We start from the raw sequence: 55,364 nt of genomic DNA, 5'->3' as shown, positions 1-55,364 counted from the left end.
CATGCCTTCAGCCGTATAAAAAGTTGCGGCCAAGGTAAAAACCTGCCTTCCGCCATGGGCCGGTGCCGGGTGGCCAACCCTCCGCCCGGCCGTTGGTTATACCTGACAAATACCTGATTTATGTCTTCCTCCACTCTCCAACTGAGTATTCTGGATCAGTCGCCGGTACCGCAGGGGCGTACTCCGCGCGAGGCTTTGCTGCATACCATTGAGCTGGCCCAGCTGGCCGACCGCCTCGGCTACACCCGCTTCTGGGTATCGGAGCATCATAATACCAACACGCTGGCCGGCTCGGCCCCGGAAGTACTGCTGGCCCGCCTGGGCGCCGAAACCAAACGCATTCGGCTGGGCTCGGGTGGCGTAATGCTACCGCACTACTCAGCCCTGAAAGTGGCCGAAACCTTTCGCCTGCTGGAAACGCTGTACCCCGGCCGTATTGATCTGGGCATTGGCCGCGCCCCCGGCACCGACCGGATTACGTCCCACGCCCTCAACCCGCACAACGCCTTCCGCGACGAAGACTTTGCCGAGCAGCTGATGGACTTGCGGGCTTACCTGCGCGATGAAGTGGTGGAAGACACCATTCACGCCAAGGTAAAAGCCGCGCCGTTTACGGATACCGTGCCGGAGCTGTGGCTGCTGAGCTCCAGTGGGCAGAGCGGCCTGTTTGCCGCCCACGTAGGGGCCGCCTTTTCGTTTGCGCACTTCATCAACCCCAACGGCGGCCCAAACATGGTGCGGGTGTACCGAGAGCGGTTCCGGCCCTCGCCGGAGCTGGCGGCACCGCAGGCCAACGTAGCCGTATTTGTGGCCTGCGCCGAAACCGAAAGCCGGGCCCAGGCCTTAGCCGACAACCTGGCGCTGCAAATGCTGAAGCTTGAAACCGGCCAGTTTACGCCCATCGGTCCGGTAGAAGCCATAAATACAAAGGGCTTACCAGCTGATTTGCAGGCCCGCCTGGCGTATCATCATACCCGAATAGTAAGCGGCACCCCGGATAAGGTAAAAGCAGAGCTTACGGCGTTAGCGGCGGCCTACGAGGTACCGGAAGTGGTAGCAGTATCCATTATGCACAGCTACGAGGACCGGATTCGCTCTTATGAGCTGCTGGCCGAGGCTTTTGCGCTGAACCCGGTGCAGCACATGCTGGCCGGCCAATAGCAACTGACCTTATTTACTGCCTATGCAGGCCCGTACGGCGCGCAAGTCCGCACGGATAGCGGGCCAGGTGGCTTTCTGTGAGCCTGACCGAAGCGCTGGTGGCGAAAAGCAGAAACCATGAGTAGCTTGCCGGCCCGGTGGGAATTTTCTCTGCTCCCCTGGCTGTTGCTGCCTGCTTATGTCTGCTTTTACTTCCGGCCGCCTGGGTGGCCTGCTCGCCCGCCTGGGCATCGATTGGTTTCTACTAGGCCTGATGGGGGCCGTGGCGCTGGCGTATGCGTTTCCGGAGCTGGGCAGCAAAGCCAGCCCTCTGCCCTGGCACCGCATTACCGCCGTGGGCATCAGCCTGATTTTCTTTTTTTACGGCCTGCGCCTCAGCCCCGAGAAGCTGCGGGCCGGCATGCGCAACTGGCGGCTGCATATCCTTGTTCAGGCCACCACGTTTCTGGTGTTTCCGCTGCTGGCCCTGGCGGTGCGCCCTTTGTTTGGAGCTTCTGAAGCCAGCCAGCTGCTGTGGCAAAGCATTTTCTTCCTGTGCACGTTGCCTTCCACAGTGTCTACTTCCGTGGTAATGGTGTCTATGGCCGGAGGCAATATTCCGGCGGCCATTTTCAACGCTACCCTGTCCGGGCTGCTGGGCATTGTGGCCACGCCTCTCTGGACCGGGCTGGTGCTACACACTGCTACCGGCAATGCTGCCCTCAGCGGCCTGGCCCTGGACTTGTTGGTGCAGGTGGTGCTGCCAGTGCTGGCGGGGGTTGTGCTGCACCGCTGGCTGGGGGCCTTTGCCGAGCGGAACCGCCTGCGCCTGCGCACCTCCGACCAGATTATTATCCTGCTCCTGGTTTTCACCTCGTTCAGTGAGTCGTTTGCGCAGGGTATTTTCCGCAGCTATGGGCTGACGGATGTGCTGCTACTGGCCGCCGGCATGCTGGCCCTTTTCCTGCTGGTGTTTGGCGGCATTGGGCTCCTGAGCCGGGCCCTGCACCTGCCCCACCCCGACCAGCTGACTGCCTTGTTTTGCGGCTCCAAGAAGTCCCTGGTGCATGGCAGCGTGATGGCCGCCATTCTGTTTCCCAACATGGCCGCCACGGGCGCCCTGCTCCTGCCGCTTATGCTGTATCATGCCCTGCAGATTCTGGCGGCCAGCGTGCTGGCACAACGGGCGGCGCGGCAGGAAGTGGTTATCTGAATAAGCCAATCCTGCAATTTTTATTACGCCTCTATGCCTCACTTACGGCCTTTTAACTACTTTTGAGGCTTGTTATATTCCAAAAACCACCTATTCCCGGCATGAGAAAATTCTTTCTCCTTTTCGCCTTATTTATGGGCGTCCTCGGCACCGTTTCGGCGCAGTCTACTACCAAAGAGCTGTTCACGGCCGTGCTGAAAAACAAACCCGCCGATGTGGAAACGCTGCTGGCTAATGGGGCTAATCCCAATACTACTATAGAGATGATTCCGGGCTTCCCCACCACCTGCCTGATTGTGGCGGCCGGCAACAACCGCCTGGAAATTGTGAAGCTGCTGGTGCAGCATAAGGCCCAGGTAAACCAGACCGACAACTTCAAAGCCACCGCCCTGATGGCCGCGGCCGGAAAAGGCAATCTGGAGACGGTTACCTTCCTGCTGGCCAACGGCGCCGATGCCAAAGCCAAGGACGAAGACGGCAAAGATGCCCTGGCCGCCGCCAAAGAAAGCGGCAACGCGGCGGTGGTTTCCCTGCTGGAGCCGAAGTCGAAGTAGCGCTTCTGCTTATCGCCACAAAAAAGGCCGGACCCTCAAGCGGGTCCGGCCTTTTTATTGGGTCTGGCTGCGCGGCATTTGGCAGCACCTTTTTCAGCTTTGGGCGGCGCAGCGCCGGCTGTCTTACCGTAGCTTTTCCTGGAAGAAGGCCAGGGTAAGGGCCCAGGCTTCCTGCGCGGCCTGCGGGTGGTAGCTGGGCCGCTCGTCGCAGTTAAAGCCGTGGTCGGCGTAGGAAATAACGGTGTTGATGTAGGGCTTGCCGGCGGCTTCTACGGCCTCTATTACCTGGGCAACCTGCTCTTTGGTGATGTGCGCATCCAGCCCGCCCCAGAAAAACAGGTGCGGGGCGGAGAGGTCGGCGGCGTAGCGTATGAGCTGGTGGGTGCCGCCCCCGTAGTAGGACACGCCGGCGGCCAAGGGCAACACGGCATTGGCCAGAAACGAAACCCGGCCCCCCAGGCAAAAGCCCACGCTGCCAATTTTATCGGCTATTACCCCGTCCTGGGCCTGCAGCCAATCGTAGCTGGCCTGCAAATCGGCGGTGAGGCCTTCATTGGTGATGGCGCCGTAATGCGGAATAGCCGAGGTAAAGTTGTCGTAAGCAAACTCCTGCCCTGGCTTGGCCGTGCGATGAAAAATCTCGGGGGCGATGACCACGTAGCCAGCCTGGGCCAGGCGGTCGGCTACGCTGCGGATATGGTGATTCACGCCAAAAGCTTCCTGGCAAAGAATGATGCCCGGGCGGGGCTCCTGCGTATCGGGGAAGGCAGTATACGCCTGCAGTTTGGTGTTATCGGGGGCAGTGAGGGTTACGGCGTTTGGGTAGCTCATAAGGGGTCAGATAAGTAAGTGTAGCAAGCAAACGACCAGCGGGCCGCAAGGTTTAGCCATTGCCAGAATCCTGTTGCCCGGGGTTTTGGCCGTTTTCTCCGGAATCAGGGGGTACAGCACCACCTGGGCAACGGTTAGCGGTTCATGAGCAGGAACAGGAGATTGTGGTAGAGAATACCTTCGGCGCCGTTGTACATGCCCGCCAGCCCGGCCTCTTCCATAATTTCTTCCACCTCCTCATAATCCCGCAGGAAATCTATTTCTACTTCTTTAGAATGCTCATCCAGCTGGGTGTGCGTGAGGTAGCGGCGGGGCTCTTCCAGGGTTACAAACAGCTTCTGGTCATAGGTCTGGGCAATGAGCAGGGCGTCGCAGCGGCGGCCTTCGTGGTTGTCTTCCTCATCCTCAAACTCACTTTGGGCATTCTGGACGTAGACGGTGGTTTTTTCATCGGGGGCGGCGTGCAGAAAGAAGGTGGCGCTATCGAGGCTCATAGGAACGGGAGAAAAGGACGAAAAAGAATTTACGGAAAGCGCCGGGGCGCTTCCTTACTGCAGAAGCCGCACAATGAGGCCGGTCCAGCCGGTTTGGTGGCTGGCGCCCATGCCACGGCCGTTGTCGCCGTGGAAGTACTCGTGAAAGTAGAGATAGTCGCGGAAGTGCGGGTCGGTTTGCAATAGCTCCGCATCGCCAAACGCCGGGCGCCGGCCATTCTCGTCTTTCATCAACAACCGCGTAAGGCGTTTTGACAGGGCATCGGCCACTTGTTTCAGGGTGTGCAGGTTGCCGGAGCCCGTGGGGAATTCAATCTGAAAACTGTCGCCGTAGTAGAAATGGTACCGCTGCAGAGACTCGATAATCAGGTAGTTGATGGGAAACCAGATGGGGCCACGCCAGTTGGAATTGCCGCCGAACATGCTGGATTCCGCCTCGCCCGGCACATAGCCCACGGAGAAGTCGGCGTCGGGGGTGCTGAATACATACGGGTGCTCCAGGTGGTAGCGCGACATAGCCCGAATGCCGTAGTCGGAGAGAAACTCATCCTCATCGAGCATGCGCGTGAGCAGGCTGCGCAGCCGGTCCTGGCGCAACAGGGAAAGCTTGTGGCGGGCCGCTTTGCCGGGCGTTTCCCACTTGGAAACGAGCTGGGCCAGATGGGGCCGGTTTTCAATCAGCCAGCGGGCGCGCATGGTGAATTCCGGCAGGGCATCCAGCAGCTCCTGGTCTATCACCTCAATGGCAAACAAAGGAATCAGCCCCACAATGGAGCGCACTTTCAGCTTGGTGCGGGCATCGTCGGGGGTGTGCAGCACATCGTAGTAGAAACCATCCTCCTCATCCCAGAGGTTAAAGGCCCCGTCGCCGCCGCGGGTCATGGCATCGGCAATGTAGAGGAAGTGCTCGAAGAATTTGCCGGCCATTTCCTGGTACACGGGGTTGGTTTTGGCCAGCTCCAGGGCCATGCGTACCATGTTCATGGCAAACATGGCCATCCAGCTGGTACCGTCGCTCTGCTCAATCTTGCCGCCGGTGGGCAGCGGGGCCGAGCGGTCGAAGACGCCAATGTTATCCAGCCCCAAGAAGCCGCCTTCAAAGATGTTCCGCTCGCTTTTGTCCTTGCGGTTTACCCACCAGGTAAAGTTGAGGGCCAGCTTATGGAAGATGGCTTCCAGAAAAGGCGTATCGGGGCGGCCGTTGTGCAGCTTTTTGTCCATTTGGTACACGCGCCAGGTAGCCCAGGCGTGTACGGGAGGGTTCACGTCGTTCAGGTTCCACTCGTAGGCGGGCAGCTGGCCGCTGGGGTGCATGTAGCCATCCTTGGTGAGCAGGCGCAGCTGGGTTTTGGCAAACTCGGCATCTACCATGGCCAGCGGAATGCAGTGGAAAGCCAGGTCCCAGGCCGCATACCAGGGATACTCCCACTTATCGGGCATGGAAATGATGTCGGCGTTGTACAGGTGCCGCCAGTTGCTGTTGCGCCCGCGGCGGCGGCTGGCCGCCGTTTCTTTCCCGCCGGGGTCACCGTCTAGCCACTGCGTTACATCATAATAATAGTACTGCTTGCTCCAGAGCATGCCCGCAAATGCCTGGCGCTGAATGTTGCGCGCATCGGGGTCGGTGATTTGCTCCTGCACGCAGTCGTAGAACTCATCGGCCTCCTGTTGGCGGGTGCTGAAATGGCGGTCGAAGTTGGCGAAGGGTGCGTCCCACTCGGCTTTGCTCAGGCGCAGGCGCATGACCTGCTGCTGCCCTGGCCCCAGCGTGAAGGAATACTGCGCCGCTACCTTAGTGCCGTGCTGCTCCGGGTTGATGGCCGTTTTGTCGCCCTGCACCACGTAATCGTTGATGCCGTCCTTGAAGTAGCGGCCTTCCCGGGGCTGGCCGTCGCGGCGTTGGGTGTTGGTATCGTTGTCGCAGAAGAGCAGCGGCGGCTTCTGGTCGCAGTAAAAATGGTACTGGCCCAGTGTTTTATGGTCGATGAGGACGCTGCCGGCCCGCGTGTAGCGCATCTCGGGGCGGTAGTCATCGTGGCCCCAGCTCCAGGTGTTGCGGAACCAGAGCTGGGGCAGCACCTGCAGGCGGGCGCGGCGCGGGCCGCGGTTGTGCACCGTCAGCTGCACCATAATGTCATCGGGCCCGGCTTTGGCATACTCCACAAACACGTCAAAGTAGCGGCCATCGTCGAACACGCCGGTATCCAGCAGCTCATATTCCGGCTCCTGCCGGGTGCGGTGGGCGTTTTCCTCTATCAGCTCCTGGTATGGGAAGGCGCGCTGCGGATACTTATACAGCATCTTCATGTAGGAGTGCGTGGGCGTGCTGTCCAGGTAATAGTAGCACTCCTTCACGTCCTCGCCGTGGTTGCCCTGGCCATTGGTAAGGCCAAACAGCCGCTCCTTCAGCTGGCCATCCACGCCATTCCACAGCCCTACGGAAAAGCAGAGCAGCTGCTCATCGTCGGAAATGCCGCCAATGCCTTCCTCGCCCCAGCGGTAGGCGGTGCTGCGGGCCATATCATGGGGCAGGTAGTCCCAGGCATTGCCATCGGGGCTGTAGTCCTCGCGCACGGTGCCCCATTGACGCTCCGTAAGGTAAGGGCCAAACTTCTTCCAGTGGGCTGTCTGCGCGTTGGCTTCCGTTAAGCGTAGTTGTTCCTGCGTCATAGTATCGGGTTACGCTAAGCAGCCAAGTACGTGTGCTAACGGTAGGGCGTTCTGTCTGGCCGAAGAAGATTCCATCAAATCAACTTTTCCATTTTTTATCCTCCTTAACCAGTGCTATTTACTCTATTATTAATTAAATTTTCATAACCTGGAACTATCCAAGACGTATTTGGCTTTTGCAGCCGAACAGATAGAAAAATAGCTATATGATTAACGTGCAGTTGAAGGACGCGGGCTTTTATGAAATTGCATGGCCCAACCAGGCCGAACAGGAAGGAGTTACTTATGTACGGCCAGGCTCACGCGAGTATGTGCGCGTTTTTGTGCCCGCCAACTCTGCGGAAGTAGAAGTTTATGCCGGCAACCTGCAGGAAGGCAAGCTGGTGTTCCGGGGCCCCGCCGAAACCGCCGCAACGCTGCGCTGGCTGGCAAATAGCCGCAACTAGCGTCTTCAATAGGCTCAGCCGCTACCCTACTACAAAGGTGCGCATGCTCATGCCACCGTAGCTTACCTCCTCGAAGGCGTGCCGGATGTCTTCGTCCGGTTCGGCCAGGGCCAGGCTGTAGAGCATAGGGATGTAGTGGTCCGGCGTGGGTACGGCCAGCATACCGCTGGCGCCGGCCTGCTGGTAATGGGCCAGGGCGTGCAGGTCGCGCTGGTCGATTTTAGCTTTCGCCCATGCATCAAACTCCCCGGCCCAGGCATAGGGTGTGGCATCATCGGCCATGAATTTGGGCATGCTCTGGCGCAGGTTGTGCACAATGTTGCCGCTGCCGATAATGAGCACGCCGCGCCGGCGCAGAAACTGCAGCTGCCGGGCAAGCTCCGCGTGAAACGTGAGGGGTTGATAATAGTCGATGCTGAGCTGGAACACCGGAATATCAGCCTCCGGAAACAGGTGGTGCAGAATGGTCCAGGATCCGTGGTCGAGGCCCCATTCGTCGGATGGTTGCGCATCGGGCAGGGCCGCCAGCACTTCCCGGGCTACATCAGGCGCGCCGGGCGCGGGGTACTGCATGTCAAACAGCTCCTGCGGAAAGCCGCCAAAATCATGAATGGTTTCGGGCCGCTCATTCATGGTAACAAAGGAGCCGCGCGTGAGCCAGTGCGCCGATACCACCAGAATGGCGCGGGGCGGCTGCCGGTTGCGCATGTCCTGGCCCAGCTGCTGAAGCATCTTCGTGAAGGCATTATCCGCCAGCGCATTCATCGGCGAGCCGTGCCCCACGAAGAGCACTGGCATTTTGGTTGTTTGCTGGAAGGAAGAGGCAGTTTTATGGAGGTCTTGCAAGGAGTTCATAGCCGAGAAGAAAAGCCGCACCGCCAGCAAAATTCCTAGTGGGCAGCAGGTTCCTGATTGGAATACTAACAATAATACGTCGCCCTGGCTTTACCGGTCCCTTACCTGTTGAAAGAAAGCTACGCAGGATGATCAACCGGGCAGATGCCGCCAGCCGGGATTTGGGTACTTTGCCTCTCCGGTAGGCGCAGGCCCAGAGAGGCGCCTGCGTGGACACCGGAGTTGCTCAGCCATTTCCTTATGCAGAGAATTCTACCGGTTATTGTTCTGGCGCAGTTTTTCTGTACCTCGCTCTGGTTTGCCGGCAATGCCATTGCGCCGGATATAGCCGCTCAGTTTCACCTGCCGCCCGGCTTTGTAGCCTACCTGACCAGCGCTGTGCAGCTGGGCTTTATTACCGGGACGCTCACCTTTGCGGTGCTTACCATTGCCGACCGCTTCTCCCCTTCCCGGGTGTTCTTTGTCAGCGCCCTGGTGGCGGCCGTGTGCAACCTAGGCATCAACCTCGGGGGCATCGGAACAGGGGGCCTGCTGGCCTTCCGGTTCCTGACCGGGTTTTTCCTGGCCGGCATTTACCCGGTGGGCATGAAAATAGCCTCCGATTATTACCAGGCCGGGCTGGGGAAGTCGTTGGGGTATCTGGTGGGGGCGCTGGTGCTGGGCACGGCCTTCCCGCACCTGCTCAAAGGTCTTGCGGGCCAGCTGCCGTGGCATTATGTTACGCTGGCCACCTCGGCGCTGGCGGTGTTGGGTGGGGTAGCGCTGGTTTTGCTCGTGCCCGATGGCCCCTTTCGCAAAGTCGGCCAGCATCTGCAGCTCACGGCCTTTCTGGACGGGTTTCGGCGGCCCCGGTTCCGGGCGGCGGCCTTTGGCTACTTCGGCCACATGTGGGAGCTATATACCTTCTGGGCCTTTGTGCCCATCCTCCTGGCTACCTACAACCGCGCGCATCCCACGGCGGGGTTTCCCGTGCCCATGCTCTCCTTTTTCATTATTGCCGCAGGAAGCCTGGCCTGTATAGGCAGCGGGCTGCTCTCCCAGGTGGTAGGTGCCCGCCCGGTGGCCACGACCGCGCTGGCGTTATCGGGGGTATGCTGCCTGGTGTCGCCGCTGATGCTGCGGGGCAGCTCACCTACGCTGCTGGTTGTGTTTCTGGTGTTCTGGGGTATGGTGGTGGTAGCCGATTCGCCGCTGTTTTCCACGCTGGTAGCGCAGAATGCCCCGGAAGCCTCGCGCGGCACTTCTCTTACTATTGTGAACTGCCTCGGCTTTGCTCTGACTATTGCCAGCATTCAGTTCACGAGTTGGTTATCCCAACATATCGACCCTACTTATCTGTTTCTAACGCTGGCTGTTGGGCCTGCGCTGGGGTTGGTGGGTTTGCTGCGTAACTGGGAAGAACCAGCAACACCCGTTATGCTTGTGGAGCGGTAAATAAGCACTAACGATGCCTGAAAGCTGGCTTTTTAGTTTCGCACATTCTGCCCGCAACGTGCCACATTACTTAGCTATAAGGCATAGGCAGTTTCGACGATACAAGCAACGACATTATTTTTGTCAAGACAAATTAATGGGCGTGCAGGTATTGTTTCTTACTTTTACTTATATCTAAGCCAAAACCCTTAAAACAAAATTAAATGAAACGCCTTGTTTTTTGTATTTTTTTATTCTTTATAATTTATGAAACTTTTTCACAAACCAATAATACAATTTTTTCATTTACAAGGAATGAAAAGGAAATAATAAAAAGCAACAAGATTATTAAAGAAGAAGTTTACTCTTATACACTCTATAGAAAAGGAATAAAAGACTCTACTTTAGTAAATGTTTATTACTATAACCCTTCAGGTGATGTCATTGAAGAGAAATCAATTGATAAAAAAACCCATCAGGAATACACAACCAAATATCAAATAACTTATAATAATTTAGAGAAACCCAAAAAAGAAATTATAAAAAAAGAAACACTAAAATTAATATTCATTCAAGAACATGGATATGATGATCAAGGAAATGAAACTTATATGTATGATTACAATGAAGATACAACCAGGTTAATAATAGATCATAAAACATACAATGCTAAAAATCAATTAATTCAACTCCAGAAGAAGATAAATAATAATGAATTTTATACCTCAAGCAAGTATTATTACAACAATGATGGAAAATTATCAAAATCGGAATCGTTTGACATAAGTAGAGAAAATATTTATACTTATACTTACGACTACGATAAATTATTAAATAAAAAAATAACTTATCTTGAAAATTCTGACGGAAGGAAGAAAATAAGCGAAATATTTTACAACAATGACAATCAAATCATAAAAAATATAAACAATTCGAATAGCTTTACAAATTACTCTGCTTCTAACAAATTTGGTTTTACATCAGTAAATACTTATAATTCAAATAAAACAATTTCAGAATCTAATTTTTATATAAATAATAAAAAATCACAGATGAACAGACACTTTTATTTCAAAAAATAATTTATTCGGTTCATTTCTTTTGTTTTAATTAATTCATTTTCATTCTTGCTTTAGTGTTTCACAACTATCAGCTGGAAACTGGAAGAAAACCTGCTGTATCCAGTTCGTAGGTCAACATACCAGCCTCCATTACCATCTACTGCCGCGCCAATAAAAAAAGCCCGCTGCTTCCAGCGGGCTTTTTTTATTAACTGATTCTTAAAACGGCGGGTCTTCATTCCCGAAATTACTTTTCGGGAATGAAGACCCGCCATCATTAATTTTACTACCCAGCCGAATGGTATTAGGCGTGAAACTGGGCTCGTCGTCGAAGTTGCTGCTGGGGAAAGCGCAACGGGTAACTTCCATGCCCGTTAATTTCGCTCACAAGTCCATAACACAGTTTAAGCACAGTCGGCTGATATGTGCCCTTTGCTGCCGAAACCGTTTCGGCCACTCTGCCGCATTGGTTTACCGCAGCATAGGAATATGGTTAGTTCATAAACCGCGCAGGCCCTGTGTTTTGCTGTGCCCCGGGCAAGAAAGGGTGCTGCATTATTCTCGCTCCTGCTATACCTTGCGGCCGATTTTATAAGCATCAACTGCTTTTAAGCTTTCATTTATGCATATTCAGAGCAGGTCTTCTTTTAAGGACGAATCAGCCGACCGTTCCTATTTTGAAAACTGGGTGGACAGGCTGGAAGCGCACAACGGCAGAAAATATGAGCGCTATGCCCTTGAAACCGCACTGGGCACCACCCACGTGTGGGGACTGCACACAAACGAAGATCTTGCCGATGCGCTGGTGATTTTCCCGGGTGCCAGAACTACTTCCCTCATCTGGGATTTTGACCGAGGCCTCGACAACCTCCGTCACAGAATGAAAATTTTCCTGGTGGAGACCAACGGCCTTCCTAACCTGAGCAGCGGAGCTACTCCCAACATTAAGTCCCTGGATTATGGCACATGGGCAGCGGAGGTCATGCGCAAACTCGGCCTTGCCAAAGCCTACGTTGCCGGTGCCTCCTTCGGCGGGTTAATTTGCATGAAGCTGGGCATTACAAACCCGGAAATGATTCAATCCGCCTTTTTGCTGAACCCTGGCTGTTTGCAGCCTTTTTCCATATCGCCTAAAAACCTGTACTACAATATACTGCCCCTAGTGAGCCCATCCTCGCGGAACGTTTCTACGTTTCTTGACAGGGCCATTTTTGCTAAGCCAACGCATCAACTATCGGCATTTTCGGAGCAAATGCTCATCGACTACGAGGTTTTTGCTATTAGCCGCTATCAGGACAAGACGCAGAAACCGTATTACATGAAGCAGCAGCTGGACGAGGTAAAGGCCGAGACATACCTGTTGCTGGGTGACAAAGACCTGTTATTTCCCACGAAAAATTCCTTTGAGAACGGCAAAAAGCACCTGAAGTATTTACGGGAAACTGTCGTTTTCCCCAACGTTGGTCACGGCATTGAAACCTATGCCCAAGCCATGCATTTCATTGGCGATAAAATAAAAGCCAATAGCCCGCGCAACTAATTTCACCCGCACAGTACAGTGGCCGATTAGTGGTAAAACAAAAAATTCGAAAAGGTCGAATTCAAAGTATATAAGGACGCCGTATTTAATAAGTTAATGAGCATAAATGTCGATGATGTTTTCAAACTCTTCGAATTACTGTGAGAAGTAGAAGATCTGTTCGAGCACGACGATGTAATTTTCTGAAATTACCTTTTTACGAATCTTTAATAGAGAGACAATAACGCAAAGCGCCCCGAAACCGTGAGGTTTCGGGGCGCTTTGCGTTACGGCGGGCCGCAGAGGTTACAGCAGCTTGTCAATCGTAATCGGCAGTTCGCGGACGCGCTTGCCGGTGGCGTGGTAGATGGCGTTGGCCACGGCGGCAGCCACGCCCAGCATGCCTACCTCGCCAATGCCCTTCACGCCCAGCGGGTTCACAATGTCGTCTTCCTCGTCCACGAATAGCACTTCAATGTCGTGAATGTCAGCGTTGACGGGCACGTGGTACTCGGCGAAGTTGTGGTTCATGTAGCGGCCGAACTTATGGTCCATCACGGTTTCCTCCATCAGGGCAGCCCCAATTCCCCACACCACCGAGCCCAGCACCTGGGAGCGGGCGGTTTTCAGGTTAAGGATGCGGCCGGCGGCAATGGCATTTACCACCCGCGTTACGTGCACGGTGCCAAGGTCCTCGTCTACCTTCACCTCCACAAACACGGCGTTGTGGGCGTGCAGGGAGTATTGGCTCTGCTTGGCCATGTTGGGCATAGTGGAGCCATCGGCCTCAATTTTGGCTTCGCCGCTGGTTTGCAGCACATCGCGCAGCACCACGGCCTGGCCGTGGTTGGTGCGCAGCCTAATCTGGCCGTTCACAAACTCCACGTCCTCAAATTTGGCATCCTTGAGTGGAGAATCCGGCTGCTTCTGGGCCATCTTCAGAATTTTACCGGCCAGGTCCTGGCACACGCTCTGAATGGCAGTGCCCACGGAGGCGGCCGTCCAGGAGCCGCCCTGGAGCGGGGCCTCGGGCTGGTCGGTGTCGCCGAGCTGGTAGGTAACGGCTTCCAGAGGCAGGCCCAGGGTTTCGGCCGCAATCTGCGTCATAATGGTGTAGGTGCCCGCGCCGTTTTCGCCCGAGCCGCTGCGGACCGTAAGGTGGCCATCGGCTGTGATGCTGGCGGCGGCGGCGGCTTTTTGCTGGGTGGCATCCCACACACCACCGCCCATGCCCCAGCCCACCAGCATGTTGCCCTCGCGCATAGAGCGGGGTTCCGGGGTGCGCTTCTCCCAGCCAAACTTGGCCGCGCCCTGGTGGTAGCAGTCGCGCAGCTTCTTGCTGGAAAAGGGCTTGTCGGCGTTCTGGTCGCGGTCGGCGTAGTTGCGTAGGCGCAGCTCCAGGGGGTCGAGTCCGGCGGCGTAGGCCATTTCGTCCATGGCTATTTCCAGGGCAATGCTGCCGGAAGCCGCGCCGGGGGCGCGCATATCCAGGGGCGTGTACACATCAAGCTTGGCCAGCTCATAGCCCAGCTTCACGTTCTCGCACTGGTAGAGCATGCCGCTCCAGTTCACTACGTTCTCGGTGTAATCCTCAAACTGAGAGGTTTCGTGAAGAGCGTGGTGGTGCAAAGCGGCCAAAGAGCCATCGGGGTTGGTAGCGAGCTTCACGGTTTGCAGGGCGTGCGGCCGATGCCCGAAGCTGAACATTTGCTGACGCGTGAGCGTGAGGCGCACCGAGCGGCGCAGTTCCAGGGCAGCCAGTACCGCCAGGTACACCGAGTACTGGGGTCGCAGCCCCGCGCCAAAACCGCCCCCCAGAAACTCATTCACTACCCGCACGTCGTCCTTCTTCAGACCAAACACGCCCGTGAGGTATTTCTTCACGTTAAAAACGCCCTGGGTTTTATCGTAGGCCGTTATCTGGCCTTCGCCGCGCCACTCCGCGGTGGTGGAAAATAGCTCCATGGGGTTGTGGTGCTGGGTGCCGTGCACATACTCAGCCTCCGTGCGGTGTTCAGCCTCAGCCCAGGCTTCATCGGGTTTGCCGCGTGGGTCGGGCGGCGGCTGGAAGCCGGTTTTGCCCTTGCCGGGCTCGTAGCCCTTGGCGCGCTGGGTTTCGAGGTTTGTTTCGTGCTGCTCTACTTCATACTCAATGCGCAGCACCGAAGCCGCATAGCGGGCCAGCTCAAAGTTCTCGGCCACTATCAAGGCCACCGGCTGCTGACTGAATAGAATTTCCGGCTCCTGCAACGCCCGGAACGGCGAACCGCCAGGTGCTACCTGGTCCTGGTGCTTTTTATCGAGCCAAGCCACCGAAGGCACGTTTTCGTGTGAAAACACCTGAATGACGCCGGGCAATGCCAGCACTTCATCGGCGTGAATTTTGGTGATTTTTCCCTTGGCAATGGGGCTGCTTACCACGTAGCCGTAGGCCAGGTTGGGCAAATGAAATTCAGCGGAATACGTGGCCGCGCCCGTCACCTTGGCCGGCCCATCGACGCGGCTGGTGGCTTTGCCGATATAGTTAGTCGTGCTCATACGGTTAGGGATTGGAGTTCTGGAATACGTCGGCTGCCTTTTGCGAGCCTTCGGCAGCCTGCTTGAGCGCCCGCACAATGGCGCGGCGGGCCAACTCAATCTTGAAGTCATTGGCACCCTGGCCCTGGGCGTTTTCCACCACTTTGGCGGCCACGCGGGCAAAGGTTTCCGCGGTAGCCGGCTGCCCAATGAGCAGCTTTTCGGCAGCCTGGTCGCGCCAGGGTTTGTGGGCCACACCACCCAGCGCCAGGCGGGCATCGGTAATGGTGTTGCCGTCCAGCTCAAGGCCCGCCGCTACAGAAATCAGGGCAAAGGCGTAGCTCTGCCGGTCGCGCAGCTTGAGGTAGCTGAAGTTTTTGCTGAAGCCTTTTTTGGGTAGGTCAAGGCTGAGAATCAGTTCCCCGGGCTTTAGGGTATTGTCCTTGTCAGGCTGGTCGCCGGGCAGGCGGTGAAAGTCGTTAAAAGCAATGCTCCGCTCCCCCTCCGGCCCACTCACGCGCACCGTGGGGGCCAGGGCCGCCAGCGCCACGCACATATCCGAGGGGTGCGTGGCAATGCAGTGCTCACTGGCCCCCAGAATGGCGTGAATGCGGTTGAAGCCCCCAATGGCCGAGCACCCCGTGCCGGGCTCACGCTTATTGCAGGGCGTTGCCAGATCGTAGAAATACAGGCAACGGGTGCGCTGCATGAGGTTGCCGCCGTTGGTGGCCGCGTTACGCAGCTGGGGCGAGGCCCCGGCCAGAATGGCCTGATTCAGCAGCGGGTAGCGGTTTTTCACTTCCTCGTTCCAGGCCGTATCGGCGTTGGTGGCCATGGCACCCAGGCGCAGCCCGCCGTCGGGCAGAACTTCAATGGCGGCCAGGGGCAACTTAGCCACACTCACGAGGTGAGCGGGGCGCATCACGTTTTCCTTCATCAAATCGATGAGGTTGGTGCCCCCGCCAATGTAGGCCGCCCCCGCATGGCTAGTATTATTCCGCACAGCGTCGTCAATGTCCGTTGCGCGGTGAAATGTAAATGAGTTCATGTGGTGATAGGTGAAATAGTGCGTTACAAGGGCTGATAAAGCGGCAGTTGAGGCTTGGACCGGCGGTGTTATTTGCACTGCCGGTCATCAAATCGCCATTTCACTATTTCACCTTCTCCCCTTTATCAACAACTTCCTTTACGGCGGCCAGAATGCCTACGTAAGCACCGCAGCGACAGAGGTTGCCGCTCATCATCTCGCGGATTTCGTCCTCGGTGTGGGCCTTGCCCTCGTTGAGGAGGCCCTGGGCCGAGCAGATCTGACCAGGCGTGCAGTAGCCACACTGGAAAGCATCGTGGTCGACGAAGGCCTGTTGCAATGGGTGCAGGGCCTCCACGGTGCCTAAGCCTTCTATAGTAGTGATGTCGTCGCCTTCATGCATCACAGCCAGTGTCAGGCAGCTATTGATGCGCTTGCCGTTCACGAGTACCGTGCAGGCCCCGCACTGGCCGTGGTCGCAACCTTTTTTAGTGCCCGTAAGCTGCATATACTCACGCAGGGCATCGAGCAGGGTAGTCCAGGGCGCCAGCTCCACCTCGTGGGCAGTGCCGTTAATGATGAGGCGAACGGGGCCGACGGGCGGTGGTGCGGCCACCGCGCCAGTAGCGGCATGGGTAGGTTGCTCGTGCATAGCAAAAGAAAAGGGTGAAGGAATAGAAATGAGTGGCCAAACCATTCCGGCAGGCACATGGCTTTTCCTTACGCTGGAAGCACGAAGCTTGTTATGAACTAATAATTAGTTAATCACTGCAAAATTATATTGATTCATGTATAATTAAATAATATTTTAAATCACTGCATAGAGTAATATCAGCCTAATTACATTCCTAAGCTCACTTCTAGCCATTTAGACCTAGCCCGCAGGCCGACTCAGATCAACCTACCCTATCGAAACGGCTGATTCCGTAGCAACTAGGCATTCCATGCACAAAAAAATAGCCCGCTGATTCCAGCAGGCTATTTTTTTTGATTTTGTTGGTCCTAAAACGGCGGGTCTTCATTCCCGAAATTGCTCTTCGGGAACGGCACCGGGCCCGGACCGCCATCATTAATTTTGCTACCCAGCCGAATGGTATTGGGCGTGAAGCTGGGCTCGTCGTCGAAGTTGCTGCTGGGGAAAGCGCCGGTGTTGTAGCTGGCACCATCCAGCCCGAAGCCGCCGGCTCCGTCGAGGTCGGCAAACTTGGTGAACTTGCCGATGAACTTAAGCTGCACGGTTTCCAGGGAGCCGTTCCGATGCTTGGCAATAATTACCTCGCCGGTGCCCTGGGTGGGGTTGCCCATTTCGTCCTCCGTAATCTTATAGTACTCGGGGCGGTACAGGAAGATAACCATGTCAGCGTCCTGCTCGATGGAGCCGGATTCACGAAGGTCACTCAGCTGCGGCTTCTTGTCGCCGCCGCGGGTTTCCACGGAACGGGACAGCTGCGACAGGGCCAGCACCGGCACGTTCAGCTCTTTGGCAATGCCTTTCAGGGCCCGGGAAATAGAGGCAATTTCCTGTTCGCGGTTGCCCATTGCCTTGCCATCCGTGTTGCCGCTCATCAACTGCAGATAGTCAATGATGATCATTTGAATGTCGTGGTGGGCTTTGAGGCGGCGGCACTTGGTGCGCAGCTCCCGGATGCTCAGGCCCGGCGTATCATCAATAAAGATGGGCGCCGAGGACAGTGCCGAAATCTTGTGGTTGAGCTGGGCCCACTCGTAGTCGGCCAGGTTGCCTTTCTTGATTTTCTCTGAATCCAGCTCTGCTTCCGCCGAAATCAGACGATTTACCAACTGCAGCGAGGACATTTCCAGCGAGAAAATGGCCACCGGCTTCTTAAACTCCACGGCCGCGTTGCGCATGGCCGACACCACGAAAGCCGTTTTACCCATACCCGGGCGGGCGGCAATAATCACCAGGTCAGAGGGCTGCCAGCCGGAGGTTACCCGGTCCAAGGCCGTAAAGCCGCTGGGCACGCCGGTGAGGCCGTCTTTCTGGTTTTTCTTTTCTTCCAGCTCTTTGATGGCCTTACCCATCAGGCTGCGCATGTCGTCGAAGTTCTTCCGAATGTTCGACTCCGATACTTCAAACAGGGCCTGCTCGGTGCTATCCAGCAGGTTAAACACGTCGGTGGTATCCTCGAAGGCGTCGCGCTGAATGGTGCTGGCAATACCAATCAGCTCGCGCTTAATGGCATTTTCCGTGATGATGCGGGCGTGGTACTCAATGTTGGCCGCCGAGTTGACTTTAAAGGTCAGGTTGGCCACGTAGTGCGCGCCCCCGGCTGCTTCCAGCTCGCCCATCTCGCGCAGCTCGTGCGTGACGGTGAGAATATCAATCGGCTCCGATTTATCGAACAGATTGAGGATGGCCTTGAAAATGCGCTGGTGCCCTTCCTTATAGAAACTCTGGGTTTTCAGAATATCAATAACGGTGGTCAGGGCATCTTTTTCCAGCATAAGAGCCCCCAGCACAGCGGCTTCCAGCTCCAGGGCCTGGGGCGGCAACTTACCTGAAGGTCCACCCGCGGGCAACTGGGCCGGACGCGAGTTCCAGGCTGCTTTGGCGCGGGAGGCAGATATTTTCAGGCGGTCATCCATTTGGTCATTCATCGTCGTACTCAGCAAATCTAACCCAAAGGGGGGTACAAAGCTACTAGCTGAGCCGTAGAAATTACGGGCCGAAAGAATAGTTTCTTTTTGGTACTTTGTCCGAAGCATGCCCCGCGTAGAGGCCATTTTCGGGCGGTACAATGGTAGTTGTGCTTACCTTTGCCCTGGCTTTCTGCCGATTGTTTCGCAATTCCTTTCTGCATGGCTACTACGCCCGCTTCGCTTCAGCGTCTTCACCTTATTGCCGTAGGCGGCAGCATTATGCACAACCTGGCCCTGGCACTGCACCGCCGTGGCGCACAGGTGACCGGCTCCGACGACGAAATCTTTGAGCCCGCCAAAAGCCGCCTGGCCGCCGCCGGCCTGCTGCCCGCCCAGGAAGGCTGGTATCCGGAAAAGATAACAGCTGACCTGGATGCCGTGATTGTGGGCATGCACGCCCGTGCCGACAACCCCGAGCTGCTGCGCGCCCAGGAGCTGGGCCTGCGGGTGTATTCCTTCCCGGAGTTTATCTACGAAGCCTCCCGCGACAAGCAGCGCATCGTCATTGGCGGCTCGCACGGCAAAACCAGCATCACCTCGCTCATTCTGCACGTGCTGCGCTACCATAACCGCAAGTTTGACTATGCCGTGGGCGCCCAGCTGGAAGGCTTTGATCTGATGGTGCAGCTGACGGAAGACGCACCTATCATTATTATTGAAGGTGACGAGTACCTGTCCTCCCCCATCGACCGGCGCCCGAAATTCCACCTGTACCAACACCACATTGGCGTAATTTCCGGCATCAGCTGGGACCACATCAACGTGTTTCCAACCGAGGAATTCTACCGCGAGCAGTTCCGGATTTTTGCCGACATGACGCCCAAGGCCGGCACGCTCATCTATGACCGCGACGATGAGCAGGTGCAGCTGGTGACGGTGCCATCCAGCCCCGATGTGACCTACATCGGCTACGGCCCGCACGAGCATGTTATCCGGAAGGGCAAAACCTTCCTCATCACCAAAAAAGACGAGGAAGTGCCGATACAAGTGTTTGGCGAGCACAACCTGCGCAACATCTCGGCCGCCAAAGAGGTGTGCAAGCAGCTGGGCATCAAAGGCAAGGATTTTTACGAGGCGCTGGCCACGTTTAAAGGCGCGGCCCGCCGCCTGGAGCTGGTGCGCGAAGGCACGGATTCCGTGGTATACAAGGACTTTGCCCACGCTCCCAGCAAACTGAAGGCCACGGCCGGCGCGTTTAAAAAGCAGTACCCCAAGCGCAAGTTGGTGGCCTGCTTGGAGCTGCACACCTTCAGCTCCCTCAACCCCGCCTTCCTGCCCCAGTACGCCCACACCTTTGATACGCCGGATGTGGCCGTGGTGTATTTCAACCCCCAGGTACTAGAGCACAAGCGCCTGCCCGCCCTGCCTCCGGAAGCCGTGCAAGCCGCCTTCCAGCGCCCCGACCTACGCGTGTTTACCGACAGCAAGCAGCTGGCTGAGTTCCTGCACCAGCAGGACTGGCAGAATGCTAACCTGCTCATGATGTCCTCGGGCACGTTTGATGGGCTGGACCTGGTAAACCTGGCTACTGAGGTGACCAAATAAGCAGCGCCCCATGAAACCAAACCTGCTCCTGCTGCACGGTGCCCTGGCTACTGAAGCCCAGCTGAAACCGCTGGCCCGGGAGCTGGGCGCCTTCTACCGCGTGCATACTTTTTCCTTTAGCGGGCATGGCGGCCGGCCATTGGTACCGGCCGAGTTTACCATGCCGCATTTTGCGCAGGAAGTGCTCCGGTTTATTCAGGACCGCGACCTGCCGTTTGTACATGTGTTTGGTTACAGCATGGGGGCTATGCGGCTTTGGTGGCGGCGCTGTCGTCGGCCGGGCGCATTAAAACCATCACCACCCTGGGCACCAAGTTTAACTGGGCTCCTGACACCGTTGCCACGGAAGCACGCCTGTTAAATGCAGAAACCATGCGGGAGAAAGTACCCCAGTTTGCTGCTCACCTGGAACAACTGCACGCCCCTACTCCTCTGCCGGAACTGCTAAATGCCACGGCAGATATGATGCAGGCATTAGGCAATGCCCCACTGCTGACACCCGAAGCGCTGGCTTCTATAGCTATTCCAGTGCAGGTTTTGGTGGGCGAGCTGGACAAAACAGCCGGCGTTGATGCTTCTCAGGAGTACGCTGCCTATTTGCCCCACGGTACGTTTGAAGTGATTATGAACACGCCGCACCCGCTGGAACGGGTAAACCCGGACTTGCTGGCCAGCCGCATTATTCGTTTCAGTGAGGAGCAGAATTAGCTTGAACCGGCCTTAAATAAAAAAGCCCGCTACTACTGTAGCGGGCTTTTTTATTTAAGGCCGGGGAGGCGGTGGCGGCACCACCGGATTGGGCCTTTTGCGGTCGGTGGTAACCAGCAGGGCCAGCGCCGTGAGCGTGAGACGTAAAATCCATTTGCTGCTCATGAGTCCGGCGTAGTCAAGGGTTATTTAAAGAACGTGTTGTTGTCCTTGATGGTCAGGTCGCAGCTGCTGCCGCCGGTGTTTTCCTCACAGGTGGTGCCCACAATCTTGTTGCCTTCAAAGTTGAAGAAACAGAACGTGCAGCCTACACCCTCAATTACATACCGCTCAGCGTTAGAACTCAGGTACAGGCTGTTATCAGTGGAGTATTGCAACGGAATGGCCATACCGCGGAACATGCCGTCTTTCAGCCCCAGACCCACCAGGTAGTACACCGGCTTATCCTTGGGCCTTTCCTGCACCTTTCGGATGGTGACTTTATCTACCGTAGTACCATCGTTGAACTGATGGATAAAGCCGCGGGTGAGCTGGTCTTTGGGCACCGAATACACAATTTTTCCCTCCGATATTTCGGCTACCAGCTTACTTACGGCTTCCATCTGCCGCTGCTCTATCTTGGTAGGGTCATTGGCAGGGGAGCTGAATTCGGGCATTTGCTGGCGGCGCGTGGTTTCACAGCTGCTCAGGCCAGCCAGCAGCCCCGCAGCAAAAACTATATAAAAACCGGAAAGACGGGAAAAACGCATGGATAGGGTTAGCAGAAGAAATTAGCGGGGTTTGTAATACTTGAGTGCCTCGGGCAGCTCCCGCTGAATATCGGCAATACGGGTACCGCTGGAGGGGTGAGTAGAAAGGAATTCGGGTGGTGAGGCCTGGTTGTCGCGGGCTTCCATGCGCTGCCAGAAAGCAATAGCCCCCTTGGGGTCGTAGCCGGCAATGGCCATAAAGATAAGCCCCAGGTGGTCAGCTTCCGATTCCTGATTGCGGCCATATTTAAGCAAGCCTACGGTGCTGCCTACGCCAAACGCCTGCAGCGCCAGCTGCTGCGTAGCCTGGGTGTTATTGGCCAGGGCTACAGAAAGCGCCTGCCCGCCCAGCTGCTGCACCAGGCCCTGGCTCATCCGCTCGTTGCCGTGCTTGGCTACAGCATGAGCAATTTCGTGTGCCATCACCACAGCCAGGCCATTTTCGTCCTGCGTAATAGGCAGAATACCCGTGTAAACGGCCACTTTACCGCCGGGCATACACCAGGCATTTTCCTGCTTGTCGTCAATCAGGTTAAACTCCCACTGGTAGCCGGCCAGCTGCTCGGAGGCGTTCTGCTGGCGAAAATAGGAATCCACGGCCTGCTGAATACGCTGGCCTACGCGGCGCACCATGGCCGTTTGCTGCGCGTTGCTGGAAAGGCGGCTTTTGCCGATGACTTCGCGATACTGCTGCTCGCCTAACGAGAGCATTTCGCCATCAGACACCAGGCTAAGCTGCCGGCGTCCGGTGATTGGAACAGTGGAACAGGCGGCGGCCACGGTAAGGCAGCAGGCCAATGCAATTTTCTTTAACATGAGTACCGGAATTTAGGGAAAGAGAGATAATAGATAAGTGCAGCAGCTGGGGCTGCCATTTTTAGGCCACAGTAAAATTCTCTGTAGCGCTTGCTATACGCAGAGTAGCCGGCAAAATGTTTGCTTCGGGCCAGGGCAACGCGGCAACCGGCGCACACGTAAGGCCGGATTTTCGTTTTTCGGGCCGGGAATTAGCCTTATTTTTGGCAACTCCCCGGCTTCTGCCTCTATACCGAAGGGCTGATTTTGCTCGTTTGGGGTCTTGTTTACCGGCCTTCGGGCCCTGCTCCTGTTTTCGCCTTCCCTCATGAAGATACTCTGCATTGGCCGCAACTACGCCGAACATATTGCCGAACTGCACAACGAAGTACCCGACGAGCCCGTCATTTTTCTGAAACCCGATACCGCGCTGTTGCAGCGCAACATGCCCTTTTTCTACCCCGATTTCTCGCAGGACATTCATCATGAAATTGAGCTGGTGCTGCGCGTGAGCAAAAACGGCAAGAACATCGACCCCAAATTCGCCCACACTTATTTTGATGCCATCGGCCTGGGTATCGACTTCACGGCCCGCGACCTGCAGAGCAAAGCCAAAAGCAAAGGCCTGCCCTGGGACTTGGCCAAGGGTTTCGATGGCTCCGCCCCGCTTTCCCCTTCCTTCAAGCCGGTGGCCGAATTTGCCGACCTGAACAACATCAACTTCCGGCTGGAAGTAAACGGCGAGGTGCGCCAGCGTGGCAACTCCGGCCTGATGCTGCACAATTTCGATAACATTATCAGCTACATTTCCCGGTTTATCACCCTGAAAATGGGCGACTTAATTTTTACAGGCACGCCCAGCGGCGTAGGCCCGGTGCAGGTAGGCGACCAGTTAGTGGGTTTTATAGAAGAGGAGCGCGTACTGGATGTGGCTGTTAAATAACCTCCGTCAACTATCGGGTGGTGCGCTGGCCCTGCTGCTCAGCACCGCCGCTCTGGTGCCCGCCGCCTGTGGCAACAAGGAATCGGAAAAGGTTTCCCGCAAGGCAGCTGAAACGCCGCCGGAAGAAGCCGGCCGCGTGAAAGTGGAGCCGGGCTACTTCCTGTTTCCCATTAAGCCCGGCAAGCCCAACTTCCTGGCGGGCAGCATGGGCGAGCTGCGCCCCAACCACTTCCACGGGGGCCTGGATATTAAAACCGATGGCCGCACCGATCTGCCCGTCTACGCCTCCGCCGATGGCTATATTTCCCGCCTCAAGCAGTCGTCGTTTGGCTACGGCAATGTACTCTACATCACCCACCCCAACGGCCTGACGACGGTATACGGCCACCTGAACCGCTTCCTGGGGCCGGTGGCGGATACGCTGCGCGCCCGCCAGTATCAGAAGCAGACCTATGAGATAGAGCTGTTTTTCACGAAGGACCAATTCCCGGTAAAGCGCGGCGACATCGTGGCCCTGTCCGGCAACACCGGCGGCTCGGGTGGCCCGCACCTGCACTGGGAAGTGCGCGACGCGCAGGACAACCAGTTGAACCCTTTGCAGTGGGGCGGTTTCCCCGAGATTCAGGACCACGTGGCACCTTCTCTGCAAGCCTTTGCCCTGGAGCCGATCAGCATTAATGCCCGCGTGCAGGGCCGCTTTGCTAAAGCAGTGTTTGTACCAAACCCGCTGCCTGGCCCCGGTGTGGCTACCGTTTGGAAAGACACGATTCCGGCTTATGGCACCGTGGGAATCCTGCTGCAGGCTTTCGACCGCTACGACAATGCCTGGAATAAAAACGGGCTGCAGCGCGTAGAAGTAAAAGTGAACGGACAGCCGCACTATACCCACGAGGTAGATGGTGTGCCCTTCCCGGAAGGCTCCCGCGAAATCAACCAGCACGTGGACTATGAGTGGCAGAAAACCAACGGCCGCACCCTGGAAAAGCTGTTTGTAGATGATGGCAACAGCCTGAAAATGTACACCACCGGCCCCAGCAAAGGCCTGTTGAACGTGCAGCCCGGCAAGCTGTACAACGTGGAAGTACGCATGAGCGACTCCTATGGCAACACCACCCCGCTGAGCTTTGTAATCCGGGGCCAGGAACCCATGTATTTCAAAACCCGTAGCGCCGCCGTGAAGCGCCCGGCCCTGCGCTATGAGATTACGCGCAACATTCTGAAGGTAGTGGCCGCTGACCCCGACACAGCAAGCCAGGGCGGCAACCTCACGCTGTACCGGGGCAACCGCCTCCTGGAGCTGCGCCCCAGCTACACTGAGCAAAGCCAGAACGTGTACCTCTACGATTTGCGCGCCGGCCGCCCGGATTCCATGCGCTTTGGCCCCGTAACGCGGCGCTTTGATCGGCAGGCCCTGATTCCCTCGGGGCAGGAGTTTGCTTTCTCTACCAGCAACATGCAGCTGGAGTTTAAGCCGCAAACCCTGTTTGATACCCTGTACCTGCAAACCAGCTATAAGGAAGGCCTCTGGACGGTACAGAACCCCCGGCAGCCGCTGTATCAGCCCCTGCGTGTGACGCTGCGGCCGGAGCAGCCCATTGCCGATAAAGAGCGCTCCGCGGTGTACATGATCAATGCCCGCGGCGGCCGTTTGTACCAGGGCGGCAAATGGCTGGATGATGCCATTTCGGTGCCGGTGAAAACCTACGGCTCGTTCCGCATCCTGACGGATACGCTGCCGCCCTCGGCGCGCCTGGTGCGCAAGTCGGCGCAGGGGCTCACGTTCCAGGTGGGCGATAATCTGTCGGGGCTGGCCAGCTATAAGTTGTACATCAACGGGCAGTGGCGCCTGCTGAAATACGAGTACAAGAACGCCACGCTGTTTACCGATCCGCAGGACCACACCGTGCCATTGCGCGGACCCGGTGAGCTGCACATTACCGATCAGGCAGGCAACCAGCGCGTCATCAAATTCACGATTTAACCGCAATAGCGGAGCAAACCAAGTACAGGCAAGGGCCGGCCAGCGGAAATTCTCCGACTGTGCCGGCCCTTTTCGCGTAGAGCAACGCAGGCTGCTTTCTTTACCTTCTGACCAGAAACGTTACTATGAAAACTCGTCGTCCAGTGCTGTTTGCGGCTGCGGCCGCGGCAGTGGGTGCGGCCGCCGTGGTGTACTCACGCACCCGCACGGCGCCGCTCCCCGTAGTGCCTCACGTAGATCTGAAACGCTACGCGGGCCTGTGGTATGAAATTGCGCGCCTGCCCACCCGCTACGAGCGGGACTGCGAGGCCGTAACGGCGGAGTACCACCTGCAGCCTGATGGCACCATGCGCGTGCGCAACACCTGCCGCCGCAAAAGCCTGACCAGCCCCGAAGAATCGGCCACCGGCACGGCCCGCGTGGCAGACCGCCGCACCAACGCCAAGCTGAAAGTGAGCTTTTTCTGGCCCTTTACCGGGGATTACTGGATTCTGGACCTGGAAGGCGACTATCAGTATGCGCTGGTAGGCGAGCCCAAACGGGAAAACCTCTGGATTCTGTGCCGGCACCCGCATCTGGAGCGCAGCATTCGGGATAAGCTGGTGGCCAAGGCGCGCAGCCTGGGTTTTCCGGTAGAAAAGCTGATTTTTACGCCTCAGCCCGTTTCCGAAAACCCCTAAACCTTCCTGATGGATCTACAACCCGGCTCCCCCGCCCCCGATTTCGAAGCCATTGACCAGAACGGCATTCTGCACCGCCTCTCTGACTACCGCGGCCGCAAAGTGGCGCTGTATTTCTACCCCAAAGACGATACCAGCGGCTGCACGACCCAGGCCTGCAACCTGCGCGATAATCAGCAGGCCCTCACCAGCGCCGGCATTCAGGTGCTGGGCGTTAGTATTGACGGGGAGAAGTCGCACCAGAAGTTCGCCACCAAATACGACCTACCCTTCCCCCTGCTGGTAGACGAAGACAAGAAAATAGTGCAGGACTACGGCGTATGGCAGGAAAAATCGATGTACGGCCGCAAGTACATGGGCACCATGCGCTATACTTTTCTCATCGATGAAAATGGCCTGATTGAAAAGGTCATCACCAAAGTAGACACCAAAAACCACGCGGCCCAGCTGCTGTAGAATAATTTTAGAGCTGGCAAAAGGCCGTCATGCAGAGCGTTAGCGAAGCATCTTGGTGCTGAGGTTGTGGTGGCACTTACTGATTAGCACACTAGCGAGATGCTTCGCTCCCGCTCTGTATGACGTTCTGATTTTTGACTGGAAGCTGACCTGAACTGACCACATAACCCAGGTCAGCTTCTGTGCTCAATTCCCCTGTCCGCTCCTCTTGCTAGCGGGCAGGGGATTTTTATGCCCTATCAGCTGTCTGAAGGGATAAACCGTCGGAATTCGGTGGTCAATGCCAAGAAGGATTTCCGCCTCCGGCGAAGCTTGCTACCTTTGCCCAAGCAACCACCTTCTCCTTCCGTACCCATGTCGCAGGATACTTCCCTCGCCGCCCAGGCTACCGCCAACCCAAAAACCATTGCTGAGCTGCAACAGATTGCCGCTCAGGTGCGCCGCGACATTGTGCGCATGGTGCACGCCGTAAACTCCGGCCACCCCGGCGGCTCCCTCGGCTGCACCGATTTGCTGGTTGCCCTCTATTTCCGGGTGATGAAGCACGACCCCAGCTTCTCCATGAATGGCGTAGGCGAAGACCTGTTTTTCCTTTCTAATGGGCACATTTCACCGGTATTCTACTCGGTGCTGGCCCGCTCGGGCTACTTCCCGGTGAGCGAGCTGGCTACTTTCCGCAAGCTGAATTCCCGTTTGCAGGGCCACCCGGCCACCCACGAGCACCTGCCCGGCATTCGCATTGCATCCGGCTCCCTGGGCCAGGGCCTGAGCGTAGCCACGGGCGCGGCCCAGGCTAAAAAGCTGAACAGCGACAACCGCACTGTATTTGTGCTGATGGGCGACGGCGAGTTGGAAGAAGGCCAGGTATGGGAAGCGGCCATGTACGCCCCGCACCATAAAGTAGACAACCTCATTGCCTTTGTAGACCGCAACGGCCAGCAGATTGACGGCCCCACCGAAAAGGTAATGAGCTTGGGCAACCTGCGCGCCAAGTTTGAAGCCTTCAACTGGCTAGTGCTGGAAACCGACGGCAACGACCTGACAAAGCTGATAGCTTCTATTGAAGAAGCACAGTCTATGCTGGGCCAGGGCAAACCCGTGATGGTGCTGATGGATACCCAAATGGGTTTCGGCGTTGATTTCATGATGGGCTCGCACAAATGGCATGGCGTGGCACCCAACAACGAGCAGCTGGAAATTGCCCTGCAGCAGCTCATCGTAGAGCACGGCAGCGACTACTAAGCTCCTTTTCGGTAATTCAAATACTGCGGCAGAAATCCTTCCGTTTCTTCTTCAGCAGCTAGTATATTACTGAACCGAGATACCGGCCCGCCTTCATAGGGCGGGCCACTCGGGGGCTTGGGCTTGTTCTATGCGCTATCCACCGGTTTTCCTGCGATACTTCCTGGTTTTATGCGCCCTGCTGCTAGGGAGCAGTAGCCTGCATGCCCAGAACCAGCCTTCCGTCAGGGCCCGCACTACCCGCATTTTGTTTTTGCTGGATGCCTCGGGTTCTATGCTGGCGCCGTGGGAGGGTGAGCCGCGCATGGAGGTGGCCAAGCGGCTGCTGGCGAAAATGGCCGACTCCCTCAACGCCTACCCCAATCTGGAGTTGGGTCTGCGCGTGTATGGCCACCTGCACGATAAATCGGAGAACAACTGCGAGGACTCGCGGCTGGAGGTGCCGTTTGCCGCCAAGAATGCCCGCGCCATCAAGGACAAGCTCAAGCAGATAACGCCGCAGGGCAACACACCCATCACGTACTCGCTGATGCAGTCGGCCGGCGACTTTCCCACCGACAAGAACAGCCGCAACGTCCTGATTTTGATTACCGACGGGCTGGAATCGTGCAAGGGCGACCCCTGCGCTACCTCCATTGCCCTGCAGCGCAAGCGCATATTTCTGAAGCCCTTTGTGATTGGCATTGGGGCCGAGCACGAGTTTGGCAAGCAGCTGGAATGCCTGGGTCAGTACTACAACGCGGCCGATGTAAAAACCTTCCGCACCATTCTCAACGACGTTATTGCGCAAACGCTGGCCAAAACCACCGTGGCCATTAACCTGACGGATGCCGACGGCCGGCCGGTAGAATCGAACGTGAACCTGACGTTCATCAACAACATCACGGGGGCCATTGAATACAACTACGTGCACTACCGCGACGACAAGGGCAAACCCGACGCCCTCGACATCGACCCGCTGCAGAGCTACGACCTGGTTATTAATACGGTGCCGGCCCTGCGCGCCAATAACCTGCAGGTGAAACCCGGCAAAGCCAATGTACTCACGTTTAAATCGCCGCGGGGCACGTTGTGGCTGCAGTCGCCGCAGCTTTCGCCCAACCCTTATGGCACCATGCAGGCCGTCATCCGGCAGGCCGGAGAGCCGGCCACGCTGGTAGCGCGCACCTTCGGCAACCGGCAAAAGCTGCTCACGGGCAAGTATGAGGTGGAAATTCTGACGCTGCCGCGCATTACCCGCCATATCACCATTCGGCAGGGCCAGGAAACGATAGTGACGTACGAAGCTCCCGGTACCCTGAACATCATTACCGATCTGAAAGGCTACGGCAGCATTTACCGCCTCAATCAGGACGACTCCCAGACGTGGATTTACAGCCTACCCGAAGGCGGCAGCAGCAAAATGAACGTGCCCCTGCAGCCTGGGAATTACCGGCTGGTGTTTCGCTCCAAAAATGCCACCGGCAGCAAATTCACCGATGCCCGCAGTTTCACGATTAAATCGGGGCAGACTACGTCCGTTAGCTTGTTTGGGAAATAGTTTAGCTGATGAAAAAAGCCTTTATCCTCCTGGAAACGACTTTTGCAATAGTGGCGCTGGTAGGCCTTATGATGCGCCTTGCTTTTGTGACAGGTGGTGATTTTCTACTGGTAGTCAGTCTGGGGCTTTTGACTATGCTGTATTTCATAGGGGGCTATTTTCAGGGGCCATCCAAATCGGCTAATGCGGACGGCGCCCCGGCAACCGAGGGAACTGCGCTTAAAATCTGGAGCGGCATCCTTTTTTCCATCGGCATAATCGGCATACTGGGCACGCTCATGTTCTGGTCTGGTTTCAGATTTCATCTTCAAATTGGTTTAGTCGGCAGCCTGGCTATCCTGCTGGGCCTGTTCTTAGCCTCCCGCCGGGCGGGTGCCCCGGCCAGGAGCCTTGTTTTTCGGCGCAGCACCATTATTGCCGCCCTGTGTGCTGGAGTCTGGCTTGTACCCAAGCCTACCCTTTTCCATGTGTTTCATCGCAACGATCCGCAGCTGCTGGAGAAATGGAACCGCGTGCAGCAACATCCTGGCAACACAACTTACCAAGCCGAACTTGATGCCTACCGCAGGGAGCAGTTCGCTTCTAAAAAGTAACCTTCTCACTCTTCTTACCACATGAAAGACTTCCCCTACACCGAATCGAAAGACACGCGCTCCGGCTTTGGGGCGGGCCTGCACGAGCTGGGCAAAACCAACCCCAACGTAGTAGCCCTCTGCGCCGACCTCATCGGCTCCCTGAAAATGGATGCCTTTGTGAAGGACTTCCCCGAGCGGTTTTTCCAGGTGGGCATTGCCGAAGCCAACATGATGGGTCTGGCCGCCGGCCTCACCATCGGGGGTAAAATCCCCTTCACGGGCACCTTCGCCAACTTCAGCACGGGCCGCGTGTACGACCAGATCCGGCAGAGCATTGCCTACTCCGGCAAAAACGTGAAGATCTGCGCTTCGCACGCGGGCCTCACGCTGGGCGAAGACGGCGCCACCCACCAGATTCTGGAAGACGTGGGCATGATGAAAATGCTGCCCCACATGTGCGTCATCAACCCCTGCGACTACAACCAGACCAAAGCCGCCACGCTGGCCATTGCTGAATACGAAGGCCCGGTGTACCTCCGCTTCGGCCGCCCCGTTGTACCCAACTTCACCCCCGCTGACCAAGAGTTTGAAATTGGCAAAGGTGTTATGCTGAACGAAGGCACCGATGTGAGCATCTTCGCTACGGGCCACCTGGTGTGGAAGGCCATCCTGGCCGGCAAGCTGCTGGCTGAGAAAGGTATCAACGCCGAAATCATCAACATCCACACCATCAAGCCCCTGGATGCGCAGCTGATTCTGGAGTCGGCGCGCAAGACGCGCTGCGTGGTTACCGCTGAAGAGCACCAGATGAACGGTGGCCTCGGCGACTCAGTGGCCCAGCTGCTGGCCCGCGAAGAGCCCCTGCCCCTGGAAATGGTAGCCGTGAACGACTCCTTCGGTGAATCCGGCACGCCCGATCAGCTGATGGAGAAATATGGCTTGAACGAAGCGGCTATTGTAGCAGCGGTAGAGAAGGTAATGGCACGCCGGAAGTAATTCAGCCCGCTATCCAAACAAAAGCCCCCGCAGCCATTGTTGCGGGGGCTTTATGCGTTTAGAAGCTTTGGCATTATGCAAGCTGCTCTCAGCTTTGGACGCTCTTACGGATTTGTATGAATTGCTTAGCCGTATTCAATTCAGGCCTGTCGGAATTTGCGGTATTCGCTATCTGAAGCAATTGCTGGTAGTACTGTTCCGCTTTAGCCAGATTGCCCGACTTTTCTGCGGCCTGGCCTGCGCCATAAAGCCCGTTGAAGCGGTTGGGATGCTTCTGCAGATTCGCCTCGTAGGCCGCCAACGCCTGCTGGGGCTGGTTCATTTGCAGGAGCATGTCGCCCAGCAGTTCCCGGGCGGGAAGTACTTCGGAAGGCGTAACCGGGTGTTTCTCGGTTTTGTCTTCCAATTCAGCTGCCTTCTTCATTAGGACCAGGGCCTCGCTGTTCCTGCCCGCTCCCCAGCACAGCCAGGCTTCGGAGGCAACTATCTGAATTTCAACTTGATTGGCTTTGTAAGCATCTTTCTGACTCAGCAGCTTGCTCCGTAGCTGTTTTAGTTCGGTCAATTCGGCGGTGGCTGATACCTGGTTTCCGGTGTGCACCAAGCCCAGCAAACGGGTGAAATGAATAATGGCTTTTTGCCAGGGATACTCCTCCCAGGAAAAGCCGGCTCGGGTAACCGGTAAAGTAGCCGCTTCCCGCCAGCGTTTGTTTTCGAGGACATAGCGGGCCGGAATGGCCGCATAAGCATAGACCACTTTAAAGTTTTGGGGAGTTACCTCCTTCATCCCTTTTAAATAGTCCCACTGCTGTTTAGCCAGGGTGTTTTCTCCTCTTTGCAAATAGGCATACACCAAATAATCCAGCCCGTGTAGTTCTTCGTCCCAATGCCCTTTCATGCCCACCGTCTCGGCGTAGCACTGGGCCGCCGCAATAGAGGCTTTGTTGGATTGGATGCATTCTTCCCACAGGCCTAATCGGGTAAAGATGTGAGAAGGCATGTGCTGGGCATGGGCGGAAGCCGGGGCTACGGAAGCATATTTCCGCGCGGCGGGCAATGCTAACGCGGCCAGCTCCGGGTAATCATAGGTGTGGATGATGTAGTGAATAATCCCCGGGTGATTGGGCTCGTCGGGATACAGGGTATTCAGCAAGCGTCCGGCTTTTTTCTGCTTCACGAATTGCTTGTCGGCAGGTTCGGCAGCGGCGGTTAACGCCAGCGCGTAGAAGATGGCGGCCTCCTTATCTGCCGGGAAGGAGGTGTGCAGGGATGCCATGGCTTTTTCAAAAGCCTGGCAGCGGGCCTGATGTGGTACTTGCTCCCAGTTCTGATAAAAGGCTGCCAGAGCGTTGATATACGCTGCCTCTTTCTTGGTTTTACCCTTAATTGACTGAGCTACGTGAATGGCTTTTAACCCCTTCTTTAATTCCGGCTCCGTGGGTGGGGCCCAGAGCGGGTGAAAATTGGCCATGGCCGCCCCCCAATAAGCCATGGCACAGCCTGGGTTTATATCAATAACCTTCGCAAAAACCTTCTCAGCCTCATCGTACTCAAAAGAATGCAGCAGCTTCAGGGCCAGATTGAAATCTTCTTTGGTATTGGGGCCACAGGAGGTTTCAAAGTCAACTTCCCCAAACTTTCTATCAACGGAACGACAAGTGAGGACCGGACCGCGCTTTAGGTTTATCTGATTGATAACCTCGCGGGAAGGCGCAGCGCTTTTCTGCTTGCAGGAAACGCCCAGGAACAAGCAGCTAATTAACAGACATGCGGTGGTCGTTTTCATCCCCTTTTGCTGCTAAAAAGTGTGGCTTCGTGGAGAACTATGCCTGGTTAATCCCTGGCAAAGCAGACTACCGCCATGATTCCTTGCGCTGCACCTTACCCAAAAGCAGCCGCTAGTTTTTTGCCCCGCAGTCGGCACAGAACTTCTGCTCGGGTTTCATGGCAGAGCCGCAGCCGGTGCAGAACCGGTCTTTTTGTTGGGCTATAACATTGGGTGTGCCGCACTCGGGGCAGAATTTCTGGTCGGGGTTTAGCTTGGCGCTGCAGCTTTTGCACTGCACAATACCGCTCCGGTTCAGGAAATCCAGCTCTTTGGTATAGTCCTGGGCGCGGGTTTTTTCGCGAATCTGCTCGCTGGTGGCCTGGGCCTGCTGCGAGGCCAGCTCTTCGTGCTCATCGGGGGCGCAGTCTTCGCAGAGGCCGGCTTTGTGGTTCCAGCATACGTCGGGGCACACCCAGTGGCCGCAGCGGGTGCACTGCTTGAAATACACCTTGCCTTCCTCCACGGCTTTTTCCAGGGCCTCGTCGTGGGCTTTGCCGCCAATGGCGCGCTGCACATGGTAGGCCGCGTTGCCGGCATCGTAGAAACTACCGCCGAACAGGCTGCCGGCCGCCCGCAGCAACTCCCCGGCAATACCTACTTTGTTGGGCAGGAACCGCGACATGTGGCCGTTGCGGCATTTGTCGCAGTAGAACTTGAATTGAAAGCCTTTGTCAGTGGATAGGTCGTCGTGGTTGGCAACAAATTGTATCAGATTGCTCATAGCGCAGAAGGTAGATTTCGGGGTAAAAATAGGAGTAAGAATCATTCTCCTATAAATTAATATTTATCTGTTTTAATTTTCCGGGTAATCACCCTCACACCGCATCACTTTTTAAATCAATACCATCTTTATGTGAGCTAGGCCCAGCACACCAAATCAGAAAGAACGAACGGGCTTTTAAACCCGGGCTACCTTTTTGCCTCTAAGCCGCCGTCACCTCTCTCCGCACCCTGTTTGGAAGACCAGGAAATACTACTCAAGTTTCAGGACCCGGCCGCCCGCAACGTGGCCTTCAACCAGCTGGTGCGCAAATACCAGACGAAGGTGTACTGGCACGTGCGCAAAATGGTGATTGACCACGAGGACGCCGACGACCTGACGCAGGATGTGTTTATTAAAGTGTGGAAGCACCTGGAGAACTTCCGCCAGGATGCCTCCCTCTACACCTGGATTTACCGCATTGCCACCAACGAGTGCCTGAACTTCCTGAGTAGCAAGCGGCGCAAGTTCTTTCTGCCGCTGAATGATGTGGGGGCTGAGCTGGCCGCCAAGGTGGAGGCCGACCCCGCCATTGCCGGCGACGAAATAGAGCTGAAGCTGCAAAAAGCCATTCTGCAGCTGCCGGATAAGCAGCGCCTGGTGTTCAACCTGCGCTACTATGATGAAATGCCCTATGAGCAAATGGCAGAAGTAACCGGCACCAGCGTAGGCGCGCTGAAAGCCTCCTACCACCACGCCGCCAAAAAGATTGAACAGTACATCAATACCCACTCCGATTAAACCTCACGGCCCTAGCGGCTTCTAACCGATATGAAAACCCCGTTTCGTCTGGACGACCACCCCCGCCGGACATCACCCTTGGCTCCGCCCCCGGATGGCTACTTTGAGCGGCTTCCGCACCGCGTGCTGGAGCGCGTGCAGCCGGCACCGGCGGCGGAGTGGGCTATGCCCGGTTGGCTGCTGGCCCTTTCCCGGCCCATGCGCACTGCCCTGGCCTCGGCCGTTCTGCTGGGTGGTTTTGCCACTTCGTTTTTCCTAAGCCAACAGGTGGTTTCTCCGCATCAGCCTGCGACGGAGGCCACTGCCGCAATGGCCCTGGCCAATGTACCGCGCACAGAAATGGTGCAGTACCTGCTGGCCAGCGACCAGCGCGTAACCCTCCCGGACCTAGCCGAGCTCCCCGGCACCGCCGACCAAACCGTAACGGACAGTTTCCTGCAGGCCTCTTCGGCCGAAGTGCAGGATATCCTGGACGAGCAACCCACCGATGACCTTTATTTATAAGCTGATGTCCCTTACTCTCTCCTCTCTCCTCCGGGTAAAAAAGCCTGGTCTGGCAGCATTCCTTCTGCTGGCCGGCCTGCTGCTGCATACCTCCGCCTGGGCCCAGAAACCCGACCGCCAGGAACGCCTCTCCCGCCTGGAAAACGCCAAAATTGCGTTCCTCACTGATAAGCTCACGCTCACCCAGGACCAGGCCCAACGCTTCTGGCCCCTCTACAATGAGTTTACCGATAAGCGCCGCGACCTGAACCGCCGCCAGCGCCAGTTGCGCACCAGCGACCCCGAAGGCCTCACGGACCAGCAAATCAAGGACAACCTGACCCAGGCCTTTGCCATGCGCCAGCAGGAAGTGAATCTGGAAAAGGAGTACTTCGATAAGTTTCAGAAAGTGCTGTCCATCCGGCAGGTGGGCCGGCTGTATCTGGCCGAGCGGGAATTCACCCGCGAGGTACTGCACCGCCTGGATGAGCGCCGCGGCGGCCCTCGCCCCGGCGACATGGCAGCCCCGCGCTAAGGTTTTATAAACACATGAATATTAAGGCGTCATGTCGAGCGAAGTCGAGACATCTCGCTAGTGTGGTAAATAGTGATTAGCACCACAACCTCAGCACGCGAGATGTCTCGACTTCGCTCGACATGACAGTCTAATTCTCGTCCTGATATTTCAATTATCCATTAGCTCCAAAAGGCTGTCCGCACTGGGCAGCCTTTTTTGATGCATGCGGTAAAATGGCGCCTTACCTTTGCGTCTATGCAAACGGCTTCATTTACCTCCCGCCAGCTTTTTTTGCGCCATCAGGCCCAAACCTCTGATTTCCCTTTGCTGCTTGAAATTGAGCGGGCCGAAGGAGTGTATATGTACGGTTTTGATGGCCGCCGCTACCTGGATTTAATTTCCGGAATTGGGGTAAGTAACGTAGGCCACCGCCACCCCAAAGTGTTGGCGGCCATTCATCAGCAGTTGGATAAATACCTGCACCTGATGGTATATGGTGAGCTGGTGCAGGCCCCGCCGGCCGAGCTGGCCCACGCCCTGCACCACACCCTGCCCACCCGTCTGGACTCAGTATATTTCACCAACTCCGGCACCGAGGCCGTGGAAGGTGCCCTGAAGCTGGCCAAGCGCTATACCGGCCGCACCGAGCTTATTTCCTGTCACCGCGCTTATCATGGCTCCACGCAGGGCGCGTTGTCTGTTACAGGGTCGGAGGAATTCAAGCGCAGCTACCGCCCTTTGCTGCCCGATGTGCGCCACATCGAGTTCAACCACCAGGCCGATTTGCAGCATATCACCTCCCGCACCGCCGCCGTAATAGTGGAAACCGTGCAGGGCGAAGCCGGCGTTCGGGTAGCGCTTCCGGGCTATTTGCCGGCCTTGCGCCAGCGCTGCACCGAGGTAGGCGCCCTGCTGATTCTGGATGAGATTCAGTGCGGGTTTGGGCGCACGGGTACCTTCTGGGCATTTGAGCAGTTTGGCATCGAGCCGGATATTCTTCTCACGGCCAAAGGCATGGGCGGTGGCATGCCCATTGGGGCGTTTATTGCGCCCCAGGAAATCATGGCTGTTTTCAAAACCAACCCTATTCTGGGGCACCTCACCACGTTTGGCGGGCACCCGGTGTCGTGCGCGGCTTCCCTGGCTACGCTACGTGTTATTCAGGAGGAAAACCTGCTAAGTGGCGTGCACGAAAAAGCCGCCCTGTTCAGGCGGCTTCTGCGGCACCCGGCCATCCGCGAGGTGCGGGGCTGTGGATTATTGATGGCAGTGGAATTTGAGTCGTTTGCTGTGCTGAAGCCCATTATTGACTGGGCTCTGGAGCACGAAGGTGTGCTGACGGACTGGTTTCTGTTCTGTGATAATTCACTGCGGCTGGCTCCTCCCCTCACTATCTCAAATGAGGAAATTGAAGTAGCCTGCGCGGCGCTGCTGCGGGCTGTAGAGCACGTAACGGGCGCCCTGGCCAGCTAAGGCCAGCTACTCGCCGCCGTTGTAGTTCAGGAAGGCCTGCGACTCCTGCTTTATCTGCTCCCGGGGCAGGCCATCTTTCACGCCCATAGAAATCTTCCGGACCAGCACGCCTACAATAGCTTTGCGGAAGCCCAGCTTGGTGGCCATGTCAATGCAGAAGTCCATTTCGTGGTCGTCTACCACGCCATCGGCCAGCATCATGTCTACCAGATCAAAAATCTGGTCAAAGCGCTCAGAGTCATTATCAGGCACCACCATGGCGGCAGTGTTGGTATTGGCTACCAGGTTGCGGACATCCTCCGCCCGCATACCGTTCTTTTTGCCTACAGCCACAATGAAAGTCATTTCCCGCTCATCAATGTGTCCATCGGCTTTAGCCAGGGAAGCAAGGTTGCAGAGGTGGCTTTTGACTTTCTTCGTCTGTTCGCTTTCGAAAAAACCAAACATATAACGGAAACAGGTTAACAGGTGGGAATTAGGCGGTTGCCAGAAGGGCGGAACGACAGCGAAAATCCTGCCGGGGTGAAAACGAAGACTGCGAAAAGGGAGGTTAAGATACCTACTACCCCGCTAGAACACAATACGCAGTTTCGGAAAAAATAGCCACATCCAAGGAACAACGGTTGAATTTATCTTACTTCGCATCATTTGTGCCGGCTGCAGCCCTGCCGCCGGCTTCTCCTTGGGGACAAGACCAACTAAGTATATGAAACGCATTGGAGTTTTTACCAGCGGCGGCGACTCGCCCGGCATGAATGCCTGCATTCGGGCCGTGGTGCGCACCGCAGTCTACCATGGTATTGAGGTGTATGGCATTATGCGCGGCTACAGCGGCATGATTAAGGGTGAGTTTGTACGCCTTGATTCTGCTTCCGTATCCAACACCATTCAGAAAGGCGGCACCATTCTGAAATCGGCCCGCAGCCAGAAGTTCATGACCAAGGAAGGCCGGCAGCAGGCCTTCGATCAGCTGGTAAACAACGGTATTGAAGGACTGGTGGCCATTGGCGGCAACGGCACGTTCACCGGCGCCAAGCTATTTGAAGAAGAATTTGGCATTCCTACCGTAGGTGCCCCCGGCACCATTGACAACGACCTTTTCGGCACCGACTACACCATTGGCTACGACACGGCAGTGAACACGGCGCTGGAGGCCATTGATAAAATCCGGGACACCGCTGACTCGCACGACCGGTGCTTTTTTGTGGAAGTAATGGGCCGCGACTCCGGCTACATTGCCATTCCCTGCGCCATTGGGGGCGGGGCCGAAATTGTAATGATTCCGGAAACCAAGATGTCGACGGATGCCGTGATTGAAAGCCTGCGCAATGGCTGGCAGCGCTCCAAAACCTCCTTTATTGTGGTGGTAGCCGAAGGCGACGAAGAGGGCAACGCCCACGGCATTGCCCAGCGCGTGAAAGAAGAAATTCCGCAGCTGGATACCCGCGTAACCATCATCGGGCACATTCAGCGCGGCGGCGCACCCTCCGCCGCCGACCGTATGCTGGCTTCCCAGATTGGCATTGCAGCCGTAGAGGGCCTCATGAACGGTATGCGCAACGTAATGGCTGGCATCATGGACCGCAAGCTGGTGTATACCCCTTTCCATGACACCATCTACAAGAAGAAGCTTATCAACCAGAGCTTTATGCGGATGGTAGAGATTCTGAGCGTGTAATAGCTCTGCGGGAAAGGCCGTTGGAAAAACAGGCGGAAACAGCTACTCTTGTGGATATTCTGTTTTGTCTGTTTTTCTCACTATCCATCTTGTATGAAGTTATTTTATCCTTTGTTGATTGCCCTGGTTGCCGGCACTGCCGCGCAGGCGCAAACCCAGCCAGCCGCCGCCAGCCAACCCAAGCATTTGTTGGAGTTTGGCTTAGGTACCAGCCTCAATGGCTCTGGTGATTATTCCTGCCTGAAGACGCACCTGGGCTATACCAGCTTGCTAAACAGGCACCTGAGCGCCGGAACGCGCATTGCCATGATCAGCGGAGCCAAGGTGAAATACTTTGGTCCTGATGCCAGTGTACCGGTTAGTTACCATGCGGTAAACCTCGAAAGTGAGGTCTTCTTTGCTCCCTTCGGCAACGATGGCCGCGTGGTAGTAGCGCTGGGAGGCGGGTTTTGTGGGTTATGGGCAACAGTATAACTTCGAGTATGCCCAATACGCCCTGAATGCGAATAACAAGATGGAATTCAGCTATAAAGCCAGGCAGACCAACGGTTTGCATGTAGGCTATATAGCTTCGCTGAACACCGATTTTTGGGTGGATGCGCGCCAAAACTGGCAAGTGGGTGTTAAGCTCGCTTTTCAGAATGATTCCCGCTCCACTATTCTGCCCGGCGGCCAGCTGAAAGTCAGCCACCGGTTGTAATAGCACCATATTTGAATGAGTACGCCATCGGGCAGTTCTGGCTACCTGGTCAGTAGCTGCCCGATGGCATTTTCAGCCTCATCCGGGTGCAGCCACATGTAAGCCGGGTCGCGGCGGAGCCAGGTGAGCTGGCGCTTGGCATAGCGGCGGGTGTTGCGCTTGAGCAGGCGCACGGCCTCTTCCCAGTCATACTCCCCGCGCAGGTACCCAAAAATTTCCTGGTAGCCCACGGTTTGCAGGGCGTTGTGGTGCTGGTAAGCCTCAACGGATTTCACTTCGTCCAGAAGGCCGGCGGCCAGCATATCGTCCACGCGCTGGTCGATGCGGGTGTAGAGTTCCTCCCGCTCACGGGTGAGGGCAATTTTCAGGATGCGAAAGGGCCTCTCCACGCCTTTGCCGGCCTGATGAAAGCTGGAAAAAGGCTGTCCGGTACCGCGCGTTACTTCCAGGGCGCGCACCACCCGCTGCGGGTTCTGGCGGTCAATGCGCTCATACGTCACCGGGTCCAGCAGGCGTAGGTGCTCAACCAGCGCTGGTAGCCCTTCGGTGGCCAGCTCTTCTTGAATCTGAGTGCGCACTTCGGGTGCTATGGGCGGTAATACATCAAACCCATCGGTTACCGCCTGCAGGTACAGGCCGGAGCCGCCCGTGAGGATGACTACCTGATGCCGTTGGAAAAGTGTTTCGAGCAGGGCCAGGGTTTCGGTTTCAAACCGGCCCGCGTTATACTCTTCCGCAATAGAATGGGAATCAATAAAATGATGCGGCACACCCTGCATTTCTGCCGGCGTGGGCTTGGCCGTACCAATGCTCAGCTCCCGAAAAAACTGCCGAGAATCGGCGGAAATAATTTCGGTACTGAAGTGCTGGGCCAAGCGCACGCTGAGGGCAGTTTTGCCCACGGCCGTTGGGCCGGCCAGCACCAGGAGCGTGGGGCCAGCGGCCGCCGAAAAGTCTGAAAATTCCATCATAAGGCAATATTCTGATCGGGCCACAGCCCAGCGTAGAGCGCCAGCAGGTGTTGCTCCTCCTGCTGCCAGCTCAGCACCAGGCGGGCGCGGCGGCAATTCTGGGCCAGCTCCTGGTAGCGGGCAGGGTTAGCGTGCAGCAGCTGGTTAAGAACCATCGCCAGCTCCTTCGGATTCAAGGTGGCGTATTCGGCCACATCAAATTCATCATTCAGGGCCCGGTACTCCGGGAAATCGACTACTACCTGCGGCACCCCCGCGTGCAGATAATCGAAAAACTTATTGGCCAAGGAATAATAGTAGCTCAGCCCCCGGTTTTCTAGCAGCATAATACCCAAAGCGGCCTGCCGGGTAAGCAGGCGCAGCTCGGCGGGCAGCACGTAGCCTTTAAACACTACTTTGCCGCTGGCCAGCAGCCCCTGCGCCGTGGCCTGCTGGCGCAGCGCCTGCGAAAGGTCGCCTTCGCCACACAGTACCAGCTGGCCGTTTACCTGCGACATAGCCTCCAGCAGGGCTTCCAGCCCCCGGCCTTCGTTCAGCACGCCCTGATATAGGATAAAGCTAGTAGGTGGGCCAGCCGAGGCGGGCGGAATGGGCGCTTCATCCAGCCAGCTGATGTTCCGGATAACGTGGAATGACCGGCCGTAGCGCCGGGCAAACACCCCGGCCAGCGCCGGACCCACCGTGTACGCCAGCGTGGCCCGGGGCACAATAAAGGCCTCCACCCACTGCCAGACGCGCTGCACCGCGGGGCGTCGCACTACTTCCGGCACCTCCGTAAACAGTTCATGGGCATCATAGAGAAAAGGCTGGCGGCTCAGCCGGGCCCGCAGCCACACCGGCAGGGCGGTGTCCAGATCAATAGCACACCAGGCATCGGCGCGCTGTTTCAGCAGAAACAGGAACAGGCGCACGGCGTACTCCAGATAAAATAGCTTACCCCGTCCGAACCAGCAACGCAGCCGGTGTTGTTGGTAAGGCTGTGGCGTGAGTGGCCCCGACTGAGGCAATGCGCGGCCCACCAGCAGCACCGCATACCCATGCCGGGCCAGGCTGCCGCAGATGCGCTGCATGCGCTGGTCGTAGTTTAAATCCGTAGTAACGGTGAAGACAAGGCGGCGCATGAGCGGGCAAACGGCGGCCCGCAGCGGAGAAAAGGAGCTGCCAGCACTTTATTCTGGATATTTTTGACAAATTTAAGCAGTCAACTGATACAGCTGGGCTGACTTGTTCCCCAACATACAGCGTCCGGTTTATTAACTGCCCATGGCTTCTCGTTCCACCCATAGTACATCCGGCCAAAAAACAGCTTCCTTAACCCAGGACAGTAGTTCCCGTGCCTTATTTGACGCGGCGTATGATGCTATTCTTTTATTTGATGAGCAGGGGAAGCTGGTAGACTGCAACCGCACGGCCCTCACCCAGCTGGGTACCACGCGGGCCGTGCTGCTCAGCGCCGGCCTGATGGGGTTTGTATCGCCCAGCCAGGCTTCTGCTGAGGATTGCTGGGTGGATGATGCCCAGCTGCACGCCGCCATTCAGGATACCGCCCGCACGGGCCGCCAGTTTTCCAAGTGGTGGTATGGGCACCGGGCCGATCAGTCCGCAATGGATGCCTGGGTAACCCTGCACCGCGTAGAGCTGCCCACTGGCCCCCATGTGCAGCTTACCCTGCGCGATGCCGCCCAGGCCCCACCCCGCGCCAGCAGTACCGTGCGCCAGGAGCAGCCCCGCCAGAACCTGCGGGATTTACTAGGCCGCTCCGGTCTCAGCTACGTGTGCTGCGACAGGGAAGGGCTGATTAAGGACGTAAATGACTATTTCCTGGAGTACACCGAGTACAAGCGGGAAGAAGTAATCGGGCGGCCCTATCATGATTTGTTTGTGGTGCCCGAAGAGCGGGAATCCCGGCGCGAAGGCTACCTGAACAGCATCAAGAGCGGCCGGCTGCAGGACTACTATGAGCGCTCCATTCCCACCAAAGCCGGGCAGCTGCGCATGGTGTTCTGGCACGCTGAGTACGACTATGATGCCGATGGCAAGATCAGCGGCGTATTTGTAGTAGGCCGCGACCTGACCGACCGCCACGTCACGGCGCGAGCCCTCTCCGACAATCGCAACCGCCTGCAGGACTTTCTGGATAATGCCCACGACCTGATCCAGAACCTGAGCATCGACAACCACTTCCTCTTTGTGAACAAAGCCTGGAAGGAAAAGCTGGGCTACGATGACGACGACCTGCCGCAGCTCACTCTTTCGGATGTGGTGCACCCTTATTACAAGGCCAAGCTGATGTACCAGCTGCGCAACCTGTACAAGGGGGAGAAGGTGAACAAGCTGGAAACCGTTTTCCTTACCAAAAGCGGCAAGCCCGTGCACCTCATCGGCAGTATTTCCTGCTCCTGGCAGGACGATGAGCCCGTAAGCACGCGCGCCATTCTGCACGACATCACGGACCGCATTAAGGCCGAGCGCCTGCAGAAGGTTTACTACAGCATTGCCAACCTGGCCATCAGTACCAAAGATCTGAACTCCCTGTACGGCGCCATTCACCGGGAGCTGAGTAAGATCATCGAAACCAATAACTTCTACATTGCCCTCTGCGACGATGCCCGTACGCAGCTGCAGTTTGCTTACTTCGTGGATCAGCATACGCACGGCGAAAAGGCGCTGGTGTCGCGGCCGTTTTCCTCGGGCATTTCGGAGTACATCATCCGAACGGGGCGCCCGCAATACCTGCGCCGCGTCGATATTCAGGCCCTGGTAGCGGCGGGCTCCATTACCGCCTTTGGCTCTATGCCGGAGGTAATGCTTTGCTCTCCGCTAAGCGTGGGCGACCGGATCATTGGGGTAATTGCGGTGCAGGACTACTCCAAGGAAGATGCGTATGCCTCCTCGGATATTGAGATTCTGCACTTTATTTCCAACCAGGTGGCGCTGGCCATTGAGCGCAAGCGCAATGAGGTGCAGATCAACAAGCAGAACGCCCGCCTGAACGCCATTTTTGAGAGTGGCACCCACTTAATGTGGTCGGTGGATGTGCAGTCCCGCCTTACCTCCTTCAACCGCAACTACGCGGCCTACTTCCTGCGGCGCAACGGGGTATATCCTACCCTGAACGTGAACCTGATGCAGGCCGACCTGGACATGATGGAGCCCGAAGCCCGCTCGGCCTTCATGGAAAATTACCGCAAGGCCTTTAAAGGGCAGCCGCAGCGCTTTGAGGTGCGCCTGAACGATGCGCGCGGCATGGACTCCTGGCGGGAAATCTACCTCAACCCCATCTATCTGGATGATGGCTCCTTTGAAGAGATATCCGGTATTGCGCACGACATCACGGACAAGAAACGCTCCCAGCTGGAGCTGGCGGCGCAGGAGGAGAAGTTCCGCGCCATTTTCGAGTCGTTCCAGGACGTGTACTACCGCACCGACAGCAAGGGCATGCTGACGCTGGTGAGCCCCTCCGTGATGGACATGCTGGGCTATACGCCGGAAGAGGTATCAGGCACCTTCATTGGCGACTATTATCTCAAGCCCGAGGATAGGGAGGCGCTGCTGCAGGCCATTCGGGCCCAAGGCGAGGTGCGCAACTATGAGATTGATATGCGCCACAAGAGTGGCCGCGCCGTGAGTGTGCTGATCAACGCGCGCATGGTGAAGGATGAGCATGGTGGTATTTCCGGCACGGAAGGCATCGGGCGCGACATTACCGAGCTCAAGCAGATTCAGGACGATTTGCGGCGGGCGAAGGATGCGGCAGAAACCGCGCTGCACGCCAAAACCCAGTTCCTGGCCAACATGAGCCACGAGCTGCGCACGCCCATGAACGGCATTATCGGCATGATTGACCTGCTGCACCAAACGGTTTCCTCCCCGGAGCAGGAAGACTATGTAGACACCCTGCGCAAGTCTTCGGATGCGCTGCTGGCCATTCTGAACGATATTCTGGACCTGTCCAAGATTCAGGCAGGCAAGCTGGTGCTGAATGAAACCGGCATCGACCTGTATTACTCCATGGACAAGATTCACTCCTTGTTTGCAAACCGGGCCCTGCAGAAAGACCTGCTGTTCACCTACCATATTTCGCCGGAAACGCCGCGCTTCATCCGCACCGATGAAACCCGCCTGCTGCAGGTGCTCAGCAACCTCACCTCCAACGCCATTAAGTTTACCAACGAGGGCAATGTGCACGTGGAGATAACCAGCAAGGCCCACCGCGGCGACAAGCACGTGCTGCGCTTTGAGGTACGGGACTCCGGCATTGGCATCTCCGATGATAATGCCAAGCTCCTGTTCACCAACTTCACCCAGTTGGATAATACGCCTACCAAATCGTTTGGGGGCACCGGCCTGGGCCTGGCCATCAGCAAGCAGCTGGCCGAGATGCTGGGCGGTAGTATCGGGGTAAACTCGGTGGTGGGCAAAGGCAGCACTTTCTGGTTTGAGATTAAATGCCGCGTGGCCCACAACGAGCAGGAAATTGTGCAGGAGCGCTTGGCCTCCCGCGACCGGAGCCAGCAGGAAGTAGTGCAGTTTGACTCCGTGCCGCAGGTGCTGCTGGTGGATGACAACCCCATCAACCAGAAGGTGGCCGAGCGCCTGCTGGAAAAGCTGGGCTGCCGCATAGACGTTGCCAGCGACGGGTTTGAAGCCATTAGCCGTGCCACCGACGGCACCCACTACGACCTGATTTTCATGGACATTCAGATGCCGGAAATGGACGGCGTCACGGCCATGCGCGAGATTCGGAGGCGCCTGGGCAAGCAGTGCCCGCCCATTGTGGCCATGACGGCCTACTCCATGAAGGAAGACGCCGAGCGTTTTGTGGAAGAAGGCATGGATGGCTACGTTTCCAAGCCGGTGAAGTCGCAGGACCTGTACACTATTCTGATGCACTGGCGGCCCAACAAGCCGGTGGTGATTCCGCCCGTGGAGGAGTTGGTGCCGGAGCCGGCACCCGCCACGGAGCCCCAGCCCGAGAGCCTGAACCTGGAAATATTGAGCCAGCTGCGGGAGCTGGGTGGCGAGGAGTTTGCCGCGCAGCTCTACGCCGATTTTGAGCAGGAAGCCGGCCAGTTGCTGGAAGAAGCATATCCTTTTGTGGAAAGTGGCCATTACGACCAGATTTTACCACATTTGCACCAGCTAAAGGGCACCGGCTTCACGCTGGGCCTGAACCGGCTGGCCGAAGCCGCCAAACAGCTGGAGCATAAAATCAAAAACGGCCAGATGCAGGATGTACCAGCCGATTTTGCCGAGCTTCAGGATTTTTTCCACCATTTTGCTGAAACCTACGTTACCCAAACAGGCGTTTCGTAGGAATTTATTAGGTTTCCTCTCTCCTTACTTTCATTCCCTCCCTGGTTCTAATTTACTCCCTATCATGGCCGATCAAAAAACGATTCTAATTGCCGAAGACAGCTCCGTGATTCTAAATCTGACCAAGAAAATTCTGGAGTTGCAGAAGTACAAGATTGTTTCCGCCAAAAATGGTGGGGAGGTCCTGAAACAAGTGGAAAGCCAGCCCATTGACTGTGTGCTGATGGACATTAACATTCCGGTGAAAGACGGCATGGAATGCACCCGCGAAATCCGCCGCAACCCTGATCAGCGCATCGCCAAAATTCCAATTATTGCTATTACCGGCAACGCCAACAACTACTCCATGGAGCAGTTCCGCGAGGCCGGCGTAACCGATTACCTGCCCAAGCCGCTGGATTTTGACGCGCTGGTGCGGGTAGTAAAGCAATATATTGGCTAAACGCTGAAGCCCGACTGCTGCCTGCCGAAGTAGAACCCACAGGGTTTTACCCGGGAGGCAGTAATCATTTTTTAGCTCCAGAATTTTCACGAAGTGCAGATTACTTTCCTCGGAACGGGCACGTCGCAGGGGGTGCCCGTTATCGGGTGTCAGTGTGCCGTGTGCCGTTCCGTTGACTACCGCGACAAGCGCCTGCGCGTGTCGGTTCACGTGCAGGTAGGCGGCAAAAGCATCATCATTGACAGCGGCCCCGATTTCCGGCAGCAGGCCCTGCGCGCCCGCATCGACCACCTCGATGCCCTGGTGTTCACCCACGAGCACAAGGACCACACGGCCGGCATGGACGACATCCGGGCCTATAATTTCCGGCAGCAGCAGGATATGCCGGTGTATGCTGAGCCCCGCGTGCTGGACCAGCTGCGGCAGGAGTACGCCTATATCTTTGCCGAGCACAAGTACCCCGGCGTGCCACAGGTGAAAGTGCACCCAATTCTGAGCGATACCGACAGCTTTTGGGTGGAAGGCATCGAAGTGCACCCCATTCGGGCCCTGCACTACAAGCTGCCCGTGCTGGGCTTCCGCATTGGCAGCTTTACCTATTTGACGGATGCCAACCACCTTTCTCCGGAATCCATGGAGCGGATGCGCGGCTCAGAGGTAATCGTGCTGAATGCCCTGCGCCACGAGAAGCACATTTCCCACTTCACACTGCAGGAAGCCGTCGATATCCTCACTGAGCTGGCGCCGGCCCGCGGCTACCTCACGCACATCAGCCACCAGTTGGGCCGCCACCGCGAGGTGGAGGCAGAATTGCCGCCGTTTATCCGGCTGGCGTATGATGGGCTGCAGGTGACGGTGTAGTTTGGGTCTTAATCATTCTTTTTGCCTGTCATGTCGAGCTTGTCGAGACATCTCGCTAGTGTGGTAATTAGTTAGCACCACAACCTCAGCACGTAAGATGCTTCGACTGCGCTCAGCATGACTACTTTTTAGGGTCCGAATCGTGCACAACAACTACTATTTCTTCCGCCTGCTGGCCCCGGCTCTCACGCAAAAACTGGCCGGCTTCCGGGTGGTCACGTGCTTTTCGCAGGAGAAGGATGAGCTGGTGATTGGCCTGACGAATGGCGCCGCTGAGTTCTGGCTGAAAGTGCAGCTTTCGGCCGCTTTTCCGCTGCTGGCCTTGCCGGAAACGTTTCATCGGGCGCGGCAAAACTCTGTGGATCTGCTGCCTGCTTTGCTGGGGCGCGAGGTAGCCTTGGTGGATGTGTTTCCGCAGGACCGGGTGCTTACTATTCAGTTCACTGATGGGGCCAGTTTGCTGCTGAAACTGTACGGGCCGCGTCCCAATGCTGTCTCCCGGGCGGTGCCCGGGGCCGCGCCGGAGCTGTTTCATCAGCGGTTTACGGCGGATGCCGAGCTGGCCCCGGCCCTGCTGCCCACCACAGAAGACCCGCTGAAGCGCCTGCCGGCTTTAGGCGATGTGCCGCGCCACTGGCTGCGCACCCAGGGCTACGAAACCTCTGATGCCGCTACGCGGGAGCAGCTGGTGCAACAGGTGGTAAGCCTGCTGGAAAACCCGCCGCACTTCTATCTGATTGCGCTGGAAGGCCGCACCCGCCTGAGTTTGCTTCCCGTAGGCGAAGTAGAGCAGACCTGGGCCCCCGACCCCATTGAAGCCCTGCGGCGCTTTGTGCCGCTTATCCTCAGCCGGCGCACCTATGAAACCGAGCTGCGCCAATTGCGCCAGCAGCTGGAGCGCCGCGCCGACGAAGCCACCACCGGCGCGGCCCACGCCCGCCGCCGCCTGCACGCGCTGGAGCACGAAGCCGGCTTCCGCCACACCGCCGACCTGATTATGGCCCACCTGCACCAGATTACGCCCGGCGCGGCGCAGGTAGAGGTCATCGATTATCTCACCAACGAGCCTCGCACCCTCAAGCTCAAACCGACTGAAACACCCCAGCGCACAGCCCAAAACCTATACCGCAAGGCCAAAAACCAGCAGCTGGAAACCCAACAGCTAAAGGAACGCGCCGAGCGCCGCGAAACTGAAGCCCTTTGGTGCCTGGAAAGGCTGGAAGAGCTGGAGTCTATTGCCGACCTGCGCGCTTTCCGCAGTTGGCGCAAGCAGCACGGACTGGAGCCGGAAACCAAAGCCAAAGCGGCTACCGAGCTACCCTTTAAAGTATTCGAAGACTCCGGCTACACTATTCTGGTAGGCCGCAGCGCCCAGAACAACGATTTGCTCACGCAACGCTACGCCCACAAAGACGACCTGTGGCTGCACGCTAAGGACGTAACCGGCTCCCACGTAGTTATTCGGCAGAAGGCTGGGCAAACCGTGCCGGAAACTGTGGTAGAGCGGGCCGCGCAGTTGGCCGCCTGGTACTCCCGCCGCAAAAACGACTCGCTTTGCCCCGTCACGGTCACGCCTAAAAAGTTTGTGCGCAAGCCCAAAGGCTCCGTGGCCGGCTCGGTAGTGGTAGAGCGGGAGCGGGTGGTGCTGGTAGTGCCGGCTAACCCGTTTGAGCGGTTCGGAAGCCCGGAAAGCTAAGGGCTCCTTTCCAAGTATAGATAAACAAAAAGCCCAACCTTATACAGGTTGGGCTTTTTGGTGGCCAATCGGCGGCCGGTGTGCGCGCGGGGAGATTCGAACTCCCACACCCGAAGGCACCACCCCCTCAAGATGGCGTGTCTACCAGTTTCACCACGTGCGCAGCGGTAGTTTATTCTTGGCAAGCTACTTCAGAAACCAACGTTTCCGGCTTTGCTGAGGCGACGAAGCGAGGGCAAAAGTAGGCACTGCTGCATAGCGTTGCAAGCCCACTCTGCATTTTTTTGCCTTTCTGGCGGTTTTTCAATTACCTATGTGCTGCTTACAGCTCATTTTCAGCCACTACCCTCCCGGCGTTATTTTGAAGCGCTAGCAAAACGGTGACTATCCTTTCAACAATCAGTCAACCAGTACTCCCATGAACATTCCCGCCACCACTTCCAGCTCTCCTAACCCGTTTGCCCGGCTGGCTGAGAAAATTACCCAGTTTACGGGCACCACGGCCGCATTTTGCCTGGCAGCCGGCATTGTGCTGGTGTGGGCGCTGCTGGGGCCGGTGTTTCATTACTCCGAAACCTGGCAGCTCATCATCAATACCGGCACCACCATCGTCACCTTTCTGATGGTGTTTCTCATTCAGCGGGCGCAGAACAAGGATTCCCTGGTGCTGCACCTCAAGCTGAATGAATTATTGGCGGCCACGAAAGGTGCCAGCAACCGCCTGATTAATGCCCAGGACTTTACGGAAGAAGAAATTCAGCTGCTACACCAATACTTCTGCCTGCTGGCAGACAAAGCCAAAGCCGACCGTGACCTGGGGCGCACGCATTCAGTGGAAGAGGCAGAGGAAAATCACGCGTATAAGCTGCACGCCCAACGGTTTTAGCCATAAGAAAAGCCCGGCATTGTAGTGCCGGGCTTTTCTTACAAACTATTCTTGCAAATTATTAAGAATGAGCCAGTGGGGTATCCACCACATGCTCGGAGATAAACCATACCTGCATTTCGTTGGTGCGCATCACGCTGCTTACCACCAGGTCATTGGTGCCGTCGTCACCAGCGTCATCGGCCTTTTTAGCATAGTCGTGGCAATGCTTAAGGATGATCTGGTGAGCTTCTAGCAGGCGGGAAACCTGAATAGGCGCTTCTTCCCGGTCTTTGGGGGCGCGCGGAATGCTGGTCAGCTCGGCCACGTCAGGAGCCATGGCAATAGCCACGCCGCCCAGAATCTGGATGCGCTCAGCAATGCTGTCTACCAGCACGCTTTGCTCCTCATAATGCTTGTCGTAGAGTAGGTGCAGCTGGTAAAAAGTGGGGCCTACTACCTGCCAATGGTGTTTTTTGTACAGGTCGCGCAGGGTCATGGTGTCAGCCAGCAGCTGGTTAAGCATGGTTACGCTTTGCTGGCGCACATTCTCGGCCAGGCCAATGGGCAGGCGCTGCGACACGGTGCCGTATTTCTGCAGGGCGGCCGGAGCATTTACCTGCTGATTTAAAATGGGCTGTACGCTTACGGCAGCGCGGCCGTTGGCAGATGCAGCCGCCGCTTTACGCGGGGCAGCGGGTTTCTTAGTAGCGGTTGTTTTGGTTGCCATGATGGGTTCGGGAATGATGGGGCAAGCGGCTGTATATTACCGCTACCGGGCTTTTCTTACGTAGGGAGGTTGGTTGGGTTGACGCAAAACCCTACTTTATCAGTTATGAACCATATTCATCCTCACCCGGAAACCCACCTTAGCAGCTCGGCTATGCTGCAGGACATTGTTATTGGGCTCTCCGATGGCCTGACGGTGCCGTTTGCCCTGGCCGCCGGCCTGAGCGGCGCGGTGCAGTCTTCGGCGCTGGTTATTACGGCCGGGCTGGCCGAAATTGTGGCCGGCTCTATTGCCATGGGCCTGGGCGGCTACCTGGCCGGCCGCACGGAAGTGGAGCATTATCAGGCGGAGCTGGACCGGGAGCACCGCGAGGTGCAGGAAGTGCCCCACGTAGAGCGCGCCGAGGTAGACGAGCTGCTGACGGAAATGGGCCTTTCTGAAGCCACGCGCGAGCAAGCCGTGCGGGAGCTCACCTCCGACCCCGACCAGTGGGTGCGCTTCATGATGAAGTATGAGCTGGGTCTGGAAAAGCCCGACCCTAAGCAAGCCTGGAAAAGCGCCGTTACCATCAGCATGGCCTATGCCGTAGGCGGCCTGATTCCCCTGAGCGCCTATTTCTTAACCGCTACACCCGCCGAAGGGCTGGTTTGGTCGGCGGTGATTACTATTGTATGCCTGTTGGTGTTTGGCTACATCAAGAGCCGCATTACGGGACAGCCCCCGGTGATGGGCGCTTTGAAAATGGCCGGCACCGGCGCCCTGGCTGCTGCCGCTGCCTTCCTGGTAGCCAAGCAGTTTGAAGGGCATTTTTAAGCCCGAATCATAACGTTTCTTTGTCTTTCTCCTCATTTTCTCCCTTCTCCCTCAATCCCTGGCGCACATGAACGAAGCACACTGGCACCTGCTCCTGAACCACACTCCTATTTTAGGCACCTTGTTTGGACTGCTGCTGCTGGCCATCGGGATGCTCCGCCACCATACTCCCGCGGTCCGCATTGGCCTCATTACGGTGCTGATTTCGGCGTTGCTGTGCATCCCTACCCAGCTCACCGGCGAGGGTGCTGAGGAAGTAGTAGAAGATATGCCAGGCGTGACCCACACCCTTATTCATGAGCACGAAGAAGCGGCCGAGGTGGGATTCTGGGCCCTAGAAGCCACGGGCGTACTGGCCTTGCTGGCGCTGCTGATGCCCACCCGGGGGCACTTGCTCAGCGGGCTTACCCTGGCCGCCACTGCCGCCAGCTTTGGCCTGCTGGCCCGCGCCGGCACCCTGGGCGGGCAAATAACCCATGCTGAAGTTCGCCCGGCCGGTGCCAAAACCGAAGTGGCCGGACCCGCCCGCCCCTCAGAAGAGCAAGAGGACCATAAGTAGCTTCCTTATTCATTTCTATTTGGTTTCTGATGCCCTTTCCTTTCTTCGGCGACGATAAATCCACCATTGCGAATCTATTGAGGACTTTGCCTCAGGTAGGCAAGGTAGAATGGATTGGTCTCCGCCCGGCCCGGCGGCAGCCCCTGCAGGCGGTAACGGAAGCCCTAGCGGAAACCGACCGCCACCTCCTCGGCGACCATGCCCGCCCTAAACCCGGCGGCAAGCGGCAGATTACCCTTATTCAGCACGAGCATCTGGCGGCCGTAGCCGGTTTTCTGGGGCGTGAGGAGCCTATTGCTCCCGGGCAGCTGCGCCGTAACCTGGCTATCAGCGGTATTAACCTGCTGGCGCTCAAAAACTGGCGCGTGCTCATTGGTGAGGAAGTATTGCTGGAGATAACCGGCGAGTGCCACCCCTGCTCCCGCATGGAAGAAGAGTTGGGCCCGGGTGGCTACAACGCCATGCGCGGGCACGGTGGCCTCACGGCCCGCATCCTGCAGGGCGGCACCATCCGCCTCGGTGATGCGGTGCGGGTGCAGGAAACCACTACAGACACACAGGAAAAATAAGCTTCCCGTGAATCAGGAATTAGCTTACATAAAAAAGAGGGGTTCTGGTACGTACCAGGACCCCTCTTTTTTATGTCAGAAAGTGAAGCAATAATCAGGTAGCTATTCGCCGCCGTATTTGCTTTTTCCTTTGCCATTGCCGCCGGCATCCATGCGCACAATGCGCGGCGTAAAGGAGCCCAGCACATCTACCAGGTCGCGCTGGTGGGCCATTACCTGGTGAATGTCTTTGTAGGCCATGGGGGCTTCATCCAGACCGCCACCAATGAGCTCCACGCCTTTGTCGCGCAGCAGGCGGCGCAGCTCGCCTTCCGTTACCTGCAGCTTGGCCTGGGTGCGGGAAAGCCGCCGCCCGGCCCCGTGCGAGGCAGATTGCAAGGAGTCCCGCTCGCCGCGGCCGCGCACAATAAAGCCCGGCGCCGTCATGGAGCCCGGAATGACGCCCAGCACGCCTTTGCCGGCCGGCGTGGCACCTTTACGGTGCACAATGGCTTCCTGGCCATCCGGCAGGGTTTCCTTCCAGGCAAAGTTGTGGTGGTTTTCTACCTTGGCCAGCGGCTTCTCTCCCAGCGCTTTGCTCAGGCGCCGGTGAATGTCGCGGTGACAGGCGGAGGCATAGTCGCCGGCCAGGTTCATGGCCGCCCAGTACTCCTGCCCTTCCTGCGAGTCCAGGGAAAGCCAGGCCAGATGCCGGGCCTGCGGGGGCAGCTGGCACTTATCCATGGCAATTTTGGTGTAGTGCTGCGCAATGGCCGCCCCCAGCCCGCGCGAGCCGGAGTGCGACAACACCCCCAGATACTGCCCCACCGCCAAGCCCATTTCATTGCTGGCATCGGTAATATCTACCAGGCCAAACTCCACAAAATGGTTGCCAGAGCCGGAGCTGCCGATTTGCGCCACCGCCGAGTCCAGCTTATGCCGGGCCACGCCAATCTGCCGGAATTCGGGCCGGTCGAAAATCGGGTCGTCGGTGTTGCGGTCTTTAAAGACTTCCCGGTTGCCGAAGCGGGTATTTTCGAGCAGTATTTTCTTCAGGGCATGCTGGCGCTCCTCCAGAAAGGCAGGCGGCAAATCATACACCGACAGCGCCATACGGCAACCAATGTCCATACCCACGCCGTAGGGAATTACGGCGTTATCAGTGGCCAAAACGCCGCCAATGGGCAACCCATAGCCCTGGTGGGCATCGGGCATGAGGGCGCCGTCTATCGTGATGGGCAGCTGCATAGCGGTATCCATCTGCTTGCGGGCGCCATCTTCAATAAAATCTTCGCCGTAGCGGCGGTAGTCTTTGATTTTAGCATTGAGGGCCACGTCGCGGCTGGGCTGGGGCACTAATTCTTCGGCCAGGGGGCGCCAGGTTTCGTCGCGCACGTAAGCAAAAGGGTCGTCTTTTATTTGCTTGAGCAGGGAAAGGGCGCTGCCTTTGTCCAGCTTCTTGAATTGTTTCTGATCCAGAATATCGAGGGCCATACCAATAGCACGTCCCTCAGGGTAGCCCAGCTGGCGCAGGTCGTTACCGCGGAGTTTCTGAGAAGCCATAATGGAGATATGAGTATAAACAAAAGGGAGAAAACACGGGCAGCTGCCTGCCCGTGTGGTTTCCTATACGCAAGCCGGCGCGCAAGTGTGGGGCTTGCCTACCTTTGCAGTACTTATGACCTCACAAAACGCCTCCCTGCAGCCGCCCCGCTCCCTTCCCGTTCCTGGTAATGCTGTAGCCGGCTCGGCGGCGCAACAGGCCTTTCGGGCGGCCGTGGAGCAGGTGGAAGGCCTGCGCCAGCGCCTGACGGAAGTGCGCCAGGAACAGGCCGATGCGCGCCGCCAATACTGGAAACAGGTGGGGCCTTTGGCCGAAGTGGTGGTGGCCGCGCGCCGCGCCTTATTTCCCCCGCTGGAAGAAGCCCTGCTGCTGGACTATTTCTCCCGGGCCGAGCATCGGCAGCTGGAGGAAGTCATTATTGGGAATGCGCGCAGCCTGCAGGATCGTTTCGGGGAAGATGCGTCGGACATTCTGAGCAAATATGCCCCGGCCTCGCGCAAAGCGGGGTCCGCGGATACAGCTCCGGCAGCCGGCCATTCCAGCGCATCACCGGAAGAAAACGACCAGCCCAGGCCGCACGAGCAGGCTGCCCACGAGGCCCGCAACCGCCGCAAAACCAAAGCCGACCGTGCCCGCGAAGCCGCCGAGCAGACTGCCCGCGACGAGCAGCAGCGGCTGCTTTCCAATACCAAAACTGTGTACCGGCAGCTGGCCCGCGCCAACCACCCCGACCTGGAGCGCGACCCGGCCCTGCAGCAGCACAAAACGGCCCGCATGCAGCGCATCACGGAGGCCTACGAAGCCAACGACCTGTATACCCTATTGCAGCTGCTCTCCGAATCCGGCCCCGCCGACCAGGAAGCGGATGATGTATTGCTGCGCTACACCAAGGCCCTGCAGCAGCAGCAGACGGAGCTAAAGCAACAGCTGCAAGCGCTGTTGTTTGGGGCGCAAAGCTTTCTGGGCAGCACCGGCAAAAAGAGGGAGCAGGAGCTGCGGCAGCTTAAGCGGCATTTGCGCGCCGAAGCCGAATACCTGCAGCACATCAGCCAGCTGATTCAGGAGCCCGAGGGCCTGCGGGAGGTACTGCGGAGTATCGCCGCCGAAGGCCACGAAACCATTTAGCGGCTACTGCAGGAACTCCAGCACCTGCTGTACCACGGCGGAGTCGCGCATAATGCGGTTGTGGCCCAGGCCATCGGTAGGCCGGAAATCGAGGCGGGGCCAGCTGTTGGCCAGCTCCTGGGCTTCGGCAAACGGAATACTTTCATCCTGGTGGTCGTGCAGCAGCAAGGCGTGGTGGGCTGGGAACTGGTGGCCATTATTCAGCAGGCTGAAGCTTTCCGCATCGCGGCCGTGCTGCTTTTGCACGTGCTGGTTCATGCGCTCCATTACGGCGGGTGGCAGGCGCAGCAGGGCGGCAAAGCGCTGGGCCACGGCGTTGGTGCTGGCGGGCACGCTCAGCAACACCAGCCGCGCCAGGTGCTGATCCGTGGATTTGTTGAAATGCACGGGCACTCCTACCGTGGCCGCTCCACCAAAAGAATGGGCTACCACGGCATATATCGGACCCAGCTCGTCGGCTACGGCCTGCACCGCCCGGGCAAAGGCCGGCAGCGTGGTCTGGGTGCCAGATGAGGCGCCGTGCGCGGGGCCGTCCAACGCCACTACGCGGTAGCCGGCCTCCACCAAGGCCCGAACAAACACGCCCCAGAAACTGGCCCGATGCTCCCAGCCGTGTACCATGAGCACGGTTTTCTCGCCCGCGGAATTCCACTCATAGGCGGCTATTTTATCTTCTCCCGCAGCCACCCAAAACTGCCGGGCCTCGGCCAGAGCAGCAGCTTCCCAGGTCTTGGTTGGCAGGCGGCGCGGGGAAGTAAAAATCCGCCAGGCCGCCCGGAAAGCCAGCTCCGTGGAAACGGCAGCCAGCAGCCTCAGCTGAAAGCGTAACCGGCGGATGGCCGCCGGAGGTGATGGGTAGCGGTTCTTAACCATAAATACCTGTTTCGGGCAACGTGGCGGAAAGCGCAGCCGGCTATATCAGCCAGACACTCCGCCTCTGCTCCGTGCAATAGTTTTAGATATCTTATTCCTCCCTGGACTGGCCCAGGCTGCTTGCTACCCCGCGCACGGCCTCACTTAAGTAAGCGGGCACCTCGGCATCGGGTTGCAGGAGGCGAAGCAGGTAGAGGTATTTGCGGCGGC

At 57.3% G+C, this 55,364-nt stretch carries 54 protein-coding genes and 1 tRNA gene (1 of these 55 running past the window's edge); 34 read left to right on the top strand and 21 right to left on the bottom strand.

Annotated features, from left to right (window positions below; all coding sequences use genetic code 11):
• Window positions 1-120: 120 nt before the first annotated feature.
• From AM218_RS04955 to AM218_RS04945, 3 genes are all read left to right on the top strand, one after another.
• Window positions 121-1,161 carry an LLM class flavin-dependent oxidoreductase gene (locus AM218_RS04955; RefSeq protein ID WP_054412410.1) on the top strand — a complete coding sequence of 347 codons (1,041 nt, stop codon included), beginning with the start codon at window positions 121-123 and terminating at the stop codon, window positions 1,159-1,161.
• A gap of 178 nt (window positions 1,162-1,339) precedes the next feature.
• Window positions 1,340-2,353 carry a bile acid:sodium symporter family protein gene (locus tag AM218_RS04950; protein WP_054412408.1) on the top strand — a complete coding sequence of 338 codons (1,014 nt, stop codon included), beginning with the start codon at window positions 1,340-1,342 and terminating at the stop codon, window positions 2,351-2,353.
• 101 nt (window positions 2,354-2,454) lie between these two features.
• Entirely contained in the window at window positions 2,455-2,907 is a 453-nt protein-coding gene (locus AM218_RS04945) for an ankyrin repeat domain-containing protein (RefSeq protein ID WP_082318075.1), read from the top strand.
• Between the two features lie 123 nt (window positions 2,908-3,030).
• Here the strand turns inward: AM218_RS04945 and AM218_RS04940 are convergent, their stop codons facing one another.
• The 3 genes from AM218_RS04940 to AM218_RS04930 form a co-directional block, all read right to left on the bottom strand.
• A complete protein-coding gene (locus tag AM218_RS04940; RefSeq protein WP_054412404.1) occupies window positions 3,031-3,738 on the bottom strand; it encodes a dienelactone hydrolase family protein in 708 nt (235 codons plus the stop codon).
• A gap of 134 nt (window positions 3,739-3,872) precedes the next feature.
• Window positions 3,873-4,232 carry a hypothetical protein gene (locus AM218_RS04935; RefSeq protein WP_054412402.1) on the bottom strand — a complete coding sequence of 120 codons (360 nt, stop codon included), beginning with the start codon at window positions 4,230-4,232 and terminating at the stop codon, window positions 3,873-3,875.
• Window positions 4,233-4,286: 54 nt separating this feature from the next.
• The gene (locus AM218_RS04930) at window positions 4,287-6,902 is read right to left on the bottom strand and encodes an MGH1-like glycoside hydrolase domain-containing protein (protein ID WP_054412400.1); all 2,616 of its coding nucleotides are present in this window, start codon (window positions 6,900-6,902) and stop codon (window positions 4,287-4,289) included.
• A gap of 206 nt (window positions 6,903-7,108) precedes the next feature.
• Here AM218_RS04930 and AM218_RS04925 point away from each other — a divergent pair, with 206 nt between their 5' ends.
• Entirely contained in the window at window positions 7,109-7,348 is a 240-nt protein-coding gene (locus AM218_RS04925) for a hypothetical protein (protein WP_054412398.1), read from the top strand.
• A 21-nt stretch (window positions 7,349-7,369) separates the two neighbouring features.
• Here AM218_RS04925 and ygiD read toward each other — a convergent pair whose 3' ends face one another.
• Window positions 7,370-8,203 carry a 4,5-DOPA-extradiol-dioxygenase gene (ygiD, locus tag AM218_RS04920; protein WP_054415306.1) on the bottom strand — a complete coding sequence of 278 codons (834 nt, stop codon included), beginning with the start codon at window positions 8,201-8,203 and terminating at the stop codon, window positions 7,370-7,372.
• Window positions 8,204-8,443: 240 nt separating this feature from the next.
• On the opposite strand from ygiD, the gene AM218_RS04915 reads away from it, so the two are divergent.
• Together AM218_RS04915 and AM218_RS04910 are read left to right on the top strand one after the other, a co-directional pair.
• Window positions 8,444-9,637 (top strand): MFS transporter, encoded by a 1,194-nt coding sequence (locus AM218_RS04915; protein WP_054412395.1) that lies wholly within the window; start codon window positions 8,444-8,446, stop codon window positions 9,635-9,637.
• Window positions 9,638-9,840: 203 nt separating this feature from the next.
• A complete protein-coding gene (locus AM218_RS04910) occupies window positions 9,841-10,698 on the top strand; it encodes a hypothetical protein (RefSeq protein WP_054412393.1) in 858 nt (285 codons plus the stop codon).
• Window positions 10,699-10,896: 198 nt separating this feature from the next.
• Here AM218_RS04910 and AM218_RS16695 read toward each other — a convergent pair whose 3' ends face one another.
• Window positions 10,897-11,046 (bottom strand): hypothetical protein, encoded by a 150-nt coding sequence (locus AM218_RS16695; protein ID WP_157547527.1) that lies wholly within the window; start codon window positions 11,044-11,046, stop codon window positions 10,897-10,899.
• Between the two features lie 253 nt (window positions 11,047-11,299).
• On the opposite strand from AM218_RS16695, the gene AM218_RS04905 reads away from it, so the two are divergent.
• Window positions 11,300-12,217 carry an alpha/beta fold hydrolase gene (locus AM218_RS04905; protein WP_054412391.1) on the top strand — a complete coding sequence of 306 codons (918 nt, stop codon included), beginning with the start codon at window positions 11,300-11,302 and terminating at the stop codon, window positions 12,215-12,217.
• Between the two features lie 285 nt (window positions 12,218-12,502).
• On the opposite strand, the gene AM218_RS04900 is transcribed toward AM218_RS04905, so the two are convergent.
• The 4 genes from AM218_RS04900 to dnaB all read right to left on the bottom strand — a co-directional run bounded on the left by AM218_RS04900 (window position 12,503) and on the right by dnaB (window position 18,359).
• Entirely contained in the window at window positions 12,503-14,734 is a 2,232-nt protein-coding gene (locus tag AM218_RS04900) for a xanthine dehydrogenase family protein molybdopterin-binding subunit (protein ID WP_054412389.1), read from the bottom strand.
• Window positions 14,735-14,738: 4 nt separating this feature from the next.
• A complete protein-coding gene (locus tag AM218_RS04895) occupies window positions 14,739-15,761 on the bottom strand; it encodes an FAD binding domain-containing protein (RefSeq protein ID WP_054412388.1) in 1,023 nt (340 codons plus the stop codon).
• A 103-nt stretch (window positions 15,762-15,864) separates the two neighbouring features.
• The gene (locus tag AM218_RS04890) at window positions 15,865-16,392 is read right to left on the bottom strand and encodes a (2Fe-2S)-binding protein (protein ID WP_054415303.1); all 528 of its coding nucleotides are present in this window, start codon (window positions 16,390-16,392) and stop codon (window positions 15,865-15,867) included.
• Window positions 16,393-16,742: 350 nt separating this feature from the next.
• Window positions 16,743-18,359: a replicative DNA helicase gene (gene dnaB, locus AM218_RS04885; protein WP_197274018.1), complete on the bottom strand. Its 1,617-nt coding sequence runs from the start codon at window positions 18,357-18,359 to the stop codon at window positions 16,743-16,745.
• Window positions 18,360-18,560: 201 nt separating this feature from the next.
• Between dnaB and AM218_RS04880 the strand changes: the two genes are divergently transcribed.
• From AM218_RS04880 to AM218_RS16480, 3 genes are read left to right on the top strand one after another with little or no spacing between them, the layout of a single operon-like run.
• Entirely contained in the window at window positions 18,561-19,946 is a 1,386-nt protein-coding gene (locus tag AM218_RS04880) for a UDP-N-acetylmuramate--L-alanine ligase (protein WP_054412386.1), read from the top strand.
• A gap of 10 nt (window positions 19,947-19,956) precedes the next feature.
• Window positions 19,957-20,307: an alpha/beta fold hydrolase gene (locus tag AM218_RS17200; RefSeq protein WP_082318074.1), complete on the top strand. Its 351-nt coding sequence runs from the start codon at window positions 19,957-19,959 to the stop codon at window positions 20,305-20,307.
• On the top strand, window positions 20,205-20,654 hold the full coding sequence (locus AM218_RS16480) for an alpha/beta fold hydrolase (RefSeq protein ID WP_197274066.1): 450 nt from the start codon (window positions 20,205-20,207) through the stop codon (window positions 20,652-20,654). Before AM218_RS17200 ends, AM218_RS16480 begins: the two co-directional genes overlap by 103 nt.
• Window positions 20,655-20,839: 185 nt before the next feature.
• Here AM218_RS16480 and AM218_RS04865 read toward each other — a convergent pair whose 3' ends face one another.
• Both AM218_RS04865 and AM218_RS04860 read right to left on the bottom strand, forming a co-directional pair.
• On the bottom strand, window positions 20,840-21,403 hold the full coding sequence (locus tag AM218_RS04865; RefSeq protein WP_054412380.1) for a hypothetical protein: 564 nt from the start codon (window positions 21,401-21,403) through the stop codon (window positions 20,840-20,842).
• 21 nt (window positions 21,404-21,424) lie between these two features.
• Complete coding sequence (locus AM218_RS04860; protein WP_054412377.1) at window positions 21,425-22,219, bottom strand: M48 family metallopeptidase; 795 nt, start codon at window positions 22,217-22,219, stop codon at window positions 21,425-21,427.
• 307 nt (window positions 22,220-22,526) lie between these two features.
• Between AM218_RS04860 and AM218_RS04855 the strand changes: the two genes are divergently transcribed.
• From AM218_RS04855 to AM218_RS04820, 8 genes are all read left to right on the top strand, one after another.
• Window positions 22,527-23,141, top strand: coding sequence for a fumarylacetoacetate hydrolase family protein (locus tag AM218_RS04855; RefSeq protein ID WP_054415300.1), 615 nt, complete (start codon window positions 22,527-22,529; stop codon window positions 23,139-23,141).
• Complete coding sequence (locus tag AM218_RS04850) at window positions 23,125-25,122, top strand: M23 family metallopeptidase (protein WP_054412376.1); 1,998 nt, start codon at window positions 23,125-23,127, stop codon at window positions 25,120-25,122. The genes AM218_RS04855 and AM218_RS04850 overlap by 17 nt, the downstream gene beginning before the upstream one ends.
• Before the next feature lie 125 nt (window positions 25,123-25,247).
• Window positions 25,248-25,802, top strand: a complete 555-nt coding sequence (locus AM218_RS04845; protein ID WP_071843696.1) for a lipocalin family protein — start codon at window positions 25,248-25,250, stop codon at window positions 25,800-25,802.
• Window positions 25,803-25,811: 9 nt separating this feature from the next.
• Complete coding sequence (gene bcp / locus AM218_RS04840; RefSeq protein ID WP_054412371.1) at window positions 25,812-26,258, top strand: thioredoxin-dependent thiol peroxidase; 447 nt, start codon at window positions 25,812-25,814, stop codon at window positions 26,256-26,258.
• A 354-nt stretch (window positions 26,259-26,612) separates the two neighbouring features.
• On the top strand, window positions 26,613-27,500 hold the full coding sequence (locus AM218_RS04835) for a transketolase (protein ID WP_054412368.1): 888 nt from the start codon (window positions 26,613-26,615) through the stop codon (window positions 27,498-27,500).
• A gap of 130 nt (window positions 27,501-27,630) precedes the next feature.
• Complete coding sequence (locus AM218_RS04830) at window positions 27,631-29,040, top strand: vWA domain-containing protein (RefSeq protein ID WP_054412366.1); 1,410 nt, start codon at window positions 27,631-27,633, stop codon at window positions 29,038-29,040.
• Window positions 29,041-29,048: 8 nt separating this feature from the next.
• The gene (locus tag AM218_RS04825) at window positions 29,049-29,633 is read left to right on the top strand and encodes a hypothetical protein (RefSeq protein WP_054412363.1); all 585 of its coding nucleotides are present in this window, start codon (window positions 29,049-29,051) and stop codon (window positions 29,631-29,633) included.
• Window positions 29,634-29,654: 21 nt separating this feature from the next.
• Complete coding sequence (locus tag AM218_RS04820) at window positions 29,655-30,611, top strand: transketolase family protein (protein ID WP_054412361.1); 957 nt, start codon at window positions 29,655-29,657, stop codon at window positions 30,609-30,611.
• Between the two features lie 88 nt (window positions 30,612-30,699).
• Here AM218_RS04820 and AM218_RS04815 read toward each other — a convergent pair whose 3' ends face one another.
• Window positions 30,700-32,397, bottom strand: a complete 1,698-nt coding sequence (locus AM218_RS04815; RefSeq protein ID WP_054412359.1) for a tetratricopeptide repeat protein — start codon at window positions 32,395-32,397, stop codon at window positions 30,700-30,702.
• Between the two features lie 112 nt (window positions 32,398-32,509).
• Window positions 32,510-33,160: a zinc ribbon domain-containing protein gene (locus AM218_RS04810; RefSeq protein WP_054412357.1), complete on the bottom strand. Its 651-nt coding sequence runs from the start codon at window positions 33,158-33,160 to the stop codon at window positions 32,510-32,512.
• A gap of 234 nt (window positions 33,161-33,394) precedes the next feature.
• Here AM218_RS04810 and AM218_RS04805 point away from each other — a divergent pair, with 234 nt between their 5' ends.
• The 4 genes from AM218_RS04805 to AM218_RS04790 all read left to right on the top strand — a co-directional run bounded on the left by AM218_RS04805 (window position 33,395) and on the right by AM218_RS04790 (window position 36,413).
• Window positions 33,395-33,940, top strand: coding sequence for an RNA polymerase sigma factor (locus AM218_RS04805; RefSeq protein WP_054412355.1), 546 nt, complete (start codon window positions 33,395-33,397; stop codon window positions 33,938-33,940).
• A gap of 30 nt (window positions 33,941-33,970) precedes the next feature.
• Complete coding sequence (locus AM218_RS04800; RefSeq protein WP_157547526.1) at window positions 33,971-34,444, top strand: hypothetical protein; 474 nt, start codon at window positions 33,971-33,973, stop codon at window positions 34,442-34,444.
• Between the two features lie 4 nt (window positions 34,445-34,448).
• Window positions 34,449-34,958 carry a hypothetical protein gene (locus AM218_RS04795; protein ID WP_071843850.1) on the top strand — a complete coding sequence of 170 codons (510 nt, stop codon included), beginning with the start codon at window positions 34,449-34,451 and terminating at the stop codon, window positions 34,956-34,958.
• A 237-nt stretch (window positions 34,959-35,195) separates the two neighbouring features.
• A complete protein-coding gene (locus tag AM218_RS04790) occupies window positions 35,196-36,413 on the top strand; it encodes an aspartate aminotransferase family protein (RefSeq protein ID WP_054415297.1) in 1,218 nt (405 codons plus the stop codon).
• 6 nt (window positions 36,414-36,419) lie between these two features.
• On the opposite strand, the gene AM218_RS04785 is transcribed toward AM218_RS04790, so the two are convergent.
• Window positions 36,420-36,860, bottom strand: coding sequence for a tellurite resistance TerB family protein (locus AM218_RS04785; protein WP_054412349.1), 441 nt, complete (start codon window positions 36,858-36,860; stop codon window positions 36,420-36,422).
• A 259-nt stretch (window positions 36,861-37,119) separates the two neighbouring features.
• Here AM218_RS04785 and pfkA point away from each other — a divergent pair, with 259 nt between their 5' ends.
• The 3 genes from pfkA (at window position 37,120) to AM218_RS04770 (ending at window position 38,791) form a co-directional block, all read left to right on the top strand.
• Entirely contained in the window at window positions 37,120-38,091 is a 972-nt protein-coding gene (gene pfkA / locus AM218_RS04780; protein ID WP_054412347.1) for a 6-phosphofructokinase, read from the top strand.
• A 93-nt stretch (window positions 38,092-38,184) separates the two neighbouring features.
• A complete protein-coding gene (locus AM218_RS04775; RefSeq protein ID WP_054412345.1) occupies window positions 38,185-38,565 on the top strand; it encodes a hypothetical protein in 381 nt (126 codons plus the stop codon).
• A 40-nt stretch (window positions 38,566-38,605) separates the two neighbouring features.
• A complete protein-coding gene (locus tag AM218_RS04770; RefSeq protein ID WP_054412343.1) occupies window positions 38,606-38,791 on the top strand; it encodes a hypothetical protein in 186 nt (61 codons plus the stop codon).
• 41 nt (window positions 38,792-38,832) lie between these two features.
• On the opposite strand, the gene miaA is transcribed toward AM218_RS04770, so the two are convergent.
• Together miaA and AM218_RS04760 are read right to left on the bottom strand one after the other, a co-directional pair.
• Complete coding sequence (gene miaA, locus AM218_RS04765) at window positions 38,833-39,762, bottom strand: tRNA (adenosine(37)-N6)-dimethylallyltransferase MiaA (RefSeq protein ID WP_082318072.1); 930 nt, start codon at window positions 39,760-39,762, stop codon at window positions 38,833-38,835.
• Window positions 39,759-40,883, bottom strand: coding sequence for a glycosyltransferase (locus AM218_RS04760; RefSeq protein ID WP_054412341.1), 1,125 nt, complete (start codon window positions 40,881-40,883; stop codon window positions 39,759-39,761). Before AM218_RS04760 ends, miaA begins: the two co-directional genes overlap by 4 nt.
• A gap of 142 nt (window positions 40,884-41,025) precedes the next feature.
• Between AM218_RS04760 and AM218_RS04755 the strand changes: the two genes are divergently transcribed.
• The 4 genes from AM218_RS04755 (at window position 41,026) to AM218_RS04740 (ending at window position 48,077) form a co-directional block, all read left to right on the top strand.
• Window positions 41,026-45,078: a PAS domain S-box protein gene (locus tag AM218_RS04755; protein WP_054412339.1), complete on the top strand. Its 4,053-nt coding sequence runs from the start codon at window positions 41,026-41,028 to the stop codon at window positions 45,076-45,078.
• Window positions 45,079-45,142: 64 nt separating this feature from the next.
• Window positions 45,143-45,520 carry a response regulator gene (locus AM218_RS04750; protein ID WP_054412337.1) on the top strand — a complete coding sequence of 126 codons (378 nt, stop codon included), beginning with the start codon at window positions 45,143-45,145 and terminating at the stop codon, window positions 45,518-45,520.
• Window positions 45,521-45,613: 93 nt separating this feature from the next.
• A complete protein-coding gene (locus tag AM218_RS04745) occupies window positions 45,614-46,381 on the top strand; it encodes an MBL fold metallo-hydrolase (RefSeq protein WP_054412334.1) in 768 nt (255 codons plus the stop codon).
• Window positions 46,382-46,523: 142 nt separating this feature from the next.
• A complete protein-coding gene (locus AM218_RS04740; RefSeq protein WP_054412332.1) occupies window positions 46,524-48,077 on the top strand; it encodes an NFACT RNA binding domain-containing protein in 1,554 nt (517 codons plus the stop codon).
• 81 nt (window positions 48,078-48,158) lie between these two features.
• Here the strand turns inward: AM218_RS04740 and AM218_RS04735 are convergent.
• A tRNA-Leu gene (locus tag AM218_RS04735) sits at window positions 48,159-48,240 on the bottom strand.
• Between the two features lie 255 nt (window positions 48,241-48,495).
• Here AM218_RS04735 and AM218_RS04730 point away from each other — a divergent pair.
• Entirely contained in the window at window positions 48,496-48,963 is a 468-nt protein-coding gene (locus AM218_RS04730) for a low affinity iron permease family protein (RefSeq protein ID WP_054412329.1), read from the top strand.
• Window positions 48,964-49,024: 61 nt separating this feature from the next.
• On the opposite strand, the gene AM218_RS04725 is transcribed toward AM218_RS04730, so the two are convergent.
• The gene (locus AM218_RS04725) at window positions 49,025-49,672 is read right to left on the bottom strand and encodes a Dps family protein (protein WP_054412327.1); all 648 of its coding nucleotides are present in this window, start codon (window positions 49,670-49,672) and stop codon (window positions 49,025-49,027) included.
• Window positions 49,673-49,777: 105 nt separating this feature from the next.
• Here AM218_RS04725 and AM218_RS04720 point away from each other — a divergent pair, with 105 nt between their 5' ends.
• The 3 genes from AM218_RS04720 to AM218_RS04710 all read left to right on the top strand — a co-directional run bounded on the left by AM218_RS04720 (window position 49,778) and on the right by AM218_RS04710 (window position 51,613).
• Window positions 49,778-50,485, top strand: coding sequence for a VIT1/CCC1 transporter family protein (locus tag AM218_RS04720; RefSeq protein WP_197274017.1), 708 nt, complete (start codon window positions 49,778-49,780; stop codon window positions 50,483-50,485).
• A 67-nt stretch (window positions 50,486-50,552) separates the two neighbouring features.
• On the top strand, window positions 50,553-51,044 hold the full coding sequence (locus AM218_RS04715) for a hypothetical protein (protein ID WP_054412325.1): 492 nt from the start codon (window positions 50,553-50,555) through the stop codon (window positions 51,042-51,044).
• 29 nt (window positions 51,045-51,073) lie between these two features.
• Window positions 51,074-51,613, top strand: a complete 540-nt coding sequence (locus AM218_RS04710) for an MOSC domain-containing protein (RefSeq protein ID WP_054412323.1) — start codon at window positions 51,074-51,076, stop codon at window positions 51,611-51,613.
• A 102-nt stretch (window positions 51,614-51,715) separates the two neighbouring features.
• Here AM218_RS04710 and AM218_RS04705 read toward each other — a convergent pair whose 3' ends face one another.
• Window positions 51,716-53,155 carry an RtcB family protein gene (locus AM218_RS04705; RefSeq protein ID WP_054412321.1) on the bottom strand — a complete coding sequence of 480 codons (1,440 nt, stop codon included), beginning with the start codon at window positions 53,153-53,155 and terminating at the stop codon, window positions 51,716-51,718.
• Window positions 53,156-53,270: 115 nt separating this feature from the next.
• Between AM218_RS04705 and AM218_RS04700 the strand changes: the two genes are divergently transcribed.
• On the top strand, window positions 53,271-54,281 hold the full coding sequence (locus AM218_RS04700) for a J domain-containing protein (protein WP_157547525.1): 1,011 nt from the start codon (window positions 53,271-53,273) through the stop codon (window positions 54,279-54,281).
• 3 nt (window positions 54,282-54,284) lie between these two features.
• Here the strand turns inward: AM218_RS04700 and AM218_RS04695 are convergent, their stop codons facing one another.
• Together AM218_RS04695 and AM218_RS04690 are read right to left on the bottom strand one after the other, a co-directional pair.
• Complete coding sequence (locus tag AM218_RS04695) at window positions 54,285-55,154, bottom strand: alpha/beta fold hydrolase (RefSeq protein WP_054412317.1); 870 nt, start codon at window positions 55,152-55,154, stop codon at window positions 54,285-54,287.
• Window positions 55,155-55,245: 91 nt separating this feature from the next.
• Window positions 55,246-55,364 carry the 3' end of a PD-(D/E)XK nuclease-like domain-containing protein gene (locus AM218_RS04690; RefSeq protein ID WP_157547524.1) on the bottom strand. 598 nt of this gene lie beyond the right edge of the window, so 119 of the gene's 717 nt are visible here — the last part of the coding sequence; the start codon falls outside the window, past its right edge; its stop codon occupies window positions 55,246-55,248.

It is taken from the genome of Hymenobacter sp. DG25A, from assembly GCF_001280305.1.
Taxonomy (GTDB): domain Bacteria; phylum Bacteroidota; class Bacteroidia; order Cytophagales; family Hymenobacteraceae; genus Hymenobacter.
The sequence above is the reverse complement of the archived record's forward strand: the minus strand, read 5'-3'. Positions and strand labels throughout refer to the sequence as shown.

What these genes read in the sequence shown, in the direction of transcription:
- AM218_RS04955 (WP_054412410.1), top strand. Translation starts at nt 121, where the DNA reads ATGTCTTCCTCCACTCTCCAACTGAGTATTCTGGATCAGTCGCCGGTA.
- AM218_RS04950 (WP_054412408.1), top strand. Translation starts at nt 1,340, where the DNA reads ATGTCTGCTTTTACTTCCGGCCGCCTGGGTGGCCTGCTCGCCCGCCTG.
- AM218_RS04945 (WP_082318075.1), top strand. Translation starts at nt 2,455, where the DNA reads ATGAGAAAATTCTTTCTCCTTTTCGCCTTATTTATGGGCGTCCTCGGC.
- AM218_RS04940 (WP_054412404.1), bottom strand. Translation starts at nt 3,738, where the DNA reads ATGAGCTACCCAAACGCCGTAACCCTCACTGCCCCCGATAACACCAAA.
- AM218_RS04935 (WP_054412402.1), bottom strand. Translation starts at nt 4,232, where the DNA reads ATGAGCCTCGATAGCGCCACCTTCTTTCTGCACGCCGCCCCCGATGAA.
- AM218_RS04930 (WP_054412400.1), bottom strand. Translation starts at nt 6,902, where the DNA reads ATGACGCAGGAACAACTACGCTTAACGGAAGCCAACGCGCAGACAGCC.
- AM218_RS04925 (WP_054412398.1), top strand. Translation starts at nt 7,109, where the DNA reads ATGATTAACGTGCAGTTGAAGGACGCGGGCTTTTATGAAATTGCATGG.
- ygiD (WP_054415306.1), bottom strand. Translation starts at nt 8,203, where the DNA reads ATGAACTCCTTGCAAGACCTCCATAAAACTGCCTCTTCCTTCCAGCAA.
- AM218_RS04915 (WP_054412395.1), top strand. Translation starts at nt 8,444, where the DNA reads ATGCAGAGAATTCTACCGGTTATTGTTCTGGCGCAGTTTTTCTGTACC.
- AM218_RS04910 (WP_054412393.1), top strand. Translation starts at nt 9,841, where the DNA reads ATGAAACGCCTTGTTTTTTGTATTTTTTTATTCTTTATAATTTATGAA.
- AM218_RS16695 (WP_157547527.1), bottom strand. Translation starts at nt 11,046, where the DNA reads ATGGAAGTTACCCGTTGCGCTTTCCCCAGCAGCAACTTCGACGACGAG.
- AM218_RS04905 (WP_054412391.1), top strand. Translation starts at nt 11,300, where the DNA reads ATGCATATTCAGAGCAGGTCTTCTTTTAAGGACGAATCAGCCGACCGT.
- AM218_RS04900 (WP_054412389.1), bottom strand. Translation starts at nt 14,734, where the DNA reads ATGAGCACGACTAACTATATCGGCAAAGCCACCAGCCGCGTCGATGGG.
- AM218_RS04895 (WP_054412388.1), bottom strand. Translation starts at nt 15,761, where the DNA reads ATGAACTCATTTACATTTCACCGCGCAACGGACATTGACGACGCTGTG.
- AM218_RS04890 (WP_054415303.1), bottom strand. Translation starts at nt 16,392, where the DNA reads ATGCACGAGCAACCTACCCATGCCGCTACTGGCGCGGTGGCCGCACCA.
- dnaB (WP_197274018.1), bottom strand. Translation starts at nt 18,359, where the DNA reads ATGAATGACCAAATGGATGACCGCCTGAAAATATCTGCCTCCCGCGCC.
- AM218_RS04880 (WP_054412386.1), top strand. Translation starts at nt 18,561, where the DNA reads ATGGCTACTACGCCCGCTTCGCTTCAGCGTCTTCACCTTATTGCCGTA.
- AM218_RS17200 (WP_082318074.1), top strand. Translation starts at nt 19,957, where the DNA reads ATGAAACCAAACCTGCTCCTGCTGCACGGTGCCCTGGCTACTGAAGCC.
- AM218_RS04865 (WP_054412380.1), bottom strand. Translation starts at nt 21,403, where the DNA reads ATGCGTTTTTCCCGTCTTTCCGGTTTTTATATAGTTTTTGCTGCGGGG.
- AM218_RS04860 (WP_054412377.1), bottom strand. Translation starts at nt 22,219, where the DNA reads ATGTTAAAGAAAATTGCATTGGCCTGCTGCCTTACCGTGGCCGCCGCC.
- AM218_RS04855 (WP_054415300.1), top strand. Translation starts at nt 22,527, where the DNA reads ATGAAGATACTCTGCATTGGCCGCAACTACGCCGAACATATTGCCGAA.
- AM218_RS04850 (WP_054412376.1), top strand. Translation starts at nt 23,125, where the DNA reads ATGTGGCTGTTAAATAACCTCCGTCAACTATCGGGTGGTGCGCTGGCC.
- AM218_RS04845 (WP_071843696.1), top strand. Translation starts at nt 25,248, where the DNA reads ATGAAAACTCGTCGTCCAGTGCTGTTTGCGGCTGCGGCCGCGGCAGTG.
- bcp (WP_054412371.1), top strand. Translation starts at nt 25,812, where the DNA reads ATGGATCTACAACCCGGCTCCCCCGCCCCCGATTTCGAAGCCATTGAC.
- AM218_RS04835 (WP_054412368.1), top strand. Translation starts at nt 26,613, where the DNA reads ATGTCGCAGGATACTTCCCTCGCCGCCCAGGCTACCGCCAACCCAAAA.
- AM218_RS04830 (WP_054412366.1), top strand. Translation starts at nt 27,631, where the DNA reads ATGCGCTATCCACCGGTTTTCCTGCGATACTTCCTGGTTTTATGCGCC.
- AM218_RS04825 (WP_054412363.1), top strand. Translation starts at nt 29,049, where the DNA reads ATGAAAAAAGCCTTTATCCTCCTGGAAACGACTTTTGCAATAGTGGCG.
- AM218_RS04820 (WP_054412361.1), top strand. Translation starts at nt 29,655, where the DNA reads ATGAAAGACTTCCCCTACACCGAATCGAAAGACACGCGCTCCGGCTTT.
- AM218_RS04815 (WP_054412359.1), bottom strand. Translation starts at nt 32,397, where the DNA reads ATGAAAACGACCACCGCATGTCTGTTAATTAGCTGCTTGTTCCTGGGC.
- AM218_RS04810 (WP_054412357.1), bottom strand. Translation starts at nt 33,160, where the DNA reads ATGAGCAATCTGATACAATTTGTTGCCAACCACGACGACCTATCCACT.
- AM218_RS04800 (WP_157547526.1), top strand. Translation starts at nt 33,971, where the DNA reads ATGAAAACCCCGTTTCGTCTGGACGACCACCCCCGCCGGACATCACCC.
- AM218_RS04795 (WP_071843850.1), top strand. Translation starts at nt 34,449, where the DNA reads ATGTCCCTTACTCTCTCCTCTCTCCTCCGGGTAAAAAAGCCTGGTCTG.
- AM218_RS04790 (WP_054415297.1), top strand. Translation starts at nt 35,196, where the DNA reads ATGCAAACGGCTTCATTTACCTCCCGCCAGCTTTTTTTGCGCCATCAG.
- AM218_RS04785 (WP_054412349.1), bottom strand. Translation starts at nt 36,860, where the DNA reads ATGTTTGGTTTTTTCGAAAGCGAACAGACGAAGAAAGTCAAAAGCCAC.
- pfkA (WP_054412347.1), top strand. Translation starts at nt 37,120, where the DNA reads ATGAAACGCATTGGAGTTTTTACCAGCGGCGGCGACTCGCCCGGCATG.
- AM218_RS04775 (WP_054412345.1), top strand. Translation starts at nt 38,185, where the DNA reads ATGAAGTTATTTTATCCTTTGTTGATTGCCCTGGTTGCCGGCACTGCC.
- AM218_RS04770 (WP_054412343.1), top strand. Translation starts at nt 38,606, where the DNA reads ATGGAATTCAGCTATAAAGCCAGGCAGACCAACGGTTTGCATGTAGGC.
- miaA (WP_082318072.1), bottom strand. Translation starts at nt 39,762, where the DNA reads ATGATGGAATTTTCAGACTTTTCGGCGGCCGCTGGCCCCACGCTCCTG.
- AM218_RS04760 (WP_054412341.1), bottom strand. Translation starts at nt 40,883, where the DNA reads ATGCGCCGCCTTGTCTTCACCGTTACTACGGATTTAAACTACGACCAG.
- AM218_RS04755 (WP_054412339.1), top strand. Translation starts at nt 41,026, where the DNA reads ATGGCTTCTCGTTCCACCCATAGTACATCCGGCCAAAAAACAGCTTCC.
- AM218_RS04750 (WP_054412337.1), top strand. Translation starts at nt 45,143, where the DNA reads ATGGCCGATCAAAAAACGATTCTAATTGCCGAAGACAGCTCCGTGATT.
- AM218_RS04730 (WP_054412329.1), top strand. Translation starts at nt 48,496, where the DNA reads ATGAACATTCCCGCCACCACTTCCAGCTCTCCTAACCCGTTTGCCCGG.
- AM218_RS04725 (WP_054412327.1), bottom strand. Translation starts at nt 49,672, where the DNA reads ATGGCAACCAAAACAACCGCTACTAAGAAACCCGCTGCCCCGCGTAAA.
- AM218_RS04720 (WP_197274017.1), top strand. Translation starts at nt 49,778, where the DNA reads ATGAACCATATTCATCCTCACCCGGAAACCCACCTTAGCAGCTCGGCT.
- AM218_RS04715 (WP_054412325.1), top strand. Translation starts at nt 50,553, where the DNA reads ATGAACGAAGCACACTGGCACCTGCTCCTGAACCACACTCCTATTTTA.
- AM218_RS04710 (WP_054412323.1), top strand. Translation starts at nt 51,074, where the DNA reads ATGCCCTTTCCTTTCTTCGGCGACGATAAATCCACCATTGCGAATCTA.
- AM218_RS04705 (WP_054412321.1), bottom strand. Translation starts at nt 53,155, where the DNA reads ATGGCTTCTCAGAAACTCCGCGGTAACGACCTGCGCCAGCTGGGCTAC.
- AM218_RS04700 (WP_157547525.1), top strand. Translation starts at nt 53,271, where the DNA reads ATGACCTCACAAAACGCCTCCCTGCAGCCGCCCCGCTCCCTTCCCGTT.
- AM218_RS04695 (WP_054412317.1), bottom strand. Translation starts at nt 55,154, where the DNA reads ATGGTTAAGAACCGCTACCCATCACCTCCGGCGGCCATCCGCCGGTTA.